We start from the raw sequence: 56,928 nt of genomic DNA on the forward strand, positions 1-56,928 counted from the left end.
GTCCTTGAGCGTCTGCCGACGGGTCTTCTTCCAGATCTCGCGTAGCACCTCACGCTTGTCGGCGAGCGTGATCTCGCCGGCGCGCCAGCGCTCGGTTTCCAGCTCGTGCAGGGCGACGCCGTACTGGAACAGCACCATCAGCAGGAACGCGTAGACCGGGTTGCCCAGGAAGTACGGCTCCCAGGGCTGGTCCTCGCTCATCCGCAGGATGCCGTAGCCGATGTCGCGGTCCATCCCGACGATGTTGGTGTGGGTGTGGTGCATGTAGTTGTGTGAGTGCCGCCATTGGTCGGCGGGGCAGGCGGTGTCCCACTCGAAGGACCGGCCGGAGATCGCCGGGTCACGCATCCAGTCGTATTGGCCGTGCATGATGTTGTGGCCGATCTCCATGTTGTCCAGGATCTTGGACACGCCCAGCATCGCGGTGCCCAGCGGCCACGCCGGCGGCAGGAACAGCAGGGCCCGGCCGCCGACCTCCAGCGCGCGCTGTGCCTTGATGACGCGGCGGATGTAGTCGGCGTCTTGTTCGCCGAGGTCCGCCATTACGCGTTCCCGGATGGCGTCGAGTTCGCGGCCGAAGGCGTCGGCCTGCTCGGGGGTCAAGGTGATCTCGTTGGGTGTCATGGCATTACTCCTCTCCATAAACAGATTCAGAGGGACAGGTCGACGTCGCCGACCGGGACGGACACGCAGATCTGCACGTCCTCATCGGGCTGGGTGGACACCGCGCCGGTGACCAGATTGCGCACGGTCCCGGTGGTCTTGCGCCGCGTGCAGGTGTGACAGATGCCCATGCGGCACCCGTTCTGCGGTGTCAGGCCGGCCGCTTCGGCCTGCTCGAGCAGGGACCGCCCGTCGTCGACGACGTCGATCCCGCTGTCGGCGAACGTGATTCGCCCGCCCGAAGGGTTGGGCGGCGCATCGAACGCCGGTGGTACGAAGCTCTCGGTGTGCACGTTGTCGCAGTGTTGCCGCACGGCGTCGACCAGAGCCGTCGGCCCGCAGACGAACACCACATCGGGGTCGGGCATGGCGGCGGCCAGGTGTTCGGGCCCGAAACGCCCTGCGAGGTCGCCGGCGTCGGCGCGGGTGTAGCCGTGCAGAACGCGGACGCCCGGCCGATCGTTGTGGGCGGCCAGCTCGTCGCGGTAACACGCCTCGGCGGGCGTGCGGGCGTAGTGCAGAAAGGCGACCTCACCCCGGTGGCGCTCGGCGATCAGCGTGCGCAGCATCGCCATGACGGGTGTGACGCCGCTTCCACCCGAGACGAGCAGGATCCGGCGCGGCAGCACCGCGGGCAATACGAAGTCGCCGCCGACGCCGGCCAGACCGACCACCATGCCGCGGCGGGCCCGTTCGTACAGGAAGGTCGACACCAGCCCGCCGTCGTGGTGGCCGATCGTGAGCTCGAGGTGGTCGCCGCCTTCGGCGTTGGCCGGTGAATAGCAACGCGTGTGCCGGCGGCCGTCGATGTCGACGGTGAGGTTGACGTACTGGCCGGCCCGGACGGTGTGGCGGGACTTGAAGGTCGCGTTGGGCGCGAGCGTGAGCGTGACGCTGCGCGGCGTGCCGCGGCGCACGTCGACGACCTTGGCGCGGGCCTCGCCGAGCGTCCAGGTCGGCGCCACCAGCTCGGTGTAGCGGTCCACGCCGTGCGGACCGGCGAGCAGGTCCAGCAGGTCCGAACCCAGCACGCGCTTCCGCAGGGTTTGCGCGAGATTCCGAGTCGCTGTTTGAGTGAACATATGTACACCGTGCGACCGCTTACCCCTGGTCGTCAAGGGTTTTGTGCCGGTTTGTGGTAGGGTTCACACAGTGAACAGCCGTGCTCCCAGCTCACGGCCGCATCGGTCGGGCCGCGAGCGCTCCCGCGAGAACCCGTCGCGCGAGGAGCGCAAGGAGGCCACGCGACGCGCGATCATCGCCGCGGCGCTCAAGCTGCTGCAGGACCGCAGCTTTTCCAGCCTGAGCCTGCGGGAGGTGACCCGGGAGGTCGGGATCGTGCCCGCGGCCTTCTACCGGCATTTCGAGTCGATGGAGGCCCTTGGCCTGGTGCTGATCGACGAATCCTTTCGCACGTTGCGCGACACCCTGCGCGGCGCGCGCGCCGGCAAGCTCGACCCGAACCGGGTGATCGAGTCGTCGGTGGAGATCGTCGTCGCCAGCATCACCGATCGCCGCGAGCACTGGCGGTTCATCTACCGGGAGCGCTCGGGCGGAGTCACCGTCCTGCGCTATGCGATCCGCACCGAGCTGCGCCTGATCACGTCCGAGCTCGCCACCGACCTCGCGCGCTTCACCGGCCTCAATGCGTGGAGCACCGAGGACCTGAACATCCTGGCGACCCTGTTCGTCAACTCCATGATCGTCATCGCCGAGGCGATCGAGGACGCGCAGACCGCCGAGGCACTGGAAGACATCCGTCGGACCGCCGTCAAGCAGCTGCGGATGATCACGATCGGGATCGCCGGCTGGCGCAGCACTCCGTAGCGACGAACGCTATGTGCCGGGAGTGAACACCCGAACACTCATTCTTCGCCCTCCCCGTCGACGACGTCGTACAGCGAGTCGCCGTCCTCGGGGGTGCCGTCGATCTGGCCCCGGTGAGCGCGCGCCGGACCACCGTCATCGGTCGGGCCGGTCCAGGCCGGCGCGTCGGCGGACACATCCGGCTCCTCCTCGGCCAGACGGGCGTCGAGGGATTCGCCCTCGCGCTCTTCGCGGGCCGTCATCCCGAAGCGGTCCGCTTCGCTCCAGCCCTCGGGCGGGTCGACGACGATGTCGCCGTCATCGTTGCGCAGCTCGTCGGAGTCGGTGCCTTCGCTCGCGTTCAAGGTGTCGCCCGGGCCGCCCTCTTCGGGAAAGTCGCCTGTGTCGCTAGCCATACGCCAACGGTTGCCCCGGCGCCCCGCGATTAAACGCGGTCAACGCCTCGCCCGCCGCATCACCCGGGTCCGCGTCGACGGGCGAAGCAGGTCCTGACGAGACCGAACGCACCAGACCAGTGCGGGAATTTCGCAATTCCCGATGTGACAAACCCCGCAGGCGCATACGCTCCGATCGTCCCGGCAACTTCTCGGAGCGAAGAAGGTCTCGGCACATGTTCTTCCGCGCAGCTCAGGTCGCCGTAGCCGGATCGGTGATCGGCGGGATCGGGTTTGCGGCGCCGGCCCTGGTCGACGTCGCCGACGACTACTTCATCCAGGCCCTCGATGGCTACGGGATGCAGTACGGCACACTCGAAAAGGCAATCCTCGTAGCCAAGACCTACGTCTGCGCTCAACTCGACGCCAACCCGGGCCAAACGATCAACGATGTCGTTTCCGGCGTGGCGAGCAACACCGGCTGGTCCAACGCCGACAGCGCTTTCTTCACCGGGTCGGCGATTGCCGCGTACTGCCCCGAGTACAAATACGTCGTCGACGCAAATGCACCAGCGCCGGTGGGCGGCCCGGAGAACGTGCCGATTTCTTAGGCACCGTTCCGCCTTTGACCGAGTGGGCATAACGCCCGGCGCCGAGCCGGGTGCGTGCGGAATGCTTCCTGACCCTGTGGCGGCGAACCGCACCGTGTCGGCAGCCGGCCCGGCTACCGTGTTGCCGCCGGCCTGCGGTACTCACCGCGGCGCACGCCACATCGCCCAGATCGGTGGGCCGCCGTGCGGCAGCCGGATCTCCCGGGTCACCGTGAAGCCGAAACGCTCGTAGTAGGGGACGTTCTCGGGCTTGCTCGACTCGAGATAGGCCGGGCAGTACTCGGCGTCGCAGCGGTCCAGCCGCGACCGCATCAGCGCCTGGCCGAAGCCCTGGCCACGAACCGTGGGGTCGCTGCCCAGCACGGCCAGGTACCAGTGCGGCTCCTCGGGATGCAGGCGCTTCATGAGTTCCTGCACCCCGCGCGCCCTCGCCGAACGCGACCCGAACACCCGGATGAAGCTCGGCATCATCGCCAACTCCTCCCGGCGAGAATTCCGCCAGCGACCGGGTGGATCCCACAGCGCCGCCGCACCGATGCCCGGCCCGTCGCACGCCACCTCGACGCCCCCGCCGGCCAGGTGGTGATGGCGGGTCATCGCCGAGAAGATCCGGGCCGCATGTCCAGAGCGCGTGCGCTCGTCGGGGCAGATCCACATGATGACGGGGTCGTCGTAAAACGCCCTGGCCAGGGTGCGCGACAGCTCGCCAACGTCGGCTTTGCGCGCGGGGCGCACCTGCGGGGTCACCCCGTCAGGCTAGTGGGTGAGTGGTCGGCCGTCAGATGGGTATCTTGAGCCCGTGACCGGCATCTCGCGGCGTGCGTTCGGGCGGATGGCCGCCGGCGCGGGTGTGCTGGGCCCGGTCGGATTTTCTGAGGCCTGCGGCAAATCGGGATCCGGCCAAAGGCCCGCCGGACCGCCGCCGCCCGCGGGCAAGGGTGTGGGGGTCGTGCTCTCGCACGAGCAATTCCGCACCGACCAGCTGGTGGCGCAGGCCCAGGCGGCCGAGCAGGGCGGCTTTCAGTACGTGTGGGCAAGCGACCACATTCAGCCGTGGCAGGACGACGAGGGCCACTCGATGTTTCCGTGGCTGACGCTGGCCCTGGTCGGCAACGCCACCAGCCGCATCTCATTCGGCAGCGGGGTGACCTGCCCGACATACCGCTACCACCCCGCCACGGTGGCCCAGGCGTTCGCCTCGCTGGCGCTCCTCAGTCCGGGACGGGTGTTCTTGGGACTGGGCACCGGCGAGCGACTCAACGAACAGGCCACCACCAACACATACGGCAACTACCGCGAGCGCCACGACCGGCTGATCGAGGCGATCGAGCTGATCCGGCAATTGTGGAGCGGTTCACGAATATCCTTCGCGGGCCGGTACTTTCAGACGAACTCGTTGAAGCTCTACGACACGCCCGCCACGCCGCCGCCGATCTTCGTGGCCGCCACCGGGCCCAAGAGCGCGAAACTGGCGGGTCAATACGGCGACGGTTGGATCACCCAGGCGCGCGACGTCACCGATTCGAAGTTGTTGGCCGCGTTCGACGCAGGGGCGCAGGCCGCCGGACGCGACGCCGCCAACCTCGGCAAGCGCGCCGAATTGTTCGCCGTCGTCGGCGACAACAACCAGGCCGCCCGTGCCGCCACTCTGTGGCGCTTCACCGCCGGGGCCGTCGATCAACCCAATCCGGTGGAGATCCAGCACGCGGCGGAGTCGAATCCGATCGACAAAGTCTTGGCCAACTGGACGGTCGGCACCGATCCCGCCCCGCACGTCAACGCCGTGCAGAAGGTTCTCGACGCCGGAGCCGTGCCGTTTCTGCACTTCCCTCAGGACGATCCCGTGGCCGCCATCAACTTCTACCGCATCAACGTGTTGCCCAAACTGCGCTGAACAACCTGGGCGACGGTCAGTTTCGGCGCCGCTGTCCGGGGTATCCGCAGGCCACTTCGAGTGACAGCCCAACTGGAAGGCAAGGCATGGACGCGATCACTTTTCTTCGTCAGGACCACCAAAGTGTGCTCGGCTTGCTGGAGACCCTCGACGGGGCGCCGTCGGGCTCGGGCGCCGAAAGCAGCGGGTTGGAGACGATGGTCAACAACCTGATCATCGCCGAGTCGCAGCACGAAGCGGTCGAGGAACAGTTCTTCTGGCCCGCGGTGCGCAACGCGATCGGCGACTCGCTCGCCGACAAGGCGATCGAGCAGGAGCAGGCCGGAAAGAAGCTGCTGCAGCGTCTCGAGGACGGCAAGCCGGGTGATCCGGACTACCACGAGGCGCTGCAAGAGTTCGTGAAAGCGGGCCGCGAACACATCGCCTACGAGCAGGAGGTGGTGTGGCCGCAGGTCGAGGTCGCGATCAGCCGCGAGGAGCTGGAGAAAATCGGCGAAAAGCTGGAGGCCGCAAAGAAAATGGCGCCGACCCGGCCGCACCCGGCCACCCCGCCCAACCCGGCCGTGCTGAAGACGGTGGGGATGGGCGCGGCGGTCGCCGACCACGTGCGTGACGCCGTCACCGGCCGCGCCAAGGACAACCCACCGGACCCGCAGGTGCACTAGGGCAAAGAAGCGAAGGCCGGGTGTCGAAGCATCGACACCCGGCCTTTTGCATCCAATCAGCCTGTGGGGCTGCGCTGTTCGTGAGTGAACGGCTTCTCGGCGTTGATGGCGGGTGACCCCGACGGGTTCTGCTCGGCGCCCTTGTTCCGGCGGGCGGCGCCGCCCAGCCACTGCTGCTCCGGCTTCTCCACGTACTCCCACTCCATGCCCTTGGGCCACGGCCCCTGCCCCTGGTTCCAGGGTCCGCGGTTCGACTCGCCGCCGCCGTCGGACATGTTGAACGCCACGTTTTGGAAGCGGGGGTCCGCGGGTAGCTGACCCGGTGGGAAGTTCACCGGGAGTTCGTTGAGCGCGGCGGTGAACTGCTGGTAATGGGTGACCTCACGGGTCATCAAGAAGGTCAACGTGTCCTGCACGCCAGGATCGTCGGTGAACTGCTTGAGGTACTCGTAGACGATCTTGGCCCGGGACTCGGCGGCCAGGTTGCTGCGCAGGTCCACCGTCGGGTCGCCGTTGGCGTTGACGTAGGAGCCCATCCACGGCACCCCCTGGGAGTTGCTCACGTCCGGGGTGCCGCCGTTCAGCGCGAAATACAGCGGGTTGACCGCCACCTGATGAATGATCTGCTCGCGGCCGTCGCTGCCGGCCACGGCGGGCATCCAGTCGCACCGCTCGTTGGCGATCTTGAGGTTGTCGTTGAGCCCGTCGAGCAGCATCGTGATCATCGAGCCGACCATTTCGAGGTGGCTGAGTTCCTCCGTGGCGATGTCCATGAACAGGTCATACATTTTCGGGTTTTTCCCGCGCAGGGCGAACGCCTGGGTGAAGTACTGCATGGCGGCCTTGAGTTCACCGTTGGCACCGCCGAACTGCTCTTGCAGGAGCGTTGCAAAGCGTGGATCCGGCCGGTCGACCCGGACCTCGAATTGAAGATCTTTGTTGTGCACGAACATTGGGCCTCCCCGGCGGGTTTTGAGATATTCCTGGTCGACGGCGGGTACCCCCGGGCTATGTGCCGAAACGGCGACCACAGCAAATTTTCGACCCCGACGATTTGGCCGCGACTTCGATCGATGCCTAGATTGGGCTGGGTCACCAGACACTGACCGATCAAACAGAATCCGGTTTCATGGATCTTTCAGCATCGAACACCACGCACGCGCTGGCCATGCGCATGGCCGAGCTTTCCCGCGAGATGGCCGCGCCTCGCCCGCTGGAACAGCTCCTTTCCGACGTGACCGCCGCGGCGGTGCAGCTGATACCGGCGGCCGACATCGCCGGGGTGCTGTTGGTGAAAAAGGGCGGCGACTTCGAATCCATCGCCGATACCGACAGCCTCGCGGCCGAGCTCGACAGACTCCAGCACCAATTCGGCGAGGGCCCCTGCTCCGACGCCGCCCTCAAACAAACGCTGGTGCGGACCGATGATCTGCGCGACGAGCCGCGGTGGCCGCGGTACGCGCCGGCGGCCGTGCGGCACGGCGTGCTCAGCAGCCTGTCGTTCAAGCTGTACACGGCGGACCGGACGGCCGGCGCGCTTAACCTGTTCAGCTTCGACTCCGGCGTGTGGGACACGGAGGCCGAGACCATCGGAGCGGTGTTCGCCGCGCACGCGGCGGCGGCGATCATGGCCGGGCGCCACGGGGAGCAGATGGAATCGGCGCTGTCGAGCAGGGACCGCATCGGCCAGGCCAAAGGCATCATCATGGAACGCTACGGCGTGGACGATGTGCGCGCCTTCGAGATGCTGCGGGCTCTTTCGCAGGAGGGCCAGACGAAGCTCGTCGACATCGCCGAGCGCGTCATCGCGACCCGCAGCGGCAACTGATCCTCCGCGGTCGCCATCTAGGATGGGGTGGCTTTAGCAACGAGACCGGCGCGACGCTGCGCCGGGGAATGGTTGGCCACGGTGTGGGACTTCGAAACGGACCCGGAATACCAGGCGAAGCTGGACTGGGTCGAAAAATTCATGACCGACGAACTCGAACCGCTCGATCTCGTCGCCCTCGACCCGTATGACAAAAAGAACGACGAGATGATGGGCATCCTGCGGCCGTTGCAACAGCAGGTCAAGGATCAGGGGCTGTGGGCCGCCCACCTGCGGCCGGAACTCGGCGGCCAGGGCTTCGGCCAGGTCAAGCTCGCGTTGCTCAACGAGATCCTGGGCCGCTCCCGGTGGGCACCGTCGGTGTTCGGCTGCCAGGCCCCCGACTCGGGCAACGCCGAGATCCTCGCGCTGTTCGGCACCGACGAGCAAAAGGCCCGCTACCTGCAGCCGCTGCTCGACGGCGAGATCACGTCGTGCTATTCGATGACCGAGCCGCAGGGCGGTTCGGATCCGGGTCAGTTCGTCACCGCCGCGACCCGCGACGGCGACCACTGGGTGATCAACGGCGAGAAGTGGTTTTCCACCAACGCCAAGCACGCGTCGTTCTTCATCGTCATGGCCGTCACCAATCCGGAATCGCGCACCTACGACAAGATGTCGCTGTTCATCGTCCCCGCCGAGACGCCGGGCATCGAGATCGTGCGCAACGTGGGCGTGGGAGCCGAATCGTCGAAGCGTGCCAGTCATGGCTACGTCCGCTACACCGACGTTCGCGTGCCCGCCGACCACGTGCTGGGCGGCGAGGGTCAGGCGTTCATGATCGCGCAGACCCGGCTCGGCGGCGGCCGCATCCACCACGCGATGCGCACAATCGCCTTGGCGCGCAGTGCCTTTGACATGATGTGCGAGCGCGCGGTGTCGCGAAAGACCAGGCACGGGCGACTCGCCGATTTCCAGATGACCCAGGAGAAGATCGCCGACAGCTGGATCCAGATCGAGCAGTTCCGGCTGCTGGTGCTGCGCACCGCGTGGTTGATCGACAAGCACCACGACTACCAGAAGGTGCGCCGCGACATCGCGGCGGTGAAGGTCGCCATGCCCCAGGTTCTGCACGACGTCGTCCAGCGGGCCATGCACCTGCACGGCGCACTCGGCGTCTCCGACGAGATGCCGTTCGTCAAGATGATGGTCGCCGCCGAATCGCTGGGCATCGCCGACGGCGCCACCGAGCTGCACAAGATGACGGTGGCACGCCGCACGTTGCGCGAATACCAGCCCGTGGCAACGCCTTTCCCGTCGCAGCACATCCCGACGCGGCGCGCCGAGGCGCAGGCCCGGCTGGCCGAACGCCTGGAACACTCGATCGCCGAGTTCTGACCGGTTCCCCCGCCGGTCGCCGCCGCGACACATAAACCTTTGCGACGACACGCCGGGAAACGGCGCAATGCTTTATGTTTCGCGGTTGCCGGCGGGCGGCCGAGCCGCCGGCGTCAGGAGATGTAGCGGACGATGCTTTCGGCCACACACGCCGGCTTGGGCGCGCCCTCGATCTCGACGGTCGTCGACACGGTCGCCTGCACGGCGCCGTCGCCGAGATCGTCGACGCTGATCAGCGAGCTCTGCGCGCGCACCCGGGAGCCGACCGGCACCGGGGCGGGGAAGCGAACCTTGTTGAGGCCGTAGTTGATTGCCAGCTTGATGCCCTTGACGGTGTACATCTCGTGCTGCAACCGCGGCAGCAGCGCCAGGGTCATGAAACCGTGGGCGATGGTCGTGCCGAACGGACCGGCGGCGGCCCGTTCCGGGTCGACGTGGATCCATTGGTGATCGCCGGTCGCGTCGGCGAACAGGTTGACGTCCTCCTGGGTGATGGTCACCCAGTCGCTTTGCCCGATGGTCTCGCCGGCCGCGGCGGCCAGGTCGGCTACTGACTCGAAGGTGCGCATTGAAGTGTCCTCCTTGACTCGGGTGACAACGATAGCCCCGGCCGGGTTTCGTCACGACGGTCGGGGGAACCCCGTTGCGAGCCGCACGGAAGGAATGGCATGCCTGGAGCGACAGGACGCAACACCGATGACTCACGCAGGCCCTCGGAGCGGATCCGCGACGCCGAACGGATCGACCTCAAGCTGCCGGTGATCGGACACGTGCGCATACCGACCCCCGATCACCTCGCGTTCTACGGGGGACTGGCCGCCCTGGCGGCCTTGCAGCTCCTGGATTGGCCCGTGGCCTTGGTACTCGGTGCGGGCCAGGCGCTTGCCGAGAACCAGCACAGCCGCGTCGTCCAACAGTTCGGCGATGCCCTCGAAGACGCCTGACCGACAGCGGAGGCAGGATCGCGGCGGGCAACTTGTGAATGCCCTCCACTTCGGCGATCGACGGGAGGGCCTGCAGTTTGGCGGCGAACCTCCGGGGAATCCGTCGTCATCACGCGAGCCGCATGAAAGGAACCAAATGGCTGACCCGAAGGGCCACAGAGCCGAGGAAGACGTAGAACCCGAAGTGCACGAGGCCCGATCGCGCGCCGCCGAGGGCGAGGACGGCTCGTACGTGGGCGCGGCGAGCTCGGATGACTCCTTCGATGCAGGCGAGACGGGCGCCGAAGCCCGCAGTCAGGACGACTCGCGGTAGCAAGATGACGGTGTGAGGCTGCTGCTGATCGCCGACACCCACGTCCCCGGCCGTGCTCGCGACCTACCCGCACGGGTGTGGGACGAGGTGGCGAGGGCCGATGTCGTCGTGCACGCCGGCGACTGGGTATCACCCGAATTGCTCGACCGGCTCCAAGCCAGGGCCGCGGAGCTGATCGCCTGCTGGGGAAACAACGACGGACCGGCATTGCGGGCGCGGCTGCCCGAACGGGCCGACGCCACGCTCGGCGGGCTGCGCCTGACCGTGACGCACGAGACCGGGGCCGCGGCCGGCCGGGACGCGCGCATGTCGCGGCTCTACCCGGACAGCGACGTGTTGGTGTTCGGCCACAGCCACATCCCCTGGGACACGACGACGGAAAGCGGCCTGCGGCTGCTCAATCCGGGCTCGCCGACGGATCGCCGCAGGCAACCGTATTGCAGCTACATGACGGCCGAAGTCACGAACGGGAAGCTGGCCGACGTGGTCCTGCACCTCCTCGACAAGTAGCTGGGAGCTAGGCCCTACACAGCCCGCACACATATTTAGCTCGTAGACAGAGGTATATGGCTGCTGTACAGGCCGGCACCGATCTGGTCACCGAGGTCTTCGGCGTCGTCGGCAGATTCCGCCGGCAATTGCGCCGGTCGGCCGGTCGCGGGCTCGATTCCGCCCGCCTGTCCGAGGCGCAGGCGGAACTGTTGTGGCTCGTGGGTCGCCGGCCGGGGATCTCCGTCAGCGTCGCGGCCGCGGAGCTGGGCCTGGTGCCCAATACGGCGTCCACCCTGGTCTCCAAGCTGGTCGGCAACGGTTTGCTGATCCGCACCGTCGGCGAGACGGACCGCCGCGTGGGACGGCTGCGGCTCGCCGAGCCCACCCAGCAACTCGTCGACGCGTCTCGGGCCGCGCGGCGGGCGCTGATATCCGAAGTGCTCGCCGAACTCGGCGACGACGAAATCGAGTCCCTGGCAAAGGGATTGGAGGTCCTTGACACGATGACCCGACGACTGCAGGAGCGATCATGAGCGAACGACTGCCGATGGCGATCGACGGCCGAAACCTGAGGTACCGCTACGGCCAGTTCACCGCGGTCGAGGGCGTGACGCTGCGCGTCCGGCCCGGTGAGACCATGGGCCTGCTCGGGCCCAACGGCGCCGGGAAGACGACGCTGGTCCGCATGCTCACCACCTTGACGCCGGTGCAGCAGGGCGAACTGCGCATCTTCGGCATGGACGCCCGCGAGCAGACGGTCGACATCCGGAGCAACATCGGATATGTCCCGCAACAACTTTCGATCGAGCCGGCGTTGACCGGGCGGCAGAACGTGCAATGGTTCGCGCGGCTGTACGGGGTACCGCGCGCCTGCCGCGCAGAGCGGGTGGATCAGGCGCTGGAGGCGATGGAGCTGCTCGACGTGGCCGACCGGCGGGCGGGAGCGTATTCCGGCGGCATGGTGCGCCGGCTCGAGGTGGCCCAGGCGCTGGTCAACCGGCCGTCGCTGCTGGTGCTCGACGAACCGACCGTTGGGCTGGACCCGATCGCCCGCGACGGCGTCTGGCAGCAGGTGCAGAGCATGCAGGCCCAGTTCGGCATGACGGTGCTGCTCACCACCCACTACATGGAAGAGGCCGACGCGCTGTGCGATCGGGTCGCGCTGATGCACCGCGGCCGGCTGCGCGCCGTGGGAACGCCCGCGGAGCTGAAGGCCCGGGTGTCGCCGGGCGCCACGCTCGAGGACGTGTTCCGCCACTACGCCGCATCGAGTCTCTCCGAGCACGCGGAATCCGCCACGTCCTTCCGTGAAATCCGTTCCAGCAGAAAGGTTGCCAGCCGTGCCAGTTGACAGCGCCCGCACAGCCCCCGCGGCCACCCTGGTTCGCGCGCCGCGCGGATGGCAACGGGTCCAGGCGACCCTGGCGCGCATCGGGGCGTTCGCCATCGTCGAACTGCAGAAGCTGCGGCACGACCGCACCGAGCTGATCACCCGGATGGTGCAGCCGGCGCTGTGGCTGCTGATCTTCGGCACGACCTTCAGCAAGCTGCACGTCATCAACACCGGCCCGGTGTCCTACCTCGCCTTCCTGGCGCCGGGAATCATCGCCCAGTCGGCGTTGTTCATCGCGATTTTCTATGGGATACAGATCATTTGGGATCGCGACGCCGGTGTGCTGGCCAAGCTCATGGTGACGCCGGCACCGGCTTCGGCGCTGATCACCGGCAAGGCGTTCGCGGCCGGTGTGCGATCGGTCGCCCAGGTCGTCGGCGTGATGGTGCTGGCCTACCTGATGGATGTCGGCCTGACCGTCAACCCGCTGCGGGTCCTGGCGGCGATGGCCGTGGTCATGCTCGGCGCCGGCTTCTTCGCCTGCCTGTCGATGACGCTGGCCGGGCTGGTCCTCAGCCGCGATCGCCTGATGGGCATCGGGCAGGCCATCACCATGCCGTTGTTTTTCGCGTCCAACGCGCTGTACCCGGTCGACGCGATGCCCGCCTGGCTGCACGCGCTCAGCAAGGTCAACCCGCTCAGCTACGAGGTGGACGCGCTGCGTGCGCTGTTGATCGGCACTCCGTTCAACCCCGCCGACGTGATGGTGTTGGTGATCGCCGCTGTGCTCGGAATCGTCACGGCCTCAACGCTATTGCGGCGCTTGGTGGCGTGATTCGCAACCGGCCCGTGAGCCGTTCGTGACCCCGGCGTGACGATTCCGGCCCGAGTCCCAATCGTTAGCCAACCGCGATCTGGCGCCACGGCCACGACAGACGAATTGCCCCCTCCCCTTGTGTTTCACTGCGCTGGCGAACAGATTCGACCGTAATCGCGCGGCATCGAACGAGCCATGAAAAGTTGGGATGGGTAGAGAGCTATGTCGTTCTTCGAAGAGGTGCGGAAGTTGCGCGGCGCAGCATCTGGTGTGCCGCGCCGGCTGGCCATCGCGGCTGTGGGGGCTGCCCTGTTGTCCGGCCTGATCGCCGCCGGCGGCGGCTTGGCCACCGCGGGGGCGTTCTCGAAACCCGGCCTTCCGGTGGAATACCTACAGGTGCCGTCGCCGTCGATGGGCCGCAACATCAAAGTCCAGTTCCAGGGCGGTGGACCGCACTCGGTCTACCTGCTGGACGGCCTGCGGGCCCAGGACGACTACAACGGTTGGGACATCAACACTCCCGCGTTCGAGGAGTTCTACCAGTCCGGCCTGTCGGTGATCATGCCCGTGGGCGGCCAGTCCAGCTTCTACAGCAACTGGTACCAGCCGTCATCGGGCAACGGCCAGAACTACACCTACAAGTGGGAGACGTTCCTGACCCAGGAGATGCCCGCTTGGCTGCAGGCCAACAAGCAGGTGTCGCCGTTCGGCAACGCCGTGGTCGGCCTGTCGATGTCGGGCGGCTCGTCGCTGATCATGGCCGCGTACTACCCTCAGCAATTCCCTTACGCCGCTTCGCTTTCGGGCTTCCTCAACCCGTCCGAGGGCTGGTGGCCGACCCTGATCGGCCTGGCGATGAACGACGCGGGCGGTTACAACGCCAACAGCATGTGGGGCCCGTCGTCCGACCCGGCGTGGAAGCGCAACGACCCGATGGTGCAGATTCCGCGGCTGGTCGCCAACAACACCCGGATCTGGGTCTACTGCGGTAACGGCACGCCCAGCGACCTCGGCGGCGACAACATGCCGGCGAAGTTCCTGGAGGGCCTGACGCTGCGCACCAATCAGCAGTTCCAGAACAACTACGTGGCCGCGGGCGGACGCAACGGGACCTTCAACTTCCCGGCCAACGGAACCCACTCGTGGCCCTACTGGAACCAGCAGCTGGTCGCCATGAAGCCCGACATCCTGCAGGAGCTCAACGCCGTCAACGCCAACGCGCAACCGGCACAACCGGCACAACCGGCGGCCTGAACCGCCCCAAGCCAGCATCGGCAGTAGCGCACCGGTCAGCGCTACTGCCGATGCTCATCTTCTGACCTGGTGTTCAACAACGCGCGGCGATCCTGGTGGAAGTAGGTGTACAGGGTGGTAGCCGCGCACGCGATCGTCGCGATCACCAGCATCCAGCTCCCGTTGACCACCACGCCGATGAAGCCGCCGAGCGCGGCGCCCACGATGAAGCTGGCCAGCAGCAGGAAGTAGCCGAGCCAATCCGCCGCCTTGCCGCCGGCGATGTGGCGTTCGATGCCCTGCCCCATCTTCACCATCGTGCCGGTCACATAGCTCAACGGAACCGACACTTCGCCGTCCTTGACGAACGACGTGTTCAACGCTCCGTTCGCGAAGGCCAACACGACAATTGGCGCGAAGTCCAGGAACTTCTCCTCCCAGCCTTCGTCGATGACGTCCAGGGCGGTGGCAACCGCCAGGCTGATGGTCGTCAGCACGGTCGGGCCGTGCGGATGGTTCACCCAAAAATGCCGCCGGCACACCGAGGCGACCACCACGCCGCCCACGAATGACACCATGAGCACCGCCGCACTGACCGCGAGCCACGGTTGGTGCGTGAAATACGCCAGGACCGCGCGTTGGGCGTTGCCGGTCATGAAGACCACGAAGTATCCCTGTGAATGGGTGAACGAGATCGCCCCCAGCACACCGGCCAGCACCGCGAGCACCCACGAGAGCCGCGCCTCACTGTTGAAAGTTTCGCCCGCCACACGAACATGCTGTCAGACGCCCGCCCAAATCGCAGGCGGCACATAGGTACTACCTATGTTTGCGCTAAGCGGCGGTCAGCCGGGCGATGGAACGCAACGGGATCGGCAGCCATCCGGGCCGGTGCCGCGCCTCATAACCGGCCTCGTAGACCGCCTTGTCGAGTTCGTATGCGGCCAGCAGCTGCGCCGAATCGCGTGGGTCGATCCCGGACACGGCCGCGTAACCGTCGCAGAAGGCCGCGCAGTTGCGCTCGATCCATTCCCGCGCGCGGGCGGCCAGCTGCTTGTCGCCGCCCTGATCGAGCAGTGGCCCGTAGGCGGCGTACTCGAAGGAGCGCAGGACGCCGGCCACATCGCGCAACGGTGAATCCGGCGCCCGCCGCTCGTCGAGCGGCTGGCCCGGCTCCCCCTCGAAGTCGATCAGCAGCCAGCTTTCCGGGGTCCGCAACACCTGACCCAGATGCAGGTCGCCGTGCACCCGCTGCACGGTGACCGTCTCGCCGGCGAGCTTGCCGAATCGTTCTTCGATCGTCGCCGCGTACTCCTCGAGTTCGGGCACCTTGGCGACGGTCGACGACAGCCGCGCCAGCACCGTGTCCGCGGGGAAAGGGACCTCGGCCGTGCCCAGCGACTCGGCCAGCGTCGCATGTACGGAGGCCACTGCCTCGCCCAGCCGGTTGGACTCGGCGGCGAAGTCACCACCGACCTCGTAGGCGTACAGGTCGCCCTCGGCGAACAGGTCCCGGATGCTGGCGGTGGCCATGGCCCAGCCCTCGGCGGCGTTCGACGCGAACTCGGTCACCATGCCCAGCGGCCAGGGCTCATCGTCGGGGAGCGCCATCTCGTAGGTGCCCAGCAACCGGGCCACATGCGGGTTGCCCGCCCGCGCGAGCACCCGGTTCAGTTCGATGTCGGGGTTGATGCCGCTGCTGACGCGGCGGAACACCTTGAAGATGGCGCGCCGATCGAAGATCACGCTGGTGTTGCTCTGCTCGGCGTCGGAGACGTGCGGCATCGCTTCCAGCGGCAGCTCGACGCCGGGTTCCTTGGCGAACGTCACGTCGACACCGGACGCGCCGCGGGCGCCCGAAGAGTCGACCAAGGACAGCAGGAACCGCGGGGCGTCGACGTCGTAGAGGGCGTCGAAGCCGGTCCGATCGTCCGCGGCGCCGATCGTGGCCACGGTGCTGTACTCCGAGACGGGCGCGGAATCCCACCCGACGATCACCTGGTAGCGCTCCGACGAACCGTCGGCATAGTCGGCGTCAACGAGCACCAGGTCGAGGCCGTCCCGCAGCGGGACGACGACGGCCGCCTCCGCGCGTGACACTTCCCGGTTGCGTCCGGCGTACCAGCGTTGCTGAGGCAGCCACTCGGACCAGGGCAGCTTGGCCGGGCTCCCGGAAGGGACAGTCATGAGTTCTCCTCACATGCGGGGGACAACTGGAACCAGTAGAACCCGTGTCCCGGCAGTGTCAGCAGGTAGGGCAGGTGACCGACACGGGGGAATTCCACGTGCCCGGTCAGCTCCACCGGCGTGCAGCCGCTCCAGTTCTGCAGGTTCAGTTCGATCGGTTGGGGGAACCGCGACAGGTTGTTGACGCATAGCACGGTGTCCCCATCCGCCTGGCGCACAAACGCCAGCACGGAGGGGTTAGACCCGCCCAGCTCCTCAAACCTTCCGATCGCGAAAGCCTTGTGCCGCCCGCGCACCGCCAGCATCATCCGGGTGAAGTTCAGCAGGGACGTCGAGGTGTCGCGCTGCGCCTCCACGTTGACGGCCTGGTACCCGTAGACGGGGTCCTGGCTGGGCGGCAGGAACAGCCGGCCGGGGTTGGCCGTGGAAAACCCGGCGTTGCGGTCCGGGGTCCACTGCATCGGGGTGCGCACCCCGTCGCGGTCCCCGAGCCAGATCACGTCGCCCATGCCGATCTCGTCGCCGTAGTAGAGCACCGGCGAGCCGGGCAGCGACAGCAGCAGCGCGGTGAACAGCTCGATCTGGTTGCGGTCGTTGTCCAGCAGGGGCGCGAGGCGGCGGCGGATGCCGACGTTCGCCTTCATCCGCGGGTCCTTGGCGTACTCGGAGTACATGTAGTCGCGCTCTTCGTCGGTGACCATCTCGAGCGTCAACTCGTCGTGGTTGCGCAAAAAGATTCCCCACTGGGCCATGTCGGGGATGGCGGGCGTCTGGGCCAGGATCTCCGAGATGGGAAACCGCGATTCGCGCCGGACGGCCATGAAGATGCGCGGCATCAACGGGAAGTGGAACGCCATGTGGCACTCGTCGCCGCCGGTGCTGGGATCCCCGAAGTACTCGACCACGTCGCCCGGCCACTGGTTGGCCTCGGCGAGCAGCACCCGGCCGGGGAACTCGTCGTCGACGACCTTGCGCACCCGCTTGAGGAAGGCGTGGGTCTCGGGGAGGTTCTCGCAGTTGGTGCCCTCACGTTCGAACAGATAGGGCACCGCGTCGAGGCGAAATCCGTCGATGCCCAGCCCGAGCCAGAAGCGGATGACGTCGATCATCGCCTCCTGAACGGCCGGGTTGTCGTAGTTCAGGTCGGGCTGGTGGGAAAAGAAGCGGTGCCAGTAGAACTGGCGCCGGACCGGGTCGAAAGTCCAGTTCGACTCCTCGGTGTCGACGAAGATGATGCGGGCGTCGGTGTAGCGCTCGCTGGTGTCGCTCCAGACGTAGTAGTCGCCGTAGGGCCCGTCGGGATCGTGCCGCGACTCCTGAAACCACGGGTGGGACTCCGAGGTGTGGTTCATCACCAGGTCGGTGATCACCCGGATCCCCCGCTCGTGGGCCGCGTCGAGGAGGGCGACGAAGTCCTCGACGGTCCCGAAATCGGGCAGCACCTTGTAGAAGTCGCGGATGTCGTAGCCGCCGTCGCGCAGCGGTGAGTCGTAGAACGGGGGCAGCCAGATGCAGTCGATCCCGAGCCACTGCAGGTAGTCCAGGCGGTCCATGAGTCCGCGCAGGTCGCCCTGCCCGTCGGCGTTGGCGTCACTGAACGCGCGGACCAGGACCTCGTAGAAAACCGCGTGCTTGAACCACGTCGGGTCCGCCGGCAGCGCGGCGGCGTTGTCGAAATCCTCGGCATCCGGGTGCTCGACCACACCGTCTTCGACGTGACTGCCCGCGGTTGGATCGTGCTCGACAGCTTCTCGTGCGTCGTTCATCAATTCCACGATGCCACGTGTACCCGACGCGGCACGTCGGGAATCACCACCGCTGGCGTGCGACGGATCACGCTGTGCCGCAAGGGAGTTGGATGCGAGGCGGGCATTATCCGCGCGAATATCAGGCCGGCGGCCCGTCCGCCAGCGTCACCGGCCCGCTGCGGTCGCCGCCCCCCTTGGCGATCCAGCGCAGCATGATGGTGTCGCCGGGGTGGTGCGGGACGAGCACGTCGGTCATCGAGGTGGCCCCGGTGATCGGGACGTTGTCGACGCCGACGATGACGTCGCCGGCCGACACGCCGGCGGCCGCCGCGGGACCGCTGCCGACGACGCGTTCGACCCGCGCGCCGTTGCCGCCGTCGGCGGTGACGCCCAGGCCGAGGAAGGCCGTCGGACCGATGTGCGTCGTGTTCGAGCCGGCGCCGGACCGGATCTGTCCGGCGACCCCCATCGCCGTACCGATCGGAATGGCGAAGCCCTGACCGCCGGACATCTTGTAGCTGTCGGTGGCGGCGGTGTTCATGCCGATCACCTGCCCGGCCTGGTTGACCATGGGTCCACCGGAGTCACCCGGCCGGATCGCGGCGTCCGCCTGGATCAGCCCGCCCAGGTTCTCCTCGGCACCGGTCAGCGTGTCGGTTGCCGACACGGTCTGGTTGAGCGCGACGACCTTGCCGGCCACCGCGCTCGGCGTCCCGCCCTGACCGCCGGCGTTGCCCAGCGCGACGACGGGTTCGCCGACCGCCACCCCGCCACCGATGTTGGCCGCGGGCAGGCCACCGCCACCGCGCAGCTGCAGGACCGCGACATCCGCGTTCCTGTCATAGCCGATCACGTCGACGGCATAGGTCTGGCCGTTGCCGACGGCGAACGCGCTGATGTCGGTGGCACCTGAGATCACGTGGTTGTTGGTCAGGATGACGCCGCCCGGGTCGATGACGATCCCGGTTCCCGCGCCGACCGCGTTGTTGTAGCCGAATTTGGTGCTGATGTCGACCACCTGCGGCCCCACCTTGCCGACGATGCCCGAGGGGTCGAGCGGCGCCATGGGCCGGTCGTGAGACGGCCCGGGAGGTGCGGCGGACGCCGGGACCGTGGCCAGGCCCAGGCCCAGTCCGATCACAGCCAGCACGCTGACCAACCATGACCACCAGACTGAGCGGTGGTGCCATTTGCCCATCCCCGTCACCTCCTGCTTTGCGCTCAGAACCAGAATCGGCCCAGCCTCCGCGTCTGGGACACACAACTCGATCTGTATAACCGTAATGCAGATAGCTATGCGGGATGGTGGTCAGTCCCCGTTTGGCCGCTGCGCCGCCGGTCCCCGCTCAGGCCCTCCGGGCCGGCGTGATCGCATGGGTCAGGTGCCGGCTGACGTCACCCACCATGTCGATGAGCGTGAGGTCGCGGTACGAGAACCGCCATTCGCCGTCGACCCGCTCGAATCGGTCGTGGTAGCGACCCGTGACGATGGTTTGCAGGGGCAGCTCGTCGGTCTGCTGCAGCACCGTGTAGTAGCTACGGCAGCTCGCGCTGCCGGCCCGCTCGTCGACCTCGATGATCGGGTTCGTCGTCACATGCTTGGTTCGCGGCGTCCCGTCGGGGTGTATCACGATCAGCGACTTCCAGATGCCCAGCAGCGCATTGGCGTCAACGGTTTCCTGCGCGGCGTCCGACCCACCGATGCGGATGCGGGCGTGCTCGAAAAGCGCGGCCGCGCCCGGCAGATCGCCGGCATCGATGCATTCGGCGTAGCGGTAGAGGAGGTTGGTGATCTGGGTTTCCGCCGGCATGGGAGTAAAAGTACGGCCCTAAGCTGACCAGGTGGGCGAATTCGACCCGAAGGTCAGATTCACACAGTCCCCGATAGCCCGGCTGGCCACGGCCACGCCCGACGGCGCGCCGCACCTGGTCCCGGTGGTCTTCGCCGTCGACGAGGCGCACGGCGGTCAGGGCGTCGTGTACACCGCCGTGGACGCCAAACCGAAGGCGTCGCGGCGGCTGCGGCGGCTGGCCAACATCGAACTCAATCCCCAGGTCAGCCTGCTCGTCGACCACTACGACGAGGATTGGTCGCGGTTGTGGTGGGCCCGCGCCGACGGCATCGCCGCAATTCATTCCGACGGCGACGCTCTTGCCACCGGGTTCCGGTTGCTGCGCGCCAAATATCCCCAGTACCAGGCCGTTTCGCTGGACGGCCCGGTGATCGCGGTCACGGTGCGCCGCTGGGCCGGCTGGCACGCCTGACCCGGCCCCAATTGTGGCCCGCCCGTGGCCTTGTGTTGGGCGGCCGTTGGGGGAAAAGTTGCTTAAAGCGTCCTGTGGCCCAGAACACACCGCGCCACAGCACCCCGCGGCGCTGCAGAACTGGAGGAAAGTCATGGCGGACAAGGCGAACGCTTCCCAGGGCGCGGGGGCCGCTCCCACCGCGAACGGTCCGGGCGATGTTCGCAATGTGGTGCTGGTGGGCCCGTCGAGCGGCGGCAAGACCACCTTGGTCGAGGCCCTGCTGGTCGCCGGCGGCGTGCTGTCCCGGGCGGGCTCGGTCACCGACGGCAGCACGATCTGCGACTACGACGAGGCCGAAATCCGCCAGCAGCGCTCCGTGGGCGTCGCCGTCGCGTCCCTTTCGCACGACGGCATCAAGATCAACCTGGTGGACACGCCCGGCTACGCCGATTTCGTCGGCGAGTTGCGGGCCGGCCTGCGCGCCGCCGATTGCGCGCTGTTCGTGATCGCGGCGAACGAGGGTGTCGACGAGCCGACCAAGTCGCTGTGGCAGGAGTGCAGCCAGGTCGGGATGCCGCGGGCCGTCGTGATCACCAAGCTCGACCACGCGCGGGCGAACTACCAGGAGGCGCTGGCCGCCGCGCAAAACGCGTTCGGCGACAAGGTGTTACCGCTGTACCTGCCGACGCCCGACGGCCTCATCGGCCTGCTTTCGCAGCGGCGCTACCAGTACACGGACGGCAAGCGGACCGTCCTCGAGCCGGACCCGTCGGACGCCGAGCGCATCGAGGAGGCGCGCGGCACCCTGATCGAGGGGATCATCGAGGAATCCGAGGACGAGTCGCTGATGGAGCGCTATCTCGGCGGCGAGTCGATCGACGAGTCGGTGCTCATCGGCGACCTGGAGAAAGCCGTTGCCCGCGGCTCGTTCTTCCCGGTGATCCCGGTGTGCAGCGGCACCGGCGTCGGCACCCTGGAATTGCTGGAGGTCGCCACGCGGGGATTCCCGTCCCCGATGGAACACCCGCTCCCGGAAGTCTTCACGCCGAACGGTGCCACGCACGCGACGCTGGCGTGCGATGCCGACGCGCCGTTGCTCGCGGAGGTGGTGAAGACGACGTCGGACCCCTACGTCGGCAGGGTGAGCCTGGTCCGGGTCTTTTCCGGGACCATCAGGCCCGACACGACGGTTCATGTGTCGGGCCATTTTGCGTCGTTCTTCGGCGCGGCCAACGGGAACGGGAATTCGCACCCCGATCACGACGAGGACGAACGCATCGGGGTGCTGTCCTTCCCGCTCGGCAAGCAGCAGCGCCCCGCGGCCGCCGTGGTGGCCGGCGACATCTGCGCGATCGGCAAGCTGAGCCGCGCCGAAACGGGCGACACGCTGTCGGACAAGGCCGAGCCGCTGGTCCTCAAGCCCTGGACGATGCCGGAGCCGCTGCTGCCGGTGGCCATTCAGGCGCATGCCAAGACCGACGAGGACAAGCTGTCGGTCGGGCTGGGACGGCTGGCCGCCGAGGACCCGACGCTGCGGATCGAGCAGAACCAGGAAACGCACCAGATCGTGCTGTGGTGCATGGGGGAGGCCCACGCCGGTGTCGTCCTGGACGCACTGGCGAACCGCTACGGCGTCACCGTGGACACGGTTGACCTCCGCGTACCGCTGCGAGAAACGTTCGCCGGCAAGGCGAAAGGACACGGCCGCCATGTCAAGCAGTCGGGCGGGCACGGCCAGTACGCCGTCTGCGACATCGAGGTGGAGCCGCTGCCGGAGGGTTCGGGATTCGAGTTCGTCGACAAGGTGGTGGGCGGGGCGGTGCCGCGCCAGTTCATCCCGAGCGTGGAGAAGGGCGTCCGTGCGCAAATGGAAAAGGGCGTGCACGCCGGTTACCCGGTCGTCGACATCCGGGTCACGCTGTTCGACGGCAAGGCCCACAGCGTGGACTCGTCGGACTTCGCGTTCCAGGCCGCGGGTGCGCTGGCCCTGCGCGAGGCGGCGGCGGCCACCAGGGTGGCCCTGCTCGAGCCGATCGACGAGATCTCGGTGCTGGTGCCCGACGACTTCGTCGGTGCGGTGATGGGCGACCTGTCCGGGCGCCGCGGCCGGGTGCTCGGCAGCGACACCGCCGGCCACGAACGCACGGTGGTCAGGGCCGAGGTGCCTCAGGTCGAGCTGACCCGCTACGCCATCGACCTGCGGTCGCTCTCGCACGGGGCCGCGTCCTTCACCCGCTCCTTCGTCAGGTACGAGCCCATGCCGGAGACGGCGGCGGCGCGGGTGAAAACCACGGCGTGACAAGCGATTGGAGCGCCTAGGCGCTGCGGCCGAACTGGTCGGCCACGGCCCGGCGGTCCAGCGAGCCTTTCGCGGTGTGCGGCAGCGCGCCGGCCTCCCGGAAGGTGGCGGGCACCTCGAAGGCCGCCAGCCGGTCGCGGCAGAACTCCGCGAGCTCGTCCGGTGTGGGCGCGGGCGCCTCCCTGGGCACGATGACCGCGGCCACCGTCTCGCCGTACAACTTGTCCGGCAGCCCGTACACGGCCACCTCGAAGACGTTGGGGTGGGTGGCCAGCACGCCCTCGACGCGTTCCGGCGAGATCTTCTCGCCACCCCGGTTGATCAGTTCCTTGATCCGGCCGCGGATGATCAGGTCCGCGGCCGGGGTCAGCGAGCCCAGATCACCGGTGCGCAACCAGCCGTCGGTGAAGTTGGCGGCGGTGATCGCCGGGTCCCCGAGGTAGCCGCGCACCACGGTGGGCCCGCGCAGCCAGACCTCCCCGACGGCGTCCGCGGGCAGCGGCCGACCGTCGGGTCCCGCGATCCGGATCTCCGGCCCGGTCGACGCGCCGACGAGACCGCCCGTGGCGGCGGGGTTTTCGGTTCGGCCGATGCCTGTCGTCGCCACCTGATGGGTCGCCTCCGTCATGCCGAAGGCGCACACCACCGATGCCGAAAACGTCTCTTGCAGCGCCTGCGCCGTCTCCGGGGTGAGCGGCGCGCTGCAGCTGCGGATGAACCGCAGCGCGGCCCGGTCGTTGCCCGACCGCTCGGTCTTGCTGCGCTCCAACAGGATCTGGTGGATCGTCGGCACGGCGGTGTACCAGGTCGCGCCGACGGCGTCGATGTCGTCCCAGAACGTGTGCGCGGAGAACCGGCCGCGCGCCGGCAGCAGGACGGTGCCCCCGGAGACCAGCGTCGCCAGCAGGGCGGCGACCAGGCCGTGACCGTGGTACAGCGGCATCACCGCGACCGTCGCGTCGTCCGGGCCCAGCCCGTAGCCGGCGATGATCGCCCGCACCGAGTTGGCGAGGTTGTCGTGCGTCCACGGGACCATCTTCGGCACCCCCGTGGTGCCCCCGGTGAACATGATCATCGCGTCGTCGTCGCGCAGCCCCTCGGGCGTCGCGACGTCCGGCGCCGGCGGCGTCGCGGTGTCGAGGTGCACCGCCGGCGCACCCGCACCGCGACCCGCGGTCACCGCGATCGGCCACCGGCGCAGGGCCGGCTCCCGCTCATCGCCGGGGCCGTCACCATCGACCAGCATCGCCCGCGCCCCCACCGCTTCGGTTCGGGCGCGCTGGTCGCCGGCCGGCAGGGCCGGGTCCAGCGGGACCGCGACGAGCTCCGCCCGCGACGCGGCCAGCAGGCCGACGACGAACTCGGCGTTGCTGCCGGCGCGCAGCGCGACCCGATCGCCCGGCACCAGACCGGCCCGCTTCAGCTGGCCCGCCAGGTCGTCGACCAGGCCGACCAGCTCGCGGTAGCTCACCGGGATGCGATCGGAGGTGACGACGAGCGCCGGGGCGTCCGGGCGCCGGCTCGCCGCCACCTCGACCAGATCAGCGACAACGTGCTCGCTCGTCCTCATCGCCCCATCCTTTCGTCGTTGTCAAAGTCCTGTTGGCACCTTGCCGCGGCGCCCCGGCGCCCGTCCAATACCGATCCCCTCACATTCGATAGGTGGAGGCTATTGATAGACGGGGTGAATCGCTGGATAGCGGCCTAGTCTTGGACAGCCGCGCGCACCGACACAACAGTGGTGGCCAGGCAGATACGGCACACGCACCCCAGGAGTCGCCACCATGACCACCGTTTCGGCACCGCCCAGCGACGCGACTCGCTTGATCGGCGGCTTCCAGCTCGTCGTCGATGCCCTGAAGGCCAACGACGTCGACACCATCTACGGCATCGTCGGCATCCCGATCACCGACCTCGCCCGCACCGCGCAGGCGTCGGGGATCCGTTACATCGGCTTTCGGCAGGAGGCCTCGGCCGGCAACGCGGCCGCCGCCGCCGGGTTTCTCACCCGGCGGCCCGGCGTGTGCCTGACCACCTCGGGGCCCGGTTTCCTCAATGGCCTGCCCGCGCTGGCGAACGCGACCGCGAACTGCTTCCCGATGATCCAGATCTCGGGCTCGAGCAACCGGGCGATGATCGATCTGCAGCGGGGCGACTACCAGGACCTCGATCAGCTAACCGCGGCAAGGCCTTTCACGAAGGCGGCTTATCGGATCGGCCGGATCGGAGACATCGGGCGTGGGGTGGCGCGCGCCATTCGGACCGCGACCTCCGGGCGCCCGGGCGGGGTCTACCTGGACATCCCCGGCGAGATCCTGGGCCAGGCCATGGACGCCTCGGCCGCCGCCGAAACTGTTTGGCGGGTGGTCGATCCCGCGCCCCGGCAGCTGCCGGCGCCGGAGGCGGTCGATCGCGCTCTGCAGGTGCTCGGGCGGGCGCGGCGGCCGCTGATCGTGCTCGGCAAGGGCGCCGCCTACGCGCAGGCCGACGACGTGGTTCGGAAGTTCGTGGAGGCCACCGGGATTCCGTTCCTGCCGATGTCGATGGCCAAGGGCCTGTTGCCCGACTCGCACCCGCAGTCGGCCGGGGCGGCGCGCTCGCTGGCGATCTCCCGCGCGGACGCGGTCATGCTGGTGGGCGCCCGGCTGAATTGGCTTCTCGGTCACGGGGAGTCGCCGCAATGGTCGGCCGACGCCGAGTTCGTGCAGGTCGACATCGCCGCGGCGGAGCTCGACAGCAACAGGCCGATAGCCGCGCCCCTGGTCGGCGACATCGGCTCGGTGCTGTCGGCGCTGTGTGACGCGGCGGCGGCGAACCCGATCGCCGCGCCCGCCGACTGGGTCGAGGAGCTGGCCGATCGCAGGGCCCGCAACGAGGCGAAGATGCGCGAGCGGCTGGCCGAAGATCCGCACCCGATGCGGTTCTACAACGCGCTGGGCGCCATTCGTGCCGTGTTGCAGGAGAACCCGGGGGTCTATGTGGTCAACGAGGGCGCCAACGCGCTGGATTTGGCGCGCAACGTCATCGACATGGAGCTGCCGCGGCGCCGGCTCGACACGGGGACCTGGGGCGTGATGGGCATCGGCATGGGATACGCCATCGCCGCGGCGGCGGAGACCGGCAGCCCGGTCGTCGCGATCGAGGGCGACAGCGCCTTCGGCTTCTCCGGCATGGAGGTCGAGACGATCTGCCGGTACCGGCTGCCCGTGACCGTCGTGATCCTCAACAACGGGGGCGTCTACCGCGGCGACGAGACCGCGACCGGACCGGACCCGGCGCCCACCGTGCTCAACGCCCGGGCGCGTCACGAGCTCATCGCGGAGGCCTTCGGCGGCAAGGGGTATCACGTCACCACGCCGCCGGAATTGCGCGCGGCGCTGTCCGAAGCGATCGCCTCCGGCGGGCCGTCGGTCATCGACTGCGAGCTCGACCCGGCAGCCGGAGTGGAAAGCGGCCATCTGGCGGGCCTCAACCCGACCAGCGCGGCCACACCCACGATCAGCGCCGGTGCGTGATGCCCAGCAACTGTGCGTCGAAGAATTCGCCCAGCGCGAGTTCCTGAGCGCACGCGGTGAGCGCGCGTGCGACGGGTGAGCCCGGGCCGGAAGCGTTGGTGGCCAACGCGATCTCGGCTTTCAGCGCCGGTTCCACCATCTCGACCGCACGGATCTCGGCGCCCAGCGGCGACGTCCACAGCCAGGTGTGCGGGACGATGCACGCCCAGTTTCCGGTGGCCACCTGGGCCAACAGCGAAGCGACGGAGTCGGTTTCGACCTGCGGGGTGACGGTGATGGCGTGGCCGGCGAAGGCTTCGTCGATGATCTGGCGGTCACGCATGTCGGCGGTCAGCAGGGCCAGCGGCAGTTGCGCGGCCTCCGCCCAGGTCAGCGTCGAGGCCCCGGCGGGCAACATGTTCGCCGTCGACAGCAACACGTAGTGCTCCTCGTAGAGCGGCACCAGGTGCACGTCGTGTGCGTCGTCGGTGCCGGTGTGCACGATGGCGGCGTCCAGGTCGAACTCGCGCAGGCGCCGGTACAGCTCGGTGGCGGCCAGCCGGGAGAGGATCTGCACCTTGGCCAGCGGATGCGCGGAACAGAACGCGGAGAGCACCAGGGACGCCGTCGTGGAGGCGGTCGGGACCGTGCCCAGCCGAAGGGTCCCCGCGATCCCGGACCGCACGGCGTGCACCTCGGCCTTGAACGCGTCGTGTTCGGCGAGAATCCGCTTGGCCCACACGACCAGTCGCTCCCCTTCGGGCGTGAGGCCCTCGAAGCTGTGCCCGCGGTTGATCAGCGTGACGTTCAGCTCTCGCTCGAGCTTGGCGATGGCCGCCGACAGCGCGGGTTGGGAGACGTAGCACTTCTCGGCCGCCCGGGCGAAGTGGCGCTCCTGGGCGACCGCAACGAAGTACTCCAGTTGACGGAAAAGCATCTCGCTGAAGGCTAACGCGCGGCTAGCACCCCAGCCAATCGAGTGTCTCCGAGGTGTTCAGGACGTCCACCCCGATGGCGCGGCACTCCGCCACGCCCCGGTCGTAGAGGCCGGAGATCGCGTCGGACACCAGAACAATCCGGAAGTCGCGTTCGGACGCCTCGTAGATCGACGTTCGGGGGCAGTTGGGAAAGTTGCAGCCCGCGAAAACGACCGTATCGCTGCCGCTTTCACGCAGGTGCTGCTCGAGGGAGGTGCCGTAGAAGGCGCCCCACCGCGGCTTGTACATCACGTGCTCGGCGGGTCCCACTCGTTGGAAACCACCGGCCAGGAGCAACTCATGTTCCAGGTCAACGGATTTGGGCAGGAGTTCCGCGGCGATCTGCGAACCGGCGCTGCCGGGTGCGGCGATCCGGGCGCCCCGCTCGATCGACTGGCGCCGCGCCAGGTCCACGTTCGAGCCGTCGGGCAGATACAGCCGGACGACGTGCACGATGGGCAGCCCCCGTCGCCGGAAGGCCGCCGCCAACCGCGCCATCGCCGGGATCGCGGCGCGCGTGCCGGCAACCGGCATCGGCGCGTGATCGCCGGGGACGTCGATGAAGTCGAGCTGCACGTCGATCAGGATCAGGGCGGCGGTCGCCGCCCTCGGACGCGTGTAGCGATCGTTTGCGGTCATGTCCGCCCCTTGCCGCCGTTGCGCTTGCTCTGATCGGCTCTTCCGGCGGTCTGCGGCCGTCTGGCCGGGCCAGCGAAGCCGCCGTAGTTTGCTGAAAATCGTAATGAACCGACAGCCAGTAGAATATCGTTGTGTCAGTTGAGCCATCGCAAAGGGTAGGCGCCATGCACCGAGCGTTTCGTTATCTGTTCGTTATGGTAGCGATTGTCGGCATGGGCGCGTTGGGCAGCGCCGCCCGCGGCGTGGCCGCCGTCCCCCTGCCCCAGCCGGTGCCCGCCGTCGCGTCGGTGTCGCCCGCTGACGGAGCGGTGGTGGGCGTGGCGCACCCGGTCGTGGTCACCTTCACCGCGCCGGTGACCGACCGCGCCGCCGCCGAGCGGACCATCCACGTCACTTCTCCCAGCGATACGCCGGGACACTTCGAGTGGGTCGAGAACAACGTCGTCCAGTGGGTGCCGAACCACTACTGGCCCGCCCACACTCATGTCTCGGCCGGAGTGCAGGCCCTGACGACGGGCTTCGACACCGGTGACGAACTGCTCGGTGTCGCCAGCCTCTCCGGGCACACGTTCACCGTCAGCCGCAACGGCGAAGTGCTGCGCACGATGCCGGCGTCGATGGGCAAGCCCAGCCGCCCGACGCCGATCGGGAACTTCACCGCCCTGGAGAAGGACCGCACGGTGGTGATGGATTCGCGCACCATCGGCATACCGCTGAGTTCGCCCGAGGGATACAAGATCACGGCGCAGTACGCCGTCCGGGTCACCTGGAGCGGTGTGTATGTGCACTCGGCCCCGTGGTCGGTCGACTCACAGGGCCACGCCAACGTCAGCCATGGATGCATCAACCTGAGCCCCGACAACGCGGCGTGGTATTTCAATCAGGTCAACGTCGGCGACCCCATCCAGGTCGTGGCCTGACGCCTTCGGGCAAGCCCTAGCCGGGCAACCCGCTTTTGATCGCGGCGTCCTGCTTGCGCCCGACGTCGGTCGCGATGGCCGGATCGATCGGATCGTTGGGCGCGCTGTCGAATTCGATGTTGACCACGGCCTTGCCCTCGCTGAACAGCAACACGGTGACTGCTTGGGAGTTGTCGGGCGAATTACCGGAGATCATGAAGCCGTTGGAGCCGACATCGACGGGCTGCCACGTGCCGCTGACCTTGCCCGCATAGTTGGCCTTGGTGTTTTCGATTCCCGCCTTGGCCACCTCGGGATCGGCGACGATGAGGATGGTGTCGCCGATCCGGCGGCTGTTGTCGGGGTTGGCGAAAAGCTGTGCGACGCCCGCCGCGTTGTTCGGGTTCAGCACGGGCGGCTGCGGGGTCTTGAAGTCCCCGCCGATGTCACTGGCCTTGATCAGCAGCGAACTGTAATCGGTGGGCTGACCCTGCGACGGAGCCGTCACCGTGCCCGAACCGCTCGACGAAGTGGCAGCGCCCGAAGACGACGTCGTCGAGGAGGAGGGCGACGAGTTCTTCTGGTCATTGCCGCAGCCGGTGACCACGGCACCGACCGCGACGGTGGCGACCAGCCAGCCGCCGACGGTGATCCGAGCGAGATCCATGGCGTTCCTTCCGCGTCTATCCACAGTCCGCGGCGCCTGACGCTACTGCGAAATGCCGGCAGGAACAAGGCCTGCGCCGGTCAAACGGCCGGCCCAGGTTGGCGGCCTATGCTGGCCGGAGCAAGGGCGATCCGGGGAGGGAGACGACATGACGGCTGGGGTGGCGCGTGCCGTACGGTTCGACCGTTACGGGGGCCGTGACGTCTTGTACGTGGCGAATGTGGAGATGCCTTCGCCCGGCCCGGGTGAGGTGGTGGTCGAGGTACGCGCCGCCGGGATCAATCCCGGCGAGGCCGCCATCCGAACCGGGGCGCTGCACGAGATGTTCCCAGCCACCTTCCCGTCCGGGCAGGGCAGCGATCTCGCCGGGGTCGTGACAGCCGTCGGACCCGGAGTGACCCGGTTTTCCGTCGGCGACGAGGTGCTGGGGTTCAGCTTCCGCCGATCCAGCCACGCCACCCACACCGCCGTTCCGGTGGATCAGCTGATCCGCAGGCCAAGCCAAATGAGTTGGGAAACAGCAGGTTCGCTGTACGTGGTCGGCGTCACGGCGTACGCCGCCGTGCGCGCGGTCGACCCGCAACCGGGCGAGACGGTCGCCGTTTCGGCGGCCGCGGGCGGCGTCGGCAGCCTGGCCGTGCAACTGCTGACCCTGCGCAAGGCGCGGGTGCTGGGCATCGCGGGTCCCGGCAACTTCGACTGGCTGCGCGCCCACGGCGTCACCCCCGTCGCCTACGGCGACGGGCTGGCCGATCGCCTGCGGGAGGCCGCACCGAACGGAATCGACGCGTTCATCGACCTGTTCGGCCCCGAGTACGTCCAGCTCGCTGTGGATCTCGGCGTCGCGCCCGAGCGCATCGACACGATCATCGCGTTCCAGAAAGCCGGCGAGGTCGGCGCCAAGACCGAAGGCAGCGCCGACGCGTCGACAACCGAGGTGCTCGCCGAGATGGCCGACCTGATCGTCACCGGCGCCATCGAGTTCGAGGTCGCGGCCAGCTATCCGCTGGACCGGGTCGCCGACGCCTACGAAGAGCTCGAGAAGCGGCACACCCGCGGCAAAATCGTTCTGCTGCCCCAAGGTTCACAGTGAGGCAGCCGGTCCGACCACAGCGATCTCGATGACCTTGATGATGACGAACACGATGGCCAAGACCAGGTAGCCACGCAGCGTCAACAGTCCCGCCCGGCGGAGTGGCGACATCGTCGGACGCTCCAGACCGGCGAGGTTGGGGGTTTGCCAGTTCGCACGGTCCTCTCGGCGCAAGGCACGCTGCTCGGCCCTGGTGAGCGACCGGGCATCGTCGATCTCATCGACCTGCTCGGGATCCAGACCATCGCCGAAGCGCTGCACGATGGCTTCCGCCTCACGCCGATCGCTGGACCGCCGACCCGCGACGATGGCGGCCGCGCCGCCGACGATTCCGACCACCGCGCCGATTGCGAGGCCTGCCTCGATGGCGGCGGTTGGCAGATTCTTGAAGAACGTCGTCGCCGTCAACGCCAGCGACAACAGGACCAGAGACCACACGATGGTCCACGCGATGATGTTCTGGCGCACCGTGTTTATCCACGGCCCCAGCACTGCGCGGTCGTTGCAGAGCAAGACCAGAAACACCGTCGCCGAGGGCAGCAAGACACCGGCCAGCGCCTGCACGCCCTGGGTCACCAGGCCCAGCACGTGATCGGGGCTGAAGGCGACCGCAGCGGAAACCCCGAGCAGCAATGCGTATCCGCCGTAGAACAGCGGGGCCTCGGTGAGCTTCCAGTGCAGTGAGTGTCGCCTGCCCATCGCGTCACCGATGGCGTAAGTCGTGGAAAGCCCGATGGCGTTGGCCCCGATCAGCGACGCGTCCAGTAGGATGATCGCGAACAGCACCGCCACCGGCTTGCCCAGGTGGTCTCGCAGACTGGTCGCAACCGCACCCGCGTCGGTGAAGTTGCCGACGTCGGTGGTTCCCGCCAAACCGAAGGCGGTCACGGCCATCAGCGCAGTCGCGCCGGCCATGACCACGACGATTCCGATGACCAAATCGGCTCGGGCGTAAGGGATCCAGCGCGCCGTAATGCGCTTGTCCACGACGTTGGACTGCTGGAAGAACAATTGCCAGGGGGCCACCGTGGTGCCGACGATCGCAACGGTCAACAACAGCACGGTGGAGTTGAGCCCGCCCGGGAACTGCGGTACCAGTCCGCCGGCGGTTGCCTTCAGGGAGGGATGCACCATCAGCACCATCGGGACGATGAGCACGTTGACAGCGATCAGCAGGAACATCAGTCCTTCCCATCGCCGAAACGACCCCCCGGCCACGACGGCGAACAACAACACGGCAGCGGCGGGGATGGCGATGATCTTGGGGCAGCCCAAAAATCCGAGCGCCAGCGAGACGCCGATGAATTCGGTGACGATCGTCAGGGCGTTGAGGATCAGCAGATCACCGATGCTGAACGCGCCCCAGAACTTGCCGAACCGCTCGAAGATCAAGCGGGCGTGGCCCACCCGGCTGACCGCTCCCAATCGCAGCACCATTTCCTGGTTGACGTAGAGCACGGGGATCAGCAGCGCCAACGTCCACAACAGCCCCATCCCGTAGTTTTGGCCGGCCTGCGCATAGGTCGCGACGCCGCCGGCGTCGTTGTCGCCCACCATCACGATCAGCCCGGGGCCGGTGATGACCGCCAGGGTCCGCAGGCGGCGCCAACGCCCACTGAAAGCGTCGAAGCCGCCGGTGCCATCGCGCCGGATTCGGCCGAACGCGCCGACGATGTCGCCGGTGTGCGCCGAGTCCAATACCGCCTGGCCGGCGCCGTCGGAGCCTGGAGGCGGAGCCACTGCTCCGCCGCGACTGAATGCGGCGCGCAAGCCGCCACGATGCTGGGTCGGGGTCGAAGTCATAGGAGTCCGGCTCTCTCAAGTGGATTGGTGGGAGACCGCGATAGCCGGCCAGTCACCCGGCGACGGGCGCAGTGCCCGCCACCGGGCGGCCGGCGGGGCCGATCACCGACGGCCGTCCGCGCTGCCCGACGGGTGCCCGCCGAGCGACGCCGTGATTACCGCGATAGGCATCCGCGACACATACAGGTTGGCCCGCTCCTGGGGAGTCAGTGCGGTCCGCATGTGCAACTTGTTCGCAAGCAGCCGCGCCGAACGCAGCAACGCTTCTCTGCGTCCACCGGTGTGACCGGTGACACGCTGTGTAACAACAAAAACCATGATCTTCTCCTGTCGCAGGTCCGATCGGTTCGTGGCATGCGCGGCGACCCCGGAAAACCGCGTTGCGACGCGCGGGGTCAGACGGAAGCCCGAAAACTCAGGCGGCAGAAGGAATGCCGGAACCGGGTCGGGACAAGACGGATTTCGGATAGGGACTGTCGCCGGGACTCATCTCGCCCTCACCTCCTCACGGCCGGGACACACGCGGGTGTCGTCACATTCACCTGAACGGGAGAGGCTCGAATCACCGGCGGCAGAGCGCCGATGGCACCCCTCTCGTTCGGAGCTTTGGCACTGCACGGCGTATCCGGATTTAGCCGACGGTCGCGATCCGGAAGCCACTTGGGCTCAACCCTTGGGTCCGGGAAGAGCTGTCCTGACCCGGGGCGTCTCTCGACGTTCGGGGTCAGTGGCCTGTATCCGTGCAGACGCCTCACCTACCGAGGTGCTTGCCCGTCCATCTTGCCCGAGGCCCGCGAGCTCGTCAAACTCGTTTACGCAACCTTGACGTGGGTTTGCGTTAACCGGCGCCCACCGGGGCCGTCCTTCGTTCCATCGGTCGAGGCCTACCCTCGACGGCATGGCCAATACTTTGCAGGCGCCCAACGTCGCGACGCTCCTCGACCGGATGTACGCCGAAACGAAAGATCAGATGTCGCGGTTGCGCGAGATGCACGGTGATTTCGACCGCCCGATGAGCGCGCAAGAGCGCGCCGACGCCATGAGCGAGTTCTACATCCCGGTCACACCGGAAGCCGGCCGCCTGCTGTATGCCCTGGTGCGCGCGACCCGGCCGGCGACGATCGTCGAGTTCGGCATGTCCTTCGGAATCTCCGCGGTGCACCTGGCGTCGGCGGTGCGCGACAACGGCACCGGGCGGGTGGTGACCACCGAGCTCAGCGCCCCCAAGATCGCCGCGGCCAGGCGGACATTCGCCGAGACCGGTCTGGATGACGTGATCACCATCCTCGAGGGGGACGCGCTGATCACGCTGGCCGAGCTGGACGGGCCCGTTGATTTCGTGCTTCTCGACGGCTGGAAGGACCTCTACCTGCCGGTGATCGAACTGCTCGAACCGCGCCTGACGACGGGCGCGTTGGTCATCGCCGACAATGCCAGCGCCGAGGACACCCGACCCTATCTCGACCGGGTGCGCGACCCGGGCAACGGCTACGTGAGCTTCAACTTTGCCGTCCGGGAAAGCGACAGCATGGAAATCAGCTGCCGCACGGGCGATTAGGGTCAGCGCAGGGATTCCTCGAGCCACGGCGTCAGCCATTTCACGCCTTCTGGGGTGAGGTGGACGCCATCGCTGCGCACCTTGATGCCGTCGACCTTGGCGGTGTAGACGCCGTCGGGGCACAGCTTCTTGTTCAGGTCGAGGATCCGGACATTCGGGTGGTGGGCAACGGTCCTGCGCAGCATGGCGTTCCACAGGTTGACGCGGTCGGGTTGGTCCTCCGGATAAAGGCGGCCGTCCGGCTTTTCGCCGTCCCGGCTGTAGGGCACGGTGGCCACCACCACGCGAACGCCAGTGGCGCCCACGATGTTCAGTGCGCGTTCGAGTTCGCCGTTGAGGTAGGCGTCGAAGGTGGGGTCGCCGATGTGCGTCCACTGGCCCTCGTTGACGCGGTCGACCGTTTCCCACCGGCCGATGATCAACAGCGCGACGTCAGGCTGGTCCTGGCTCATCTGCGCCGACCATCGGATGGGCCAGCCGTCGCATTCCGGCCGCTGCTCGAGGGTTTGGCCGATGTACCGGTACGGGGTCCCGCGCACCAGGCTGCAGCCGATGACCGTGTGGTCCAGAAAGGCGAATCCCGGCGTGGGCGGCAGGTAGTGCATCCACGTCCACCCGATCGAATCACCGAACACCGAAACCGTGAAGGGCCGGCGCGGATCGCGCGGCGCGGGCCGGCTACCGGCGGGCGGTGAGGGCGAGACCGCGGCGACGGCCGACACCCCCGGTGGCAGGCCCGCCTCGCGCAGACCGGGCCCGGTTCCCACCGGAATGACCAACAGCGTCACCGCAGCGGCGCTGGCCACGGTGGCCGCCGCCAGCGGCAACAGGGGCACCCGCGCCGGCCGCCAGCGCCGGATCGGCTGCTCGACCAGCCACCACGACGCGGCGGCGACCGCCACGGTGGCAGCGCACCGGGCGGCGAACAGCGGCAACCCCGACCATCCGGTGCGTTCGCCGTTGAGCGCCAAGAAGATTGGCCAGTGCCACAGGTAGACGCCGTAGGAGATGGTGCCCAGCCACACCAGGGGGCGCAGGGCGAGGATGCGGGCAACAACGCCGCGCTGTTCCATCGCCACCGGCGCGACCACGAGGACCGAAGCGATCGCGACCCCGACCAACAGGCCGTGGCGAAACTCGCCGGCGCCGCCGGTCGCATAGTGGGTGGCCGCCGCCAGGCCGGCCAGGCCGAGCATCGGCAACAGACGGGCCACCCGCCTTGCCCACCGGGTGCGGATCAGGCACCAGCCGCGGTTCATCGATGGCCAATCCCGCACCAGCAGAGCCGCCGCCGCGGCGCCGATCAACAGCGCCTGCGCGCGGGTGTCGGTGCCGAAATAGATCCGGTCGCGGGTGGACTCGGAGGCGAGGACGACGGTGAGCACCGCGGACGCCAACGCCCCCACCGTCGCGATCACGAAGGTGGCGAACCGCACGCCGCCGACGGTGGCCCGTCGGAAGTAGCGCCTGGCCCGCGCGGCCAACAGCAGGGTGACCGCGATCAGCAGGACCGGCCAGACGAAGTAATACTGCTCCTCGACCCCGAGCGACCAGGTGTGTTGAAGCGGCGAGGGCGGGGCGCCCTGGGTGAAATAGTCCGTCTTCTGCGCGACGAACCGCCAATTCGCCACCCAGAGGAAGGCCGCGACCGCGTCGTCACGCAACCCGGTGAGCGACTGGCTGGGCAGCAGCTCGCGGGCCGCGCCCACGCTGAGCACCATCAACAGCAGCGCCGGCACCAGCCGGCGCGCGCGCCGGATCCAAAAGCCGGTCAGCTCAATGCGGCCCGTGCGCCGCAGCTCGTCCAACAACAGCGAGGTGATGAGGAAGCCGCTGAGGACGAAGAAGACGTCGACGCCGATGAACCCGCCGCCCACGCCGGGGATGCCGCCGTGCCCGACGAGCACCAGCGCGACCGCGATCGCGCGCAGGCCGTCCAGCGCCGGGATGCCGCTGCGGCGGTCCGGTTGATCCCAGATCGCGATCCGGCCGGCGCGGCGCACCGGGGCAACCCACCGGGGCCGGGAAGCAGAACGCGCCGGTGCGGGGTGCCTCCCGCCCGGCTCAATGTCCGTTGCTGATGCGCCCTGACCCGCTTGTCGCCCGGCGCCAAAGTTGATGCCGATACGTCGCTGCCCCTCCTCTTGATCGGAGCAAGCCTAATTGCGGCGCGGCCGGGACAGCCGGAAAGACACGCGCGGGGAGCCGGGTATCAGAGCGGAAATCGGTTCAGGACACCGTGGAAGCGTTCCCGCATCAGCGCGGTGCGCTCGGCGGGGGTGACGCGCGCGGTTTCCGGCGGTAACGCGCGCGCGAGGTCGGCGTGTTTGGCGAGCCGGGTCGCCAGTGTCGCCGGCCGACCCGCGAGCAGGTGGCGGTAGGTGAGGTTGCCGCGCTCGAATCCCTGGGTGTCGATCCAGTTGCGGAAACCCGGGTCCCGATGGGCCAGAATCAGTCTGACTTTGCCGTCGTTGTCGACCGATGCGCGGCTCGGGGTGTAGCTCACCGGCCGGTACAGGTAGTCCATGCTGGTGAAGTAGGCCCCCATGTTGGTGATCATCCACAAGCCCTCGTGGGCGTCGAACTCGACGATGAGGGCTTCGTCGGGCGCCAGCTCCCAGTACATGTTGGCGGCGGTTCGGCCGCGTTTGGCGTCCGCCTCGGATGCCGCCGGGGCGGGGAACCTGTTGGGGTGCTCGCCGTCGACGCCGCCGTGGGCGAACGGGAACTCGGGCCAGTCGCTCATCAGGCCGGTGACGAATTCACCCGCCCAGCGCATGGCCGCAACCATCGTGTCGGGAGTCGGCAGCGGCTTGGGCGAGTCCATGTCGACGCGCTCGATCCGCATCCGCGCGGGACGCTCGTCCCAGCGGTCGAAGCCCTGGCGGATGAACAGCTTGCGCGAACCGGCGGTGGTCGGCAGCCAGTTCGGCCCGCGCTCGGAACCACCGACGTACAGCTCGAACGTGCCGTCCGGCTCGACGCGGAGTTGGTCGCCGAACAGGTTCGCCTCCGGCACGTCACCGAACGGCTCGTGCAGGACGTGTGGACCGTCCGGACGCGAGCCTTGCACGGTGACGTTGAAAAACGGTGCGGTGCCGCGGGTTCCGCTGATGCGGTACGTCGATTCGCCGTCGATCCAGACCTGTTGGTAGGTGAAGTCGGCGCAGTCGCCCCCCAGCTTGCGGGTGGGACTGCAAAAGGCGTGCATCGCCGGGTAGCGGGTGTCGCGGGTTTCCAGGGCCAGATCAAAAGCCTGCCCCAGGTTCTGGGTGAGAAAGCGAAACGCGTCGGCACGCTGCAGGCCAGAGGTCGCGTTCAAGTCCTTGAACGCCTGACTGCCGGCGGTTTTCAATCGTTCGCAGAATTCGCTCCACGCGCGGTCGAGTGCCGCATCATCGGGCCCATCACCGAAAGCCACCGCGCCACGCCCTTTCTCAGCTGCTCCGCTGCCCAAGCCTGTCCAGCATCGCGCTGACCGTCGCGCACGCTCGCCCGGCCGCCGCCAGCCTGCCTTCCGCGTCGATTCGCGGCCCGAGCAATTCCAGGTCGAAACCGAACCGGTAGCCCCCGGCCAGCGTCTGAGCCACGAAGGTTTCGATCGGGATCGCGCCGTCGCCCGGTACGGCGCGGGCCGGCAGGGCCCGGTCTCCCAGCACGTAGTCGCTCAGCTGAATCAGTTCTGTCCGGGGCAGCGCCAGCCTCAGCAGTCCCGCGAGATCGGCCTCGGCCCAGCAGTGGAACAGGTCGATGCAGATGCCAAGCCCCGCCAGCTCGGCGAGGGTGATGGTGTCGCGCAGGCTGTGGGCGACGTGGATGTCGGCGTAGAGGCTGGACGCGTTCTCGATGGCCAGGGCGACGCCGGCCTGCCGCGCTTGTTGCACACACGGCTCGATCGCGCGGCAAAACCGCTCGGCCGCCCGCTCCCAGGTGAGGCCGTTGCGGCCGCCGGTGAGCATGTAGATGCACCGGGCGCCCACGGTCGCGGCGGCATCGATCAGCCGCGACAGGTCCGCCCCGTCGGCGAACAGGTGGTAGACCGCCTCGACCGCGTACTCTTCGGCTCGGATCAGGTGAACGAAGCCGGGGTCGAGGAGTTGCGTGTCGAGGATGCTGAGGTGTCGCAGGCCAAGGGTCGTCCAATTCTGGTGCAGTTCATCGGTATCCGCCCCGAGGAACGTCACGTTGTGGACCGATAGCGCACGCACGAGAATTTCAGTCCCGCTGTTCGATGCTGACCCCGAACCGCTTCCGGAAGGGCACGAATTCGGCGTGCAGGTCGTCGAGGTTTTCGCCGATGTCGGTCAGCAATCGGGTGGAGTAGCGGAACTTCCCGTAGCGGTCGCCGCGGTTGTGGGCCAGGTAATCCCGCATCGATGCCTCGGCCTCGCCGGTGAGGGCCCGCCCGCAGAAGGCGTAGTAGCGCCCGACGGTCGCGACCGGGTCCGCGATGAAGTCGGCGTAGGGGATGTGCAGGATGCGCGGGTCGTCGACCATAGGGTTGGTCATGGTGTTGGCGATGCTCGCCCGGGTCATCTCGAGATGCTTTTTCGCCTCGACCGCCAGATCGATGGGACCGACGATGCCGTCGAGGATGTCGGCCATCATCATGGTGCGCGACGCGGCCACCTGGACCGGGTCGCGATGCAGCCACAGCAGGTTCGCGTCGGGATAGGTATCGAAGAGCTCTCGGAGGCGAAAGCCGTGAAAACCCTTCAGAACCCAGTGCTTTCGCGGCCGGTGGTACTGGAACTGCTGCAGCATCGCCTTGTGCAGACGGTACTGTGCGACGGGGTCGGTCGGCAGACCGGCCACCAGCGTCTGCATCGGCACCCGCCACCACGCGGTCGGCGTCATCACCCGGAAATCGAAGGCCCAGGTGCGCTCGTCTTCGGGCAGGCCGTCACCGAGCATGTCGTTGTAGGGGTGGCTGAGCAGCCACCTGGGCATCTTCGCGTTGATCTCACGCCAGTCGGCATCGGCCCGGGCGCGACGGGCGTCGCCGGGCGGGGCAAGCCCGGGAGGCGGCGACGGGTACATCACCTCCCAGAACCGCAGCGCACGCGCGTGCGGGTCCACCGCCATCAGCGCGTGCATGAGCGTGGTACCGGAGCGCGGTTCTCCCGTCACGAACATCGGGTGGTCGATCACCTCGGCGGCGATCGGATAGCGGTTGCGGTCCTCGATGAACTCCAGCCGCGACGTCAGCAGCCGGTGGCACACGCTTTGCGCACGCTCAATGCCGTTGGCGTCCATCCCGATACCGTTCAGGTGGTCGACGGCCAGGCGGAACCGCTCCGGCAGCGTCGGGTCGCCGTAGTCGTCGAGTCCCGTCGCGGCCTGCGCGCAGGCAAGGATCGCGTTCGCGTCGAGACCGGCCGTCATGCTTGGCCTGCGCCCTGAGCACCACACAAGGCCAACAATTCGTCCTCCGTCTTACGCACGTTGGCCGCCGACGCGGCACCGAACTCGAGTCCGGCCATGGCGCCGTAGTCCAGGATCTTGGGCACCCGAAGCCCCGCATCCACGTACGACTTGATGGTTCGCGCGACCTGCCGGGGCGTGCCGTGCGGCACCACCGCCCGAATCGCGTCGGGGTCGACGCGCTCGAGAAAGTCCACGATCCGCTCGCGCGTCAACGTCGTCGGGTCGATGTCGTGAAACCCGCCCCAATCGTCCCCCATCGGGTGGTCAAAGCCGAAGCGGCGCAGGACTTCAGCCGATACCTGCAGCAAGAACGCGGCCACCAGTGGGGCGCGCACGATCTTCTCGATCGCGTCGTCGTCTTCGCCGATCAGGCACACCTGCACGTAGCACGGCGTGATCGCCATCGGGTCTCGCCCGGCCCGCTCGGCCGATTGCCGTACCGCGCCGAGCATCTCGGCGTAGTGGTCGGGGGTCCATGCCCCGGCCGGCCACCAACCGTCGGCGTAACGCCCGACGATGTCGAGCATCCGCGGCCCGCTGGCGCCGATCCAGATCGGGGGGAAGCGCCCCTGGTAGGGTTCGGTGTCCAACCGAGCATGGTTCAGCCGGTAGAACCGCCCCTCGAAATCCACCGGCCCGTCGCCGGCCCAGAGCAGCCGGATGACCTTCAGGGCCTCCTCGAAACGGCCGACGGGCCGGGCGAAGTCGAAACCGTAGGGCACGACGTTTTCGCTTTCACCGCTGCCGAGGCCCAGGATGAATCGCCCGCGGGAGAGATGGTCGATGGTCAGCGCGGTTTGGGCCAGCATCGCGGGGTGGCGGCGCACAGTGTCCACGACACTGGTGGCCAGCGGCACCCGTTCGGTCAGCACGGCCGCCGCGGCGGCGACCGCCATGCCGTCGAGGTGGCGATGCGGCGACGGCGACGACGTCGCCAGGTCGGTGAACTCCGGCGTCCACAGCGCGTCGGGCCAAAAGCTCACCATGTGATCGGGCAGCCAGATCGAGTGGTATCGACCGGTATCGAGCTCGGCCAGGCCCGACAGGTCCAGCGGGAGCGTGGTGCGCAGGAACGCGGCGGGCGAAACCTTCACCGCGCGATCCACTCCGAGGTCAGCGCGAAGTCCGACAGATACCTGGTCGAGCTCCACCCGCCGTCGACGACGATCGTCTGCCCGTTGATGAAACTGCCCCCCGGCGAGCACAGGAAGGCGACGGTGCCGGCGATGTCGTCGACGGTGCCCAACCGCTGATGCGGGGTCAGCTCAGTGTTGATCTTGCGGAAACGCTCATCCGCCAAACGCTTTTCGACCATCGGCGTCACCGTCACCCCGGGCGCGACGGCGTTGCAGCGGATGCCCGAGGCGCCGTACTGGCAGGCGATGTGGGTGGTCAGCGCGGTCAGCCCACCCTTGGCCGCGGAGTAGGCGCCGCCGCGCAGCCCGCCGACGACGGCGAACGTCGACGTGATGTTGATGATCGCCGATCCGGGCCGCATGTGCGGCAGGACCTCGCGCGCGAGCCGAAACGGCGCCCGCAGCATCAATCCCAGAAAGTAGTCCAGCGTTTCGTCGTCCGTTTCGTGCAGCGGTTTGGGATTGCCGACCCCGGCGTTGTTGATGAGGAAGTCGATGTGCCCCCAGCGCTCGACGGCGAGGTCGACGATCCGTCGCGGCGCGTCGTCGTCGGTCAGGTCGACGGCCAGCGTCGCCACCCGCTCGGGGTCGTCGATCGACTCTCGCAGCGCGGCCAGCCGGTCCTCGTCGCGGCCCGCGCCGAGGACGGCCATGCCCGCGTCGGCAAGTTTCCTTGCGCATCCCAGACCGATGCCGCTGCTTGCGCCGGTGACGATCGCGACCTGCATGTTATCCATCCCCTGGCTCGGCCTGTGTCGTCTGGCGGCGACCCGCTGCGCCCGGCTCCGCCGCGCTTGCGATCGCCGATTGTGTCGTCTGGCGGCGACCCGCTGCGCCCGGCTCCGCCGCGCTTGCGATCGCCGATTGTGTCAACGCCGCTCTGATCCGATGTTTGAGGATCTTGCCGGCGTCGTTCTTGGGCAACGCATCCCAGATGACCACCTGCTCCGGGGCCTTGAATTTCGCGACCCCCTTGCTGTTCAGCAGCGCGAGCAGGTCGGCGACATCGGGCCCCGGCTCACCGGCGGGCACGATCACCGCGCACGCCCGCTCTCCGGTCCGGTCGTCGGGCAGCCCGACCACCGCGATTTCGGCGATGGCGGGATGGTCGGCGAGCAGGTCCTCGACCTCCTTGGCCGAGATGTTCTCACCGTTGCGGATGATGACGTCCTTGGCCCGGCCCGTCACGACGAGGTATTGGTCGTCCACCCAGCGCCCGAGATCCCCCGTATGGAAGAACCCCTCCGGGTCGAAGCAATCCGCATCGTCTTCGGGGTGCCGGTAGCCCAGCAGCATCTGCGGGCCGCGCACGCAGACCTCTCCATCACCGGCCGGCGCGGCCGCATGCGCGACGAGCTTGATCTCGGCGATCCCGGCCCGGCCGTCGGTGTCGGCGGCGCGGTCGGCTTCGTGCGGTAGCGGGGCGCCGACGGTCGCGACGGGCACCTCAGTGCAGCCATACACGCGGGTGACGACCGCCCGGTCGAAATACCCGGCGGCGCGCCGGATCAGCGACGGCGACACCGAGGCTCCGCCGCAGACGAACACCTTCAGGTGGGGCAGGCGACTCCCCGAACGTTCGGCGGCGGACAGCAGCTGCTGCAAAAACGGTGTCGCCCCGGCCATGTGGGTGCACCGTTCGGTGTTCATCAGTGCCACCGCGGCCGAGGGATCCCACCGGTCCATCAGGATCGCGGTGGTGCCCAGCAACAGGGGGCATTCGAACGCGTATATCGACCCGCCGATGTGGGCGATGGGCGATGGAACCAGGAACGTGTCGCCCGGCTCGATGTTCCACTGGTCGCGGATCTGGCGGATCAGCGCATGTATCGAATTGTGGCTGTGCAGCACGCCTTTCGGGCGGCCGGTGGTGCCCGAGGTGTACAGGACCATCCGCACGGCGTCGGGATCCAGCGCCGGCAGCCTGGTGCGATCCGGTGGGCCCTCCAGCAGCGTCGGGTAGGGCGTGTGTGCGCCGTGTTCGCCGCGCACCAGCACCACTTCGGGGGCGCGGTCCAGCGTGGCGGTCACGCGTTCGAGCATCGCCGCGTAGTCATGGCCGCCGAACCGGTGCGGGATGAAGATCGCGGCGGTTTCGGCATCTTCGAGGATGAAGCGCAGGTCGTGGTCGCGCAGCGACGGCAGGATCGGGTTCACCACCATCCCCGCGAGCGTCGCCGCCAGATAGATGGCGGCGGCCTCGTGCCAGTTCGGCAGCATGAACGACACGACGCTGCCGGTTGGCATGCGCACCAGCAGGGCGTGGGCCAACGCGGTGGCCTGGGCGTCGAGCGCGGCGCAGTCCAGGCGGGTGTCCTTGTCCACCAACACCGTTCGCCCCGGGGAGGCCTGCGCGGCCGAGCGCAGCGCGTCGGCCAGCGTGGTGGTAACCCACAACCCGCGCCGGTACGCTTCCGCCGCGTGTGTCGTGTCCATCACTTCACCGCGCCTAGTCATTCACGCGGCGCATGGTCATCGCATACCGGAAGCTCGACGACAGGTGGGTGTTGATCGTCACCTGCGCGATCTCGCCATCGGAGGTCTTGTATGTGCGCCGCAGCTGCAGCGCGGCCGTGCCCGCCGCGACGCCGAGTCCGTCGGCCAGCTCGGCCGGAAGCAGCACCGCCGCGATCTCCTGGCGCAATTCGGCGATGCTCACGCCGAACAGGTCCTCGATCAACGGGAAAATCGGACCGGTGTGGCGCTGCAACAGTCTGCCGACGGCGGCGAAATCGCGGTTGATGAAGTACTCGGTCCGGCACAGCGGCACCTGCGCGCCGTCGGCCAGCCGGTAGCCGCGCACGGACAACCACTGCGTGCCGGCGGCCAGGCCGGTCCGGGCGGCGAGTTCGTCGTCGATCTCCACCATCGCGTTGGACTCGATGGTCAGCCGCGCGCCGGCCGCGAACGCGAGCAGGTCGTCTATCGACATCGTTTCCTGCGCATAGGAACTGGACGCGGGCCGGGGCACCACCCGGGTGCCCGCGCGGGGCCGCGACGCGACGAGGTTGTCCTCACGCAGCCGGCGCAGCGCCTCGCGTACGGTGTAGCGGCTGACCGCGAATCGCTCACACAATTGGTGTTCGGTCGGGAGCTGCGACCCCACCGGATAGACGCCGTCCACGATCTCCTTGCGCAGCGTGCGCGCGATCTGCAGATAGCGGTGTTCGCTCGAAATGGCCTGGGACATCAGCGGCCGCCCCGCGACCGGCGCAACGCCAGGACACTGCCGTCACCGTCGGCCGAGACGTAGAGCGTGCCGTCGGCCGTGGCGGCGACGCCGGCGAATGGGCCCTGCGGACCCGAAAACGGCGGCATGCCTTTCAGCGGCCTGGGCACCACGCCCGGCGGGGCACCGACCGGCAGCCCCGACGCGACCGTCTGCCGGACCTCGGTGTCCAGATCGAACGCGATCAACTCCTTGGCGCCGGCGTCGACGATGTAGAGCACCCCGTCGTGCACGCAAATACCCTGCGGGCGAACCAGGTCGGCGACGACGGTGCCGACGGCCTCGGGCCCGCTCACCCGCGCCACCCGTCCGGCGCCGGCTTCCGCCACCAGGCACACCCCGTCCGGGTCGACCGCGACACCGACCGGCTCACGCAGCCCGGTGGCCAGCACCTCGGTGCTTCCCGACCGCAACGACAGCACCCGTCCGGTGCCCAACTCGGTGACGAGCACGCCGCCGGGACCGACCGCGATCCCGTAGAGCTGGTCGAAACCGTCTGCCAGCACTTCGGTTTCGTTCGCCCCCGGCCGGTAGCGGCCGACCTGGCCGCCCGAGGTCGTGACGACGAACTCGCCGGGGCCGCTCGACGCCACGCCGCGCAGGAACCCGGGATAGCCCGGGCTGAACAACATCGCCACCGTATGCAGCGACCCGTCCGGCAGGACCGCATAGAAGTACGTGCCGTCGGCGACATAAAGCCGCCCGTCGTGCCCCACGCTCAGATCCAGCGGCCAGTTCAGGCCGCCGGGCAGCACCGTATGCGTCGCGCCGTCCGGCGATATCTCGGTGATCTCGCCGGTGAAGTGGGATACCAGCACCCGGTCGCCGGCGAACGTGCAGTTGTCCAGCCCCGGGCTCAGCTGCGCCAGCACCCGCCGTTCACCGCTGCGCGGGTCGATGCGCAGCACCTGCCCGCTCGCCACCTGGGTCGAGACGATGTTGCCCCGCGGGTCGAACTTGACCGAGTCGGGAACACCGAGATCCCTTGCGACGCAGTGTGGTTCGCCGCCATCGGGATCGACGCGCCAGATCGCGTTGGCGCCCATCACCGGGAAATACAGCAGCCCGTCCGGGCCCACCTCCATCGCGTTCGGTGAGGGCACGCCGTCCAGCACCACCCGTGGCGGCCCGCCGGTCATGTCGAGCTCGAGCAGGCGCCCGCCCTCGCGGCATTCGCCGATGAACAACCGGTCGCGATGAAACGTGATTCCGTTGGCGGACGGAAGGTCGTCGCGCAGCACCCGGGTGCGACCGGCGGTGTCGCGCACGCTGACCCGGCCGTCCATCACCTCGGTCGCGTACAGGTTCCCGCTCGCGTCGAACGCGACGTCGTCGGGCGCCACGATCTCGCCGCCTCTGGCGCTCACCGTTTCCAGTCGTCCGGTGCCGAGATCCAGCGCGCTGATCTGACTGCCGGTGACCTGCGCGATGTAGACGCGCCCGTCGGGGCCGGTGCGCAGGCCGTTGGCGCCGAACAGCCGGCTGGGCGCCGTGACCCTCTCGAGTCGCCAGCCGTCCGCGACGCCGCTCGACTGCGGTACCGCATACCGGGATGGCTGCGTCGCGATGGCCATATCCTGCCGAGGTCCTTCCGTCCGGCGTTTGAGCTGGACGCTATCAACTTGTCCTAGTCCAGACAATAGCTTCCGAACCACGTCGGATTGACCTTGACAGCCCGCTCCGCCGATGGGAATAGTGTTCTCCAAAGGACAGAACGCTGTATCTTGTCCGGACAAAGCGACGCGGCAGATTGCAGGTCATGGACGATCTTCTCGGGCGCCTCCCAGGGCTGGAAGGGCGCGTCGTCGTGGTTTCCGGCGCCGGCGGCGGCGGCATCGGCACCACCGTCACCGCCATGACCGCCCGCGCCGGGGCGACGGTGATCGCGGTGAGCCGGTCGAAGGAAAACCTGGACGAGCACGTCGCCCCGCTGGCGCAGCAGGGCTTGGCGGTGGTGCCCGTCGCGGCCGACGCGTCGACGGACGAGGGCATCGCCGCCGTCATCGACCAGGCGCGGCGCGCCGACGGCAACCTCTACGGCCTGGTGAACGTCGCGGGCGGCGCCGAGCCGTCGACGTGGATGCCGTCGACGCGGGTGACGCGCGGCGACTGGCGCAAGATCTTCGCCGACAACCTCGAGACGGCGTTCTTCATGAGCCAGGCCATCGCGGCCGAACTCGTCGCGCAGCAGCGCCCCGGGTCGATCGTGTCGATCTCGTCGATCAGCGGCATGAACACCGCACCGTTCCACATCGCCTACGGGACCGCCAAGGCCGCGATCGCGGCGATGACCCGCACGATGGCGCTCGAGCTGGCGATGTCCGGAATCAGGGTAAATGCCGTGGCGCCCGGCGTCACCGAGACCGCGGCCTCCCGCACCTACGTCGACGAGGACCCGGACCGGGATCGGCAGGCGATCGCGATGGGCCGGCGCGGCCGGCCCGAGGAGCAGGCCGGCGCAATCCTGTTCCTGCTCTCCGACCTGTCGAGCTACATCACCGGCCAGACGCTGCTCGTCGACGGTGGCCTGGATCTCAAGTGGAGCCACCTGGACGCCGACAACACCTCGTTGTTCCTCAAGGACGAATCCTTCCGCGCGGCCATCAGGAGGATGTGTTGACCGATCTGGCCAAGGACTCGAATCGCACCGGGGCCGAGGAACTTTCGAAGCCGATGACGATCGGCGTGGAGGCGTACATCAGCGAGGACTACGCCCGCGCCGAGCGCGACAGGCTGTGGCGAAAAGTCTGGCAGCAGGTGGGCCGCGTCGAAGAGCTGCCCGAGGTGGGCAGCTACCTGACCTACGACATCCTCGACGACTCGATCATCGTGGTGCGCACCGGTGAGAACGAATTTCGCGCGCACCACAACGTCTGCATGCACCGCGGCCGCCGGCTCATCGACACGCCGCAGGGCGCGAAGAACGCCTGCGGCCGCGCCCGCAAGTCGTTCGTGTGCGGGTTCCACGGCTGGACGTACGGGCTGGACGGGACGTGCACCCACATCCGCGAGCAACAGGACTGGCAGGGCGCGCTGACTCCCGAGAACACCCACCTGCGGCCGGTCAGGGTCGACACCTGGGGCGGCTGGTTGTGGATCAACATGGACCCCGATTGCGAGCCGCTGGCCGACTACCTGTTTCCCGCCGCCAAGATTCTCGACCCGTTCGGGTGTGAGAACATGCGCTGCAAGTGGCGCAAATGGCTGTCCTTCGAGTGCAACTGGAAGGTCGCGCTGGAGGCCTTCAACGAGACCTATCACGTCTACACAACCCATCCGGAGTTCAACAAATTCGGCGAATTCAAGGGCTGGGCCAAGGCGCAGGGCAAGCACAGCAACATCGGCTACGACGCGCCCGACGACATGGAGGCCACGAAGTCCAAGATCCGACTGGGCACGGGCGACCCGCGTATTTCGACCGCGGAGATGCAGATCTACACGATGGAGGAAACCAACACCTCCACCACCGAGACGCTGGTGAACGCCGCCAAGCGGTTGGTGGACGAACTGCCCGAGGGCACGCCGCCCGACAAGGTGCTCGAGCACTGGCTGTCCGCGGCGCGGCGTGACGACGAGGCCCGCGGCGTGATCTGGCCGACCATCCCGCCCGACATCCTCGGTCAGGCGGGTACGGCGTGGCAGATCTTCCCGAACTTCCAGATCGGTCAGGGCCTGACAGTTGCGCTGTGCTACGGCGCGCGTCCGCATCCCAGCTACGACCCGAACAAATGCATCTTCGAGGTGTCGGTATTCGAGTTGTACCCGAAAGGCCAAGAGCCGCAGACCGAATGGGAGTACACCCCGGTGGGCGACCCGCGCTGGCTGTCGGTCCTCCCCCAGGACTTCTCCAACATGGCCGCCGTGCAGCAGGGCATGAAATCGCTGGGCTTCCCTGGCACCAAACCCAACCCTTACCGCGAACGCAGCACCGTCAATCTCCATTACCAGCTGTCGAAGTACATGGGTACCGGTGAGCCGAAAGAGATCCGATGACGCACTTCGACAACTGTGGGCCGACCGACGTCCCGCAAGACATCGACATCGACGCGCTTCGCGAGAAGTACCTGCACGAGCGCGACAGACGGTTGCGCCCCGAAGGGTCCAAGCAGTATTTGGAACTCACGGGCGATTTCGCCGAGTTCGCCGAGGTCGATCCCCATACGCCGGTGACGCCGCGCACGCCGATCAGCGAGGACGTCGAGGTAGCGGTCCTCGGTGGTGGCATCGCCGGCCTGCTGGCGGGCGCCTACCTGAAGAAGTCCGGCGTCGACGACGTGCACATCATCGAGATGGGCGGTGACGTCGGCGGCGTCTGGTACTGGAACCGCTTCCCCGGTATCCAGTGCGACAACGACGCCTACTGCTACATCCCGATGCTCGAAGAGCTCGACTTCATGCCGAGCAAGAAGTTCGCCGACGGGGCGGAGATCTACGAGCATTGCCGCCGCATCGCCAAACATTTCGGGCTGTACGACGGCGCGATCTTCTCTACCCAGGTGCGCACGGTGCGCTGGGACGACTCGATCAACCGCTGGCGGCTACGGACGAATCGCGGCGACGACATCCGCGCCCGCTTCGTGGTGATGACGCAGGGCTCGTACAACCGGCCGAAGTTGCCCGGCATCCCCGGCATCCAGGACTACTTGGACGCCGGAGGCCACGTTTTCCACTCGGCGCGTTGGGACTACGACTACACCGGCGGCGACGCCAACGGCCGCCTGGACAAGCTGCACGACAAGCGGGTGGCGCTGGTCGGCACCGGGGCGACGGGTGTTCAGCTGGTTCCCCACCTGGGTCGGGATGCCCAGCACCTCTACGTGTTCCAGCGGACACCGTCGTCGGTGGACGAGCGCGGAAACGAGCCGACGAACCCGGACTGGGTGGCATCGCTGCAGCCCGGGTGGCAGGCGGAGCGCAAGCGCAATTTCCATCGGTGGTCGCCGTTCGAGGGCGTGGTGTTCGATGCGGCGGACCAGGTTTGCGACTTCTGGACCGAGTTGGGGCGCAACATGACTGCGCGCATTGCCGCGAGTGACGACCCCGCGTCGCTGGGCATCGAGCAGATCATGGCGATGCGCGAGGAGGAAGACTACAAGATCATGGAGCGGCTGCGGCGCCGGATCGCCGACATCGTCGAGGACCCCGACACCGCCGAGGCGCTCAAGCCGTACTACCGGTTCCTGTGCAAGCGGCCGTGCTCGAGTGACGAATACCTGCCGACCTTCAACAATCCCAATGTCACGTTGGTCGACGTGTCGGGGTCAAAGGGGGTGGAGCGGCTCACGGAGAACGGCATAGTCGCGGGCGGCATCGAGTACGAGGTCGATTGCGTGGTCTTCGCGAGCGGCTTCGAGATCTCCACCGAGATCAGCCGCCGGTACGCGATCGAAGCGATCGAGGGCCGCGACGGTGTTTCGCTCTTCGATCACTGGCGCGAAAGCTACAAGACGCTGCACGGCATGACCACTCGCGGCTTCCCCAACCAGTTCCACACCGGTTTCCTGCAGGGCGGCGTTTCGGCCAACACCACCGCGATGTTCGAGCAGCAGGCCGAACACATCGCCTACATCATCTCCGAAGCCATCAAGCGCGGCGCCACGACCGTCGAACCGAGTCAGGAGGGTCAGGACGACTGGGTTGCCACGATCCGCGAACTCGCCATCGACAACTCGGCGTTCGAAGTGAGCTGCACGCCGGGCTATTACAACAACGAGGGCGGCGGAGGCGGAGAGGGCATCCGCTCGTTCCTCGGGGAGCCCTACTCGCCCGGTTTCTACGCGTTCGACGACCTGCTGAGGGAATGGCGCGCCAAGGGCGATCTGAACGGCCTGGTGCTCGGAACTTAGATGGCAGAGCTGAGATTCGACGGGCGCGTCGCCGTCATCACCGGGGCCGGCCGAGGCCTCGGCCGCTGCTACGCCCTGTTGCTGGCGTCACGGGGCGCCAAGGTCGTCGTCAACGATCACGGCGGCGGCCTCACGGGTGACGGCGCCGACAACGGTCCGGCCCGCGATGTCGTGCGCGAGATCGTCGCCGCCGGTGGTCAGGCCGTCGCCTGCACCGACTCGGTGGCCACCGCCGCCGGCGGCAAGGCCATCATCGACGCGGCGCTCGACAGCTACGGACGCGTCGACGTCCTCATCCACAACGCCGGCAACGTCCGCCGCGGCTCGCTGAAGGAGATGAGCTACCAGGACTTCGACGCGGTGCTCGATGTTCACCTGCGCGGCGCGTTCCACGTTGTGCGGCCCGCGTTCCCGGTGATGTGCGACGCGGGGTACGGGCGCATCGTGCTGACTTCCTCGATCGGCGGCCTGTACGGAAACCAGGACGTCGCCAACTACGCCGCCGCCAAGGCCGGCGTGATCGGACTGTCCAATGTCGCGGCCCTCGAAGGCGCGGCCGACGGCGTGCGGTGCAACGTGATCGTGCCGGCAGCGGTGACGAGAATGGCCGCCGGCATCGACACCTCGGCCTACCCCCCGATGGGTCCGGAACTCGTTGCGCCCGTGGTGGGTTGGCTCGCCCACGAAAGCTGTTCGGTGACCGGGGAGGTGTTCATCGCGTTGGCGGGGCGGGTGGCGCGGGCGGTCATCGCGGAAAGCCCCGGGGTGCACCGGCCGGCCTGGACGGTCGAGGAGGTCGGCGAACACCTCGACGCGATCCGAAACATCGAGGCCCCGCTGGTGTTTCCGGTGGTTCCCGACGGTCACCACCAGCACATCCGCTACAGCTTCGACCTCGCACACCGGTCCAGCGATCGGGGCGTGCTTCGTGGCTAGCCGGACGGGCCCGCTGGCCGGCGTGCGGGTCGTCGACCTCACCGCGATGGTGATGGGACCGTACTGCACGCAGATCATGGCCGACATGGGCGCCGACGTGATCAAAGTCGAACCGCCCCAAGGCGATAACACCCGCTACATCTCGGTCGGCCCCGCGCCGGGCATGAGCGGGGTGTTCGTCAACGTCAACCGCGGCAAGCGCAGCGTCGTCCTGGACCTGCACACCCACGCCGGAACGGACGCGCTGCGGGCGCTTGCCGAGACCGCGGACGTGTTCATCCACTCGATGCGCGCCAAGGCGATCGCCAAGCTCGGCTTCGCCTACGACGACGTCGCCGCGATCAACCCCGCGATCGTCTACACCAACTGCTACGGGTACGGGCGCCGCGGACCCGAACGGGACCGGCCCGCCTACGACGACACGATTCAGGCCGAGTGCGGCCTGCCCGCGGTGCAACAGCAACTGACCGGCGAGGCCGACTACGTCGGAACCATCATGGCCGACAAGGTCGCCGGGTTGACGGCGCTGTACGCGACGACCATGGCGTTGTACCACCGCGAACGCACCGGCGAGGGTCAGGAGGTCGAGGTCGCCATGTTCGAGACCATGGCCTCGTTCATGCTCGTCGAACACGCCAACGGCGCAATGTTCGACCCGCCCCTGGGGCCGGCGGTCTATCCGCGCACGGTGGCGCCCAACCGTCGCCCATACCGCACCAGTGACGGCTACATCGCCGCGTTGATCTACAACGACAAGCACTGGAACGCGTTCGTCGACGCCGTGCGCCCGCCGTGGGCCAGCGACCTCTATTCGACGCTGGAACAGCGCGCCCACCAGATCGACACCATCTACGGATTGGTCGCCGAGACCATGAAGCAGCGCTCGACGAGTAAGTGGCTGGAGCTGTTCGGAGAACTCGAAATACCGGCCGCACCACTGAACACGCCGGGCGCGCTGTTCGACGACCCACATCTGAACGCCGTCGGCATGTTCCAGACCGTGGACACTCCGCACGGGCCGGTGCGCTTTCCGGGCGTGCCAACGTGGTTCTCCCGGACACCCGGTCGCGTCGCGGGCCCGGCGCCGGAACTCGGCGCCGACACCGCACAAGTGCTCGAGGAGCTCGGCGCGAGCGTGGTGCCTCCAGCTCGCGATGGAAAGGAAATTTGACCATGGCCGTGCCCGTCTACAAGCGCATCCTCGACCTGTTCGAGGCCGAGGGTGTGAACACCTTGTTCGGCATCCCCGACCCGAACTTCGTGCACATGTTCGCCGAAGCCGACGCGCGCGGGTGGTCGGTGGTCGCGCCTCATCACGAACTGAGCGCCGGCTTCATGGCCGAGGCGGCGTCGCGGATGACGGGTAAGCCCGGGCTGTGCATCGGCACGCTCGGACCCGGGATGGCCAACATGGCCGGAGCGATCCAGTGTGCGCTGGTGGAGAACTCGCCGGTGATCTTCCTCGGCGGCCAGCGGGCCCGCGTCACCGAGCGCCGAGTCCGGCGGGGACGCATCCAGTTCGTGCGGCAGGAACCCCTTGTCGCGCCGTCGGTCAAGTACAGCGCATCCATCGAGTACGCCAACCAGACGGACGAGATCATCCACGAGGCGATCCGCCGCGCCATGTCCGGCACACCGGGACCGGCCTACATCGAGTACCCGTCGCACGTCATCCTCGAAGAACTCGAGGTACCGGATCCGCTGCCGCCCAACCGATATCGGCTTGTCAACCAGACAGCAGGCCAGCGCGAGGTGCTCGAAGCGGCCGAGCTGATCCGGGCGGCCGAAAGCCCGATCCTGTTGGTCGGACACGCGGTCCACACCTCGCGCACCGGTGCGGCGGTCCGGGAGCTGGCCGACCTCATGGCTTGCCCCGTGATCCAGACCTCGGGCGGCACGTCGTTCATCGACGGTCTCGAGGACCGCACCTTCGCCTACGGTTTTTCGCCGGCCGCCGTCGAGGCGGTGGTGAAGTCCGACCTGTGTGTCGCGCTCGGCACGGAGCTCGGCGAACCGAGCCACTACGGCCGGACCCGCCACTGGGCCGAGAACGACGCAAAGCGTAAATGGGTTCTGGTCGAACAGGATCCGGTGGCCGTCGGCGTAAACCGTCCCATCGACATCCCCCTGGTCGGCGACCTTCGCGGTGTGGTGCCTCAGCTGGTGGACGCGCTCCGCGACAGACCGCGGAAGCCGTCTGCCGATCTTGACCGCTGGATCGAACAGGACGCGGCGGAGCTGGCGCAGCTCGCGGAGAACGCGCCGACAGGCCGGACGCCGATACATCCGGCGCGGTTCGTCGTCGAGGCCACCAAAGCCTTCCCGAAGGACGGCATCCTGGTCCGCGACGGCGGCGCGACCGTCATCTTCCAGTGGACCTACTCGCAGGCCAAACCGCGCGACGTCATCTGGAACCAGAACTTCGGGCATCTCGGCACCGGCCTGCCCTACGCGGTCGGGGCGTCGATCGCCGAAGGCGGCAACCGGCCGGTGATGCTGCTGACCAGCGATTCGGCGTTCCTGTTCCACATCGCCGAGTTGGAAACCGCCGCGCGGCAGAACCTTCCGTTGGTGTGCGTGGTGGGCGTCGACCACCAGTGGGGCCTCGAGGTGGGGGTCTACAAGCGCACCTTCCCCCAGCCGTCACCCCAGCCCGGCGTGCACTGGAGCAAAAACGTCCGCCTCGACAAGGTCGCCGAGGGCTTCGGCTGCCACGGCGAGTACGTCGAGAAGGAGGACGAGATCGGCCCGGCGATCGAGCGGGCTTACGCTAGCGGCAAGACCGCCGTCGTCCATGTCTGCATCGACCCCAAGGCCAACTCCGAGGAGATGCCCAAGTACGACGAATTCCGCACCTGGTACGCCGAGGGCACCCAATAGAAAGGGATCGATCTGATGCGCGAATACCTCAAGTTCTACATCGACGGGCGCTGGGTAGACCCCGTGCGGCCCAACACCTTCGACGTGGAGAATCCGGCGACCGAACAGGTCTCCGGGAAGATCTCGCTCGGCTCGGCCGCCGACGTCGACGTGGCGGTCACCGCCGCCCGCCGCGCGTTCACCACATGGTCGCAGAGCACCCGTGAGCAGCGCCTCGATCTGCTGGAGGCCATCCTGGCCGAATACGGCAAGCGCACGGGCGATCTCGCGGACGCGGTCACCGAGGAAATGGGCGCGCCGCCCTCACTGGCCGCGGGTCCGCAGGTGCAACTCGGGCTCGGTCACCTGGTGACGGCGATCGACGTGCTGAAGAACTTCGCCTTCGAAGAACAGCACGGCGCAACGCTGATCGCCAGGGAGCCGATCGGCGTCTGCGGGCTGATCACGCCGTGGAACTGGCCACTCAACCAGATCGCGGTCAAGGTGTACCCGGCGTTGGCGACCGGCTGCACGATGATCCTGAAACCGTCCGAGGTGGCGCCCTTCTCCGCCTACATCTTCACCGAGATCCTCGACGCCGCGGGCGTGCCCGCCGGGGTGTACAACCTCGTGAACGGTGACGGCCCCGGGGTGGGCGTGGCCCTGGCGAGCCACCCCGACATCGACATGGTGTCGTTCACCGGCTCCACGCGCGCCGGCGTCGAGGTGGCCAGGAATGCCGCCACCACGGTGAAGCGGGTGACCCAGGAGCTGGGCGGCAAGAGCCCCAACATCGTCCTCGATGACGCGGGCTTTGCCGACAGCGTCCGCGCCGGCGTGGTCAACATGATGCCGAACACCGGACAGAGCTGTAACGCCCCGTCGCGCATGCTGGTCCCGAATTCGCGGATGGCCGAGGCCATCGGCATCGCTCGTCAGGTCGCCCAGCAGGTGAAGGTGGGCAGCCCGGCAGACAAGACCGCGATCGGACCGGTGGCCTCGAAGGCGCAATTCGAGAAGGTCCAAGGCCTGATCCAGACGGGCATCGACGAGGGCGCGACGGTCGTCGCCGGCGGCCCGGGTCGGCCGGCGGGTCTGGACAGGGGTTACTACGTCAAGCCGACCGTCTTCGCCAACGTCACCAATGACATGACGATCGCGCGTGAGGAGATCTTCGGTCCGGTGCTGTGCATCCTCGGCTACGACGACATCGATCAGGCCGTGGAGATCGCCAACGACACCGATTACGGCCTGGCCGGTTATGTCTCGGGAGCCGACCTGGACAAGGCCCGCGAGGTGGCCCGCAAGATCCGCGCGGGCTGGGTCACGATCAACCATGCCTTCGACATGAATTCGGCGTTCGGCGGCTACAAGCACAGCGGCAACGGTCGGGAGTGGAGCGAGTTCGGCTTCCACGAGTATCTAGAGGTCAAGAGCACCTTGGGCTACGCGCCCTGACGGGCCGAGGCGCCATCAGGGAGGTCGCTATGAGGTGTCGTGCCGCCGTGATCCGCGGGGTCGGCAGGGACTGGGAGATCCACGAGATCGAACTCGACCCGCCCCGGACCGGTGAAGTGCTGGTGCGGATGGCAGTTGCCGGGGTGTGCCACTCCGACGACCACTTGTTCACCGGCGACGTGGTGCCGTCACCCGAGGCCGTGGCCGCCAGCGGTCAGCCCGCGCCGGACTGGTTCCCGCTGCTCGGCGGGCACGAGGGTGCGGGGGTTGTCGCCGAGACCGGACCGGGAGTCACGACGGTGCGGCCGGGGGACCGCGTGGCGCTCTCGTTCATTCCCGCGTGCGGCAATTGCCGGTTCTGCGTGAACGGTCAAAGCTACATCTGCGACATCGGCGCAAGCCTGTTCGTGCGGGAGATGCCCACCGACGGGACCTGCCGGCGGCATCTCGGCGACGAAAACCTCTTGGCCTACGGCCAACTCGGCACGTTCGCCGAATATGCCGTGCTGTCCGAGAGGTCCGTCATCAAGATCGACGACGCGATCCCGTTCCACGCCGCCTCACTCGTGTCGTGCGGTGTGAGCACCGGCTGGGGCTCCGCGACGATATCGGCGGCCACCGAACCCGGGGACACCGTCGTCGTCATCGGCGCCGGTGGGGTCGGGATGAACGCGTTGCAGGGGGCGCGGGCGGTCGGCGCGAAATATGTGGTCGCGGTGGATCCGGTTGATTCCAAGCGGGATTCGGCCAAGTTCTTCGGTGCCACGCACACCACCGCCTCCGCCGGGACGGCGATCCCCCTGGTCAAGGAGATCACGAACGGGTTGATGGCGGACCGCGTGGTCGTCTGTCCCGGTGTTGTGCGTGTGGACGTGCTTCCGTTGGCGATGGCGCTGCTGCGCAAGGGCGGGATATGCGTGCTCACCGGCATCACCCCGTTCACCGAGCCGCCGGTGCCGTTGGTCCTGCAGGAGATGACGCTGTCGGCCAAGCAACTCCGGGGAGCGCTCTACGGCGGGATGAATCCGCGCACGAGCGTGCCGATGCTGTTGTCGCTGTATCAGGCCGGCGCGTTGAAACTCGATGAGCTGGTCACCCGGCACTACCGGCTCGACGAGATCAACGAGGCGTTCGCCGACCTGCGGGAGGGCCGAAACATTCGCGGGATCATCGAGTTCGCCGGCCCGTAAAACGCCGCCTGGTCAAGCGGATTCGAAGTGGCGCCGGATGCCCGCCAGCATTTCGGTGTGCGCCTTGACGGCCTCGCGCGTGGTGATCGGGGCCAACGGCCGGGGCGCGGCGATCCGTATCCGCTCGGTGATCAGAGTGCCGCCGTCGCTCGGGGCGAAGCTCACCGTTCCGCGCAGCCGCACCCCCGGTGACTGGTCGGCCTCGGTGGTCACGTCGCCGTCCGCGCGGACGTGCAGCCGGGCGCGGTAGGTGATCCGCATACTGAAGGGCCCCAACGGGATCCGGTCCACCACGCGGTAGCTCTGCAGGTAACCGTCCGGCGTTTCGGTCCGCGAGGTGGCCTGCACGGACACGATCAGCGGGTGCACGACCTTGATGTTGTTCAGGTCCACGTAGAAATCGCGGACATCGCCCGGCGGCGCCGGCACCTGTTCGGACAGCGTTCGTTCGGCGCGCGCGACCCACCAGCTCACCGGGACAGCTCCGCGGCGAGAACCCCGGTGCGCCACCAGATCAGCGCGGCGAACACCACCAGGACGACGACCGTCACGGCGGCCTGGATCAGGTTCCGCCGCTCCGGCGGCGGATAGACGTAGGCCGCGGCCACCAGGCCGCCGGTCACCAGCCCGCCCACGTGCGCCTGCCAGCTGATCCGTTGCGAGCTGATCAGCGGGACCACCAGCGTGAAAACCAGGTTGATCACGATGACCGCCGCCACCCAGCGGACATCCAGGGACAGCCGCTTACCCACCACGAACGTGGCGCCGAAGAGACCGAAAATCGCGCCCGACGCTCCGGCCGTCGCCGTGCCGAGCGACGACAGCAGGTACACCAGCACGGAGCCGCCCAGCCCGCTCAGCGCGT

The 56,928-nt window shown here is 68.0% G+C and carries 54 protein-coding genes, 1 pseudogene and 1 riboswitch (2 of these 56 only partly in view); of the genes and pseudogenes, 27 read left to right on the forward strand and 28 right to left on the reverse strand.

Going from position 1 to position 56,928, the window contains the following annotated elements; genetic code table 11:
- Positions 1-624, reverse strand: partial view of an acyl-CoA desaturase gene (locus A5696_RS26060; protein ID WP_067883985.1) — the 5' portion only. Its footprint begins 483 nt before the window's first position; only the first 624 of its 1,107 coding nucleotides appear in the window; the start codon lies at positions 622-624; the stop codon falls past the left edge of the window.
- Between the two features lie 26 nt (positions 625-650).
- Complete coding sequence (locus A5696_RS26065) at positions 651-1,745, reverse strand: ferredoxin reductase (protein WP_067883987.1); 1,095 nt, start codon at positions 1,743-1,745, stop codon at positions 651-653.
- 70 nt (positions 1,746-1,815) lie between these two features.
- Here A5696_RS26065 and A5696_RS26070 point away from each other — a divergent pair, with 70 nt between their 5' ends.
- Complete coding sequence (locus A5696_RS26070; protein ID WP_067883989.1) at positions 1,816-2,490, forward strand: TetR family transcriptional regulator; 675 nt, start codon at positions 1,816-1,818, stop codon at positions 2,488-2,490.
- Between the two features lie 38 nt (positions 2,491-2,528).
- On the opposite strand, the gene A5696_RS26075 is transcribed toward A5696_RS26070, so the two are convergent.
- Complete coding sequence (locus A5696_RS26075; RefSeq protein WP_067883991.1) at positions 2,529-2,885, reverse strand: hypothetical protein; 357 nt, start codon at positions 2,883-2,885, stop codon at positions 2,529-2,531.
- Between the two features lie 215 nt (positions 2,886-3,100).
- Between A5696_RS26075 and A5696_RS26080 the strand changes: the two genes are divergently transcribed.
- Positions 3,101-3,475: a DUF732 domain-containing protein gene (locus tag A5696_RS26080; protein ID WP_067883993.1), complete on the forward strand. Its 375-nt coding sequence runs from the start codon at positions 3,101-3,103 to the stop codon at positions 3,473-3,475.
- A gap of 141 nt (positions 3,476-3,616) precedes the next feature.
- On the opposite strand, the gene A5696_RS26085 is transcribed toward A5696_RS26080, so the two are convergent.
- Positions 3,617-4,222, reverse strand: coding sequence for a GNAT family N-acetyltransferase (locus A5696_RS26085; protein WP_067883995.1), 606 nt, complete (start codon positions 4,220-4,222; stop codon positions 3,617-3,619).
- A 52-nt stretch (positions 4,223-4,274) separates the two neighbouring features.
- Between A5696_RS26085 and A5696_RS26090 the strand changes: the two genes are divergently transcribed.
- The gene (locus A5696_RS26090; protein ID WP_067883997.1) at positions 4,275-5,369 is read left to right on the forward strand and encodes a F420-dependent hydroxymycolic acid dehydrogenase; all 1,095 of its coding nucleotides are present in this window, start codon (positions 4,275-4,277) and stop codon (positions 5,367-5,369) included.
- An 86-nt stretch (positions 5,370-5,455) separates the two neighbouring features.
- Positions 5,456-6,034, forward strand: coding sequence for a hemerythrin domain-containing protein (locus A5696_RS26095; protein WP_067883999.1), 579 nt, complete (start codon positions 5,456-5,458; stop codon positions 6,032-6,034).
- Positions 6,035-6,090: 56 nt separating this feature from the next.
- Here the strand turns inward: A5696_RS26095 and A5696_RS26100 are convergent, their stop codons facing one another.
- Entirely contained in the window at positions 6,091-6,987 is an 897-nt protein-coding gene (locus A5696_RS26100) for a manganese catalase family protein (RefSeq protein ID WP_067884001.1), read from the reverse strand.
- 176 nt (positions 6,988-7,163) lie between these two features.
- Here A5696_RS26100 and A5696_RS26105 point away from each other — a divergent pair, with 176 nt between their 5' ends.
- Both A5696_RS26105 and A5696_RS26110 read left to right on the forward strand, forming a co-directional pair.
- A complete protein-coding gene (locus tag A5696_RS26105; protein ID WP_067884008.1) occupies positions 7,164-7,862 on the forward strand; it encodes a GAF and ANTAR domain-containing protein in 699 nt (232 codons plus the stop codon).
- An 81-nt stretch (positions 7,863-7,943) separates the two neighbouring features.
- Positions 7,944-9,239, forward strand: coding sequence for an acyl-CoA dehydrogenase family protein (locus A5696_RS26110; protein WP_067884252.1), 1,296 nt, complete (start codon positions 7,944-7,946; stop codon positions 9,237-9,239).
- A 113-nt stretch (positions 9,240-9,352) separates the two neighbouring features.
- Here the strand turns inward: A5696_RS26110 and A5696_RS26115 are convergent, their stop codons facing one another.
- Complete coding sequence (locus A5696_RS26115) at positions 9,353-9,808, reverse strand: MaoC family dehydratase (RefSeq protein WP_067884014.1); 456 nt, start codon at positions 9,806-9,808, stop codon at positions 9,353-9,355.
- Between the two features lie 99 nt (positions 9,809-9,907).
- Between A5696_RS26115 and A5696_RS26120 the strand changes: the two genes are divergently transcribed.
- The 7 genes from A5696_RS26120 to ag85C all read left to right on the forward strand — a co-directional run bounded on the left by A5696_RS26120 (position 9,908) and on the right by ag85C (position 14,392).
- Positions 9,908-10,183, forward strand: coding sequence for a hypothetical protein (locus tag A5696_RS26120; RefSeq protein WP_067884015.1), 276 nt, complete (start codon positions 9,908-9,910; stop codon positions 10,181-10,183).
- A 136-nt stretch (positions 10,184-10,319) separates the two neighbouring features.
- Positions 10,320-10,496, forward strand: coding sequence for a hypothetical protein (locus A5696_RS28130; RefSeq protein WP_197517085.1), 177 nt, complete (start codon positions 10,320-10,322; stop codon positions 10,494-10,496).
- Positions 10,497-10,508: 12 nt separating this feature from the next.
- Positions 10,509-11,006 (forward strand): metallophosphoesterase, encoded by a 498-nt coding sequence (locus A5696_RS26125; protein WP_067884016.1) that lies wholly within the window; start codon positions 10,509-10,511, stop codon positions 11,004-11,006.
- 56 nt (positions 11,007-11,062) lie between these two features.
- On the forward strand, positions 11,063-11,521 hold the full coding sequence (locus A5696_RS26130; RefSeq protein WP_067884017.1) for a MarR family winged helix-turn-helix transcriptional regulator: 459 nt from the start codon (positions 11,063-11,065) through the stop codon (positions 11,519-11,521).
- Positions 11,518-12,339, forward strand: a complete 822-nt coding sequence (locus A5696_RS26135) for an ATP-binding cassette domain-containing protein (protein ID WP_067884018.1) — start codon at positions 11,518-11,520, stop codon at positions 12,337-12,339. The genes A5696_RS26130 and A5696_RS26135 overlap by 4 nt, the downstream gene beginning before the upstream one ends.
- Complete coding sequence (locus A5696_RS26140) at positions 12,329-13,156, forward strand: ABC transporter permease (protein WP_067884019.1); 828 nt, start codon at positions 12,329-12,331, stop codon at positions 13,154-13,156. The genes A5696_RS26135 and A5696_RS26140 overlap by 11 nt, the downstream gene beginning before the upstream one ends.
- 204 nt (positions 13,157-13,360) lie before the next feature.
- Positions 13,361-14,392, forward strand: coding sequence for a diacylglycerol acyltransferase/mycolyltransferase Ag85C (gene ag85C / locus A5696_RS26145; protein ID WP_067884020.1), 1,032 nt, complete (start codon positions 13,361-13,363; stop codon positions 14,390-14,392).
- Positions 14,393-14,433: 41 nt separating this feature from the next.
- On the opposite strand, the gene A5696_RS26150 is transcribed toward ag85C, so the two are convergent.
- The 5 genes from A5696_RS26150 to A5696_RS26170 all read right to left on the reverse strand — a co-directional run bounded on the left by A5696_RS26150 (position 14,434) and on the right by A5696_RS26170 (position 20,117).
- Positions 14,434-15,141 carry a YoaK family protein gene (locus A5696_RS26150; protein WP_067884021.1) on the reverse strand — a complete coding sequence of 236 codons (708 nt, stop codon included), beginning with the start codon at positions 15,139-15,141 and terminating at the stop codon, positions 14,434-14,436.
- A 64-nt stretch (positions 15,142-15,205) separates the two neighbouring features.
- A complete protein-coding gene (locus A5696_RS26155; protein ID WP_067884022.1) occupies positions 15,206-16,558 on the reverse strand; it encodes a phosphotransferase in 1,353 nt (450 codons plus the stop codon).
- On the reverse strand, positions 16,555-18,324 hold the full coding sequence (gene treS / locus A5696_RS26160; protein WP_067884023.1) for a maltose alpha-D-glucosyltransferase: 1,770 nt from the start codon (positions 18,322-18,324) through the stop codon (positions 16,555-16,557). Before treS ends, A5696_RS26155 begins: the two co-directional genes overlap by 4 nt.
- A 121-nt stretch (positions 18,325-18,445) precedes the next feature.
- Positions 18,446-19,504: a S1C family serine protease gene (locus A5696_RS26165; protein WP_067884029.1), complete on the reverse strand. Its 1,059-nt coding sequence runs from the start codon at positions 19,502-19,504 to the stop codon at positions 18,446-18,448.
- A gap of 148 nt (positions 19,505-19,652) precedes the next feature.
- Positions 19,653-20,117 (reverse strand): nuclear transport factor 2 family protein, encoded by a 465-nt coding sequence (locus tag A5696_RS26170; protein ID WP_067884031.1) that lies wholly within the window; start codon positions 20,115-20,117, stop codon positions 19,653-19,655.
- A gap of 31 nt (positions 20,118-20,148) precedes the next feature.
- Here A5696_RS26170 and A5696_RS26175 point away from each other — a divergent pair, with 31 nt between their 5' ends.
- Positions 20,149-20,571, forward strand: coding sequence for a TIGR03668 family PPOX class F420-dependent oxidoreductase (locus tag A5696_RS26175; RefSeq protein ID WP_067884033.1), 423 nt, complete (start codon positions 20,149-20,151; stop codon positions 20,569-20,571).
- 133 nt (positions 20,572-20,704) lie between these two features.
- Positions 20,705-22,852: an elongation factor G-like protein EF-G2 gene (locus tag A5696_RS26180; RefSeq protein ID WP_067884035.1), complete on the forward strand. Its 2,148-nt coding sequence runs from the start codon at positions 20,705-20,707 to the stop codon at positions 22,850-22,852.
- Between the two features lie 16 nt (positions 22,853-22,868).
- Here A5696_RS26180 and A5696_RS26185 read toward each other — a convergent pair whose 3' ends face one another.
- Positions 22,869-24,422 (reverse strand): FadD7 family fatty acid--CoA ligase, encoded by a 1,554-nt coding sequence (locus A5696_RS26185; RefSeq protein WP_067884037.1) that lies wholly within the window; start codon positions 24,420-24,422, stop codon positions 22,869-22,871.
- A 214-nt stretch (positions 24,423-24,636) separates the two neighbouring features.
- Between A5696_RS26185 and oxc the strand changes: the two genes are divergently transcribed.
- Positions 24,637-26,367, forward strand: coding sequence for an oxalyl-CoA decarboxylase (gene oxc / locus A5696_RS26190; RefSeq protein WP_067884039.1), 1,731 nt, complete (start codon positions 24,637-24,639; stop codon positions 26,365-26,367).
- Here oxc and A5696_RS26195 read toward each other — a convergent pair.
- Together A5696_RS26195 and A5696_RS26200 are read right to left on the reverse strand one after the other, a co-directional pair.
- Entirely contained in the window at positions 26,351-27,283 is a 933-nt protein-coding gene (locus A5696_RS26195) for a LysR family transcriptional regulator (protein ID WP_067884058.1), read from the reverse strand. The two genes, oxc and A5696_RS26195, sit on opposite strands and share 17 nt — an antisense overlap.
- 22 nt (positions 27,284-27,305) lie before the next feature.
- Positions 27,306-27,962, reverse strand: coding sequence for a cysteine hydrolase family protein (locus A5696_RS26200; protein ID WP_067884059.1), 657 nt, complete (start codon positions 27,960-27,962; stop codon positions 27,306-27,308).
- Positions 27,963-28,126: 164 nt separating this feature from the next.
- Here A5696_RS26200 and A5696_RS26205 point away from each other — a divergent pair, with 164 nt between their 5' ends.
- Complete coding sequence (locus A5696_RS26205; RefSeq protein WP_067884061.1) at positions 28,127-28,882, forward strand: L,D-transpeptidase family protein; 756 nt, start codon at positions 28,127-28,129, stop codon at positions 28,880-28,882.
- A 16-nt stretch (positions 28,883-28,898) separates the two neighbouring features.
- On the opposite strand, the gene A5696_RS26210 is transcribed toward A5696_RS26205, so the two are convergent.
- On the reverse strand, positions 28,899-29,528 hold the full coding sequence (locus A5696_RS26210) for a hypothetical protein (protein ID WP_067884063.1): 630 nt from the start codon (positions 29,526-29,528) through the stop codon (positions 28,899-28,901).
- Positions 29,529-29,676: 148 nt separating this feature from the next.
- On the opposite strand from A5696_RS26210, the gene A5696_RS26215 reads away from it, so the two are divergent.
- Positions 29,677-30,621, forward strand: coding sequence for an NADP-dependent oxidoreductase (locus tag A5696_RS26215; RefSeq protein WP_067884066.1), 945 nt, complete (start codon positions 29,677-29,679; stop codon positions 30,619-30,621).
- Here the strand turns inward: A5696_RS26215 and A5696_RS26220 are convergent.
- Both A5696_RS26220 and A5696_RS27870 read right to left on the reverse strand, forming a co-directional pair.
- Positions 30,613-32,424 (reverse strand): NRAMP family divalent metal transporter, encoded by a 1,812-nt coding sequence (locus tag A5696_RS26220; protein WP_067884067.1) that lies wholly within the window; start codon positions 32,422-32,424, stop codon positions 30,613-30,615. The genes A5696_RS26215 and A5696_RS26220 overlap by 9 nt on opposite strands.
- Before the next feature lie 102 nt (positions 32,425-32,526).
- Complete coding sequence (locus tag A5696_RS27870; RefSeq protein WP_156738596.1) at positions 32,527-32,742, reverse strand: hypothetical protein; 216 nt, start codon at positions 32,740-32,742, stop codon at positions 32,527-32,529.
- Positions 32,743-33,006: 264 nt separating this feature from the next.
- Positions 33,007-33,194, reverse strand: a riboswitch (M-box (ykoK) riboswitch).
- A gap of 128 nt (positions 33,195-33,322) precedes the next feature.
- Between A5696_RS27870 and A5696_RS26225 the strand changes: the two genes are divergently transcribed.
- On the forward strand, positions 33,323-33,982 hold the full coding sequence (locus tag A5696_RS26225; protein WP_067884069.1) for an O-methyltransferase: 660 nt from the start codon (positions 33,323-33,325) through the stop codon (positions 33,980-33,982).
- A gap of 2 nt (positions 33,983-33,984) precedes the next feature.
- Here A5696_RS26225 and A5696_RS26230 read toward each other — a convergent pair whose 3' ends face one another.
- The 9 genes and pseudogenes from A5696_RS26230 to A5696_RS26270 form a co-directional block, all read right to left on the reverse strand.
- Positions 33,985-35,985: an acyltransferase family protein gene (locus A5696_RS26230; RefSeq protein WP_067884071.1), complete on the reverse strand. Its 2,001-nt coding sequence runs from the start codon at positions 35,983-35,985 to the stop codon at positions 33,985-33,987.
- A 209-nt stretch (positions 35,986-36,194) separates the two neighbouring features.
- Positions 36,195-37,403 (reverse strand): DUF1214 domain-containing protein, encoded by a 1,209-nt coding sequence (locus A5696_RS26235; RefSeq protein ID WP_067884079.1) that lies wholly within the window; start codon positions 37,401-37,403, stop codon positions 36,195-36,197.
- Positions 37,404-37,419: 16 nt separating this feature from the next.
- The gene (locus A5696_RS26240; RefSeq protein ID WP_082969140.1) at positions 37,420-38,190 is read right to left on the reverse strand and encodes a TIM barrel protein; all 771 of its coding nucleotides are present in this window, start codon (positions 38,188-38,190) and stop codon (positions 37,420-37,422) included.
- A 7-nt stretch (positions 38,191-38,197) separates the two neighbouring features.
- Positions 38,198-39,367, reverse strand: a complete 1,170-nt coding sequence (locus tag A5696_RS26245; RefSeq protein ID WP_067884083.1) for a sulfotransferase — start codon at positions 39,365-39,367, stop codon at positions 38,198-38,200.
- Positions 39,364-40,503, reverse strand: a complete 1,140-nt coding sequence (locus A5696_RS26250; protein ID WP_067884255.1) for an LLM class flavin-dependent oxidoreductase — start codon at positions 40,501-40,503, stop codon at positions 39,364-39,366. The genes A5696_RS26245 and A5696_RS26250 overlap by 4 nt, the downstream gene beginning before the upstream one ends.
- Positions 40,500-41,282 carry an SDR family NAD(P)-dependent oxidoreductase gene (locus A5696_RS26255; RefSeq protein WP_082969141.1) on the reverse strand — a complete coding sequence of 261 codons (783 nt, stop codon included), beginning with the start codon at positions 41,280-41,282 and terminating at the stop codon, positions 40,500-40,502. The genes A5696_RS26250 and A5696_RS26255 overlap by 4 nt, the downstream gene beginning before the upstream one ends.
- A gap of 127 nt (positions 41,283-41,409) precedes the next feature.
- Positions 41,410-42,981: pseudogene (locus tag A5696_RS26260) on the reverse strand (AMP-binding protein); the annotation flags it as partial.
- Positions 42,982-42,994: 13 nt separating this feature from the next.
- Entirely contained in the window at positions 42,995-43,735 is a 741-nt protein-coding gene (locus A5696_RS26265; protein WP_067884086.1) for a GntR family transcriptional regulator, read from the reverse strand.
- On the reverse strand, positions 43,735-45,348 hold the full coding sequence (locus A5696_RS26270) for an SMP-30/gluconolactonase/LRE family protein (protein WP_067884088.1): 1,614 nt from the start codon (positions 45,346-45,348) through the stop codon (positions 43,735-43,737). The genes A5696_RS26265 and A5696_RS26270 overlap by 1 nt, the downstream gene beginning before the upstream one ends.
- Positions 45,349-45,533: 185 nt before the next feature.
- On the opposite strand from A5696_RS26270, the gene A5696_RS26275 reads away from it, so the two are divergent.
- From A5696_RS26275 to A5696_RS26310, 8 genes are read left to right on the forward strand one after another with little or no spacing between them, the layout of a single operon-like run.
- The gene (locus A5696_RS26275) at positions 45,534-46,394 is read left to right on the forward strand and encodes an SDR family NAD(P)-dependent oxidoreductase (RefSeq protein ID WP_067884090.1); all 861 of its coding nucleotides are present in this window, start codon (positions 45,534-45,536) and stop codon (positions 46,392-46,394) included.
- On the forward strand, positions 46,391-47,767 hold the full coding sequence (locus tag A5696_RS26280; protein ID WP_067884257.1) for an SRPBCC family protein: 1,377 nt from the start codon (positions 46,391-46,393) through the stop codon (positions 47,765-47,767). Before A5696_RS26275 ends, A5696_RS26280 begins: the two co-directional genes overlap by 4 nt.
- Positions 47,764-49,620 (forward strand): NAD(P)/FAD-dependent oxidoreductase, encoded by a 1,857-nt coding sequence (locus A5696_RS26285; RefSeq protein WP_067884092.1) that lies wholly within the window; start codon positions 47,764-47,766, stop codon positions 49,618-49,620. The genes A5696_RS26280 and A5696_RS26285 overlap by 4 nt, the downstream gene beginning before the upstream one ends.
- Positions 49,621-50,556 carry an SDR family NAD(P)-dependent oxidoreductase gene (locus A5696_RS26290; RefSeq protein WP_067884094.1) on the forward strand — a complete coding sequence of 312 codons (936 nt, stop codon included), beginning with the start codon at positions 49,621-49,623 and terminating at the stop codon, positions 50,554-50,556. It abuts the gene before it with no gap.
- 13 nt (positions 50,557-50,569) lie between these two features.
- Positions 50,570-51,727, forward strand: a complete 1,158-nt coding sequence (locus A5696_RS26295; RefSeq protein ID WP_067884260.1) for a CaiB/BaiF CoA-transferase family protein — start codon at positions 50,570-50,572, stop codon at positions 51,725-51,727.
- A gap of 2 nt (positions 51,728-51,729) precedes the next feature.
- Positions 51,730-53,436 carry a thiamine pyrophosphate-binding protein gene (locus tag A5696_RS26300; RefSeq protein WP_067884114.1) on the forward strand — a complete coding sequence of 569 codons (1,707 nt, stop codon included), beginning with the start codon at positions 51,730-51,732 and terminating at the stop codon, positions 53,434-53,436.
- A 15-nt stretch (positions 53,437-53,451) separates the two neighbouring features.
- Positions 53,452-54,873: an aldehyde dehydrogenase family protein gene (locus A5696_RS26305; RefSeq protein ID WP_067884117.1), complete on the forward strand. Its 1,422-nt coding sequence runs from the start codon at positions 53,452-53,454 to the stop codon at positions 54,871-54,873.
- A 47-nt stretch (positions 54,874-54,920) separates the two neighbouring features.
- Positions 54,921-56,063: an NDMA-dependent alcohol dehydrogenase gene (locus A5696_RS26310; protein ID WP_067884120.1), complete on the forward strand. Its 1,143-nt coding sequence runs from the start codon at positions 54,921-54,923 to the stop codon at positions 56,061-56,063.
- 12 nt (positions 56,064-56,075) lie between these two features.
- Here A5696_RS26310 and A5696_RS26315 read toward each other — a convergent pair whose 3' ends face one another.
- The gene (locus tag A5696_RS26315) at positions 56,076-56,537 is read right to left on the reverse strand and encodes an SRPBCC family protein (protein WP_067884123.1); all 462 of its coding nucleotides are present in this window, start codon (positions 56,535-56,537) and stop codon (positions 56,076-56,078) included.
- On the reverse strand, positions 56,534-56,928 hold the final stretch of the coding sequence (locus tag A5696_RS26320; protein WP_067884126.1) for a rhomboid family intramembrane serine protease. 472 nt of this gene lie beyond the right edge of the window; the window shows 395 of its 867 coding nt (coding positions 473-867); its start codon lies off the right edge, out of view; it ends in the stop codon at positions 56,534-56,536. The genes A5696_RS26315 and A5696_RS26320 overlap by 4 nt, the downstream gene beginning before the upstream one ends.

The sequence above is a fragment of the Mycobacterium sp. E2699 genome (genome assembly GCF_001666745.1).
In the GTDB taxonomy this organism is placed as follows: Bacteria; Actinomycetota; Actinomycetes; order Mycobacteriales; family Mycobacteriaceae; genus Mycobacterium.

What these genes read in the sequence shown, in the direction of transcription:
- A5696_RS26065 (WP_067883987.1), bottom strand. Translation starts at nt 1,745, where the DNA reads ATGTTCACTCAAACAGCGACTCGGAATCTCGCGCAAACCCTGCGGAAG.
- A5696_RS26075 (WP_067883991.1), bottom strand. Translation starts at nt 2,885, where the DNA reads ATGGCTAGCGACACAGGCGACTTTCCCGAAGAGGGCGGCCCGGGCGAC.
- A5696_RS26080 (WP_067883993.1), top strand. Translation starts at nt 3,101, where the DNA reads ATGTTCTTCCGCGCAGCTCAGGTCGCCGTAGCCGGATCGGTGATCGGC.
- A5696_RS26095 (WP_067883999.1), top strand. Translation starts at nt 5,456, where the DNA reads ATGGACGCGATCACTTTTCTTCGTCAGGACCACCAAAGTGTGCTCGGC.
- A5696_RS26100 (WP_067884001.1), bottom strand. Translation starts at nt 6,987, where the DNA reads ATGTTCGTGCACAACAAAGATCTTCAATTCGAGGTCCGGGTCGACCGG.
- A5696_RS26105 (WP_067884008.1), top strand. Translation starts at nt 7,164, where the DNA reads ATGGATCTTTCAGCATCGAACACCACGCACGCGCTGGCCATGCGCATG.
- A5696_RS26115 (WP_067884014.1), bottom strand. Translation starts at nt 9,808, where the DNA reads ATGCGCACCTTCGAGTCAGTAGCCGACCTGGCCGCCGCGGCCGGCGAG.
- A5696_RS26120 (WP_067884015.1), top strand. Translation starts at nt 9,908, where the DNA reads ATGCCTGGAGCGACAGGACGCAACACCGATGACTCACGCAGGCCCTCG.
- A5696_RS28130 (WP_197517085.1), top strand. Translation starts at nt 10,320, where the DNA reads ATGGCTGACCCGAAGGGCCACAGAGCCGAGGAAGACGTAGAACCCGAA.
- A5696_RS26130 (WP_067884017.1), top strand. Translation starts at nt 11,063, where the DNA reads ATGGCTGCTGTACAGGCCGGCACCGATCTGGTCACCGAGGTCTTCGGC.
- A5696_RS26135 (WP_067884018.1), top strand. Translation starts at nt 11,518, where the DNA reads ATGAGCGAACGACTGCCGATGGCGATCGACGGCCGAAACCTGAGGTAC.
- ag85C (WP_067884020.1), top strand. Translation starts at nt 13,361, where the DNA reads ATGTCGTTCTTCGAAGAGGTGCGGAAGTTGCGCGGCGCAGCATCTGGT.
- A5696_RS26155 (WP_067884022.1), bottom strand. Translation starts at nt 16,558, where the DNA reads ATGACTGTCCCTTCCGGGAGCCCGGCCAAGCTGCCCTGGTCCGAGTGG.
- treS (WP_067884023.1), bottom strand. Translation starts at nt 18,324, where the DNA reads ATGAACGACGCACGAGAAGCTGTCGAGCACGATCCAACCGCGGGCAGT.
- A5696_RS26165 (WP_067884029.1), bottom strand. Translation starts at nt 19,504, where the DNA reads ATGGGCAAATGGCACCACCGCTCAGTCTGGTGGTCATGGTTGGTCAGC.
- A5696_RS26170 (WP_067884031.1), bottom strand. Translation starts at nt 20,117, where the DNA reads ATGCCGGCGGAAACCCAGATCACCAACCTCCTCTACCGCTACGCCGAA.
- A5696_RS26180 (WP_067884035.1), top strand. Translation starts at nt 20,705, where the DNA reads ATGGCGGACAAGGCGAACGCTTCCCAGGGCGCGGGGGCCGCTCCCACC.
- A5696_RS26185 (WP_067884037.1), bottom strand. Translation starts at nt 24,422, where the DNA reads ATGAGGACGAGCGAGCACGTTGTCGCTGATCTGGTCGAGGTGGCGGCG.
- oxc (WP_067884039.1), top strand. Translation starts at nt 24,637, where the DNA reads ATGACCACCGTTTCGGCACCGCCCAGCGACGCGACTCGCTTGATCGGC.
- A5696_RS26195 (WP_067884058.1), bottom strand. Translation starts at nt 27,283, where the DNA reads ATGCTTTTCCGTCAACTGGAGTACTTCGTTGCGGTCGCCCAGGAGCGC.
- A5696_RS26200 (WP_067884059.1), bottom strand. Translation starts at nt 27,962, where the DNA reads ATGACCGCAAACGATCGCTACACGCGTCCGAGGGCGGCGACCGCCGCC.
- A5696_RS26205 (WP_067884061.1), top strand. Translation starts at nt 28,127, where the DNA reads ATGCACCGAGCGTTTCGTTATCTGTTCGTTATGGTAGCGATTGTCGGC.
- A5696_RS26210 (WP_067884063.1), bottom strand. Translation starts at nt 29,528, where the DNA reads ATGGATCTCGCTCGGATCACCGTCGGCGGCTGGCTGGTCGCCACCGTC.
- A5696_RS26215 (WP_067884066.1), top strand. Translation starts at nt 29,677, where the DNA reads ATGACGGCTGGGGTGGCGCGTGCCGTACGGTTCGACCGTTACGGGGGC.
- A5696_RS26220 (WP_067884067.1), bottom strand. Translation starts at nt 32,424, where the DNA reads ATGACTTCGACCCCGACCCAGCATCGTGGCGGCTTGCGCGCCGCATTC.
- A5696_RS27870 (WP_156738596.1), bottom strand. Translation starts at nt 32,742, where the DNA reads ATGGTTTTTGTTGTTACACAGCGTGTCACCGGTCACACCGGTGGACGC.
- A5696_RS26225 (WP_067884069.1), top strand. Translation starts at nt 33,323, where the DNA reads ATGGCCAATACTTTGCAGGCGCCCAACGTCGCGACGCTCCTCGACCGG.
- A5696_RS26245 (WP_067884083.1), bottom strand. Translation starts at nt 39,367, where the DNA reads ATGACGGCCGGTCTCGACGCGAACGCGATCCTTGCCTGCGCGCAGGCC.
- A5696_RS26255 (WP_082969141.1), bottom strand. Translation starts at nt 41,282, where the DNA reads ATGGATAACATGCAGGTCGCGATCGTCACCGGCGCAAGCAGCGGCATC.
- A5696_RS26265 (WP_067884086.1), bottom strand. Translation starts at nt 43,735, where the DNA reads ATGTCCCAGGCCATTTCGAGCGAACACCGCTATCTGCAGATCGCGCGC.
- A5696_RS26270 (WP_067884088.1), bottom strand. Translation starts at nt 45,348, where the DNA reads ATGGCCATCGCGACGCAGCCATCCCGGTATGCGGTACCGCAGTCGAGC.
- A5696_RS26275 (WP_067884090.1), top strand. Translation starts at nt 45,534, where the DNA reads ATGGACGATCTTCTCGGGCGCCTCCCAGGGCTGGAAGGGCGCGTCGTC.
- A5696_RS26285 (WP_067884092.1), top strand. Translation starts at nt 47,764, where the DNA reads ATGACGCACTTCGACAACTGTGGGCCGACCGACGTCCCGCAAGACATC.
- A5696_RS26290 (WP_067884094.1), top strand. Translation starts at nt 49,621, where the DNA reads ATGGCAGAGCTGAGATTCGACGGGCGCGTCGCCGTCATCACCGGGGCC.
- A5696_RS26300 (WP_067884114.1), top strand. Translation starts at nt 51,730, where the DNA reads ATGGCCGTGCCCGTCTACAAGCGCATCCTCGACCTGTTCGAGGCCGAG.
- A5696_RS26305 (WP_067884117.1), top strand. Translation starts at nt 53,452, where the DNA reads ATGCGCGAATACCTCAAGTTCTACATCGACGGGCGCTGGGTAGACCCC.